The 55,672-nt window shown below is 71.4% G+C and carries 59 protein-coding genes (2 of these 59 running past the window's edge); 23 read left to right on the top strand and 36 right to left on the bottom strand.

Annotated elements, in window-relative coordinates; all coding sequences use genetic code 11:
* The 10 genes from IE99_RS33485 to IE99_RS0121225 all read left to right on the top strand — a co-directional run.
* On the top strand, positions 1-1,128 hold the end of the coding sequence (locus IE99_RS33485; protein WP_037559850.1) for an ADP-ribosyltransferase. The gene continues 8,766 nt to the left of window position 1, outside the view; the window shows 1,128 of its 9,894 coding nt (coding positions 8,767-9,894); its start codon lies off the left edge, out of view; its stop codon occupies positions 1,126-1,128.
* A gap of 46 nt (positions 1,129-1,174) precedes the next feature.
* On the top strand, positions 1,175-1,999 hold the full coding sequence (locus IE99_RS30565) for a hypothetical protein (protein ID WP_051712950.1): 825 nt from the start codon (positions 1,175-1,177) through the stop codon (positions 1,997-1,999).
* A 32-nt stretch (positions 2,000-2,031) separates the two neighbouring features.
* A complete protein-coding gene (locus tag IE99_RS32045; RefSeq protein WP_051712948.1) occupies positions 2,032-2,829 on the top strand; it encodes a hypothetical protein in 798 nt (265 codons plus the stop codon).
* A gap of 38 nt (positions 2,830-2,867) precedes the next feature.
* Positions 2,868-3,689: a glycohydrolase toxin TNT-related protein gene (locus IE99_RS30555; RefSeq protein WP_169744462.1), complete on the top strand. Its 822-nt coding sequence runs from the start codon at positions 2,868-2,870 to the stop codon at positions 3,687-3,689.
* Positions 3,686-5,035 carry a glycohydrolase toxin TNT-related protein gene (locus IE99_RS0121250; RefSeq protein WP_030173586.1) on the top strand — a complete coding sequence of 450 codons (1,350 nt, stop codon included), beginning with the start codon at positions 3,686-3,688 and terminating at the stop codon, positions 5,033-5,035. The genes IE99_RS30555 and IE99_RS0121250 overlap by 4 nt, the downstream gene beginning before the upstream one ends.
* A 99-nt stretch (positions 5,036-5,134) precedes the next feature.
* Positions 5,135-5,515, top strand: coding sequence for a hypothetical protein (locus IE99_RS0121245; RefSeq protein ID WP_051712943.1), 381 nt, complete (start codon positions 5,135-5,137; stop codon positions 5,513-5,515).
* On the top strand, positions 5,512-5,973 hold the full coding sequence (locus IE99_RS0121240) for a hypothetical protein (protein ID WP_051712941.1): 462 nt from the start codon (positions 5,512-5,514) through the stop codon (positions 5,971-5,973). Before IE99_RS0121245 ends, IE99_RS0121240 begins: the two co-directional genes overlap by 4 nt.
* Before the next feature lie 185 nt (positions 5,974-6,158).
* Positions 6,159-7,253, top strand: coding sequence for a hypothetical protein (locus IE99_RS30550; protein WP_157610425.1), 1,095 nt, complete (start codon positions 6,159-6,161; stop codon positions 7,251-7,253).
* Between the two features lie 135 nt (positions 7,254-7,388).
* On the top strand, positions 7,389-7,805 hold the full coding sequence (locus tag IE99_RS0121230) for a YbaB/EbfC family nucleoid-associated protein (protein WP_030173574.1): 417 nt from the start codon (positions 7,389-7,391) through the stop codon (positions 7,803-7,805).
* Position 7,806: 1 nt separating this feature from the next.
* Positions 7,807-8,295 carry a hypothetical protein gene (locus IE99_RS0121225; protein WP_030173570.1) on the top strand — a complete coding sequence of 163 codons (489 nt, stop codon included), beginning with the start codon at positions 7,807-7,809 and terminating at the stop codon, positions 8,293-8,295.
* Here IE99_RS0121225 and IE99_RS0121220 read toward each other — a convergent pair whose 3' ends face one another.
* Genes IE99_RS0121220 through IE99_RS0121210 form a run of 3 tightly spaced genes read right to left on the bottom strand, consistent with a single transcriptional unit; the run spans position 8,296 to position 10,284 of the window.
* Entirely contained in the window at positions 8,296-8,841 is a 546-nt protein-coding gene (locus IE99_RS0121220; protein ID WP_030173567.1) for a hypothetical protein, read from the bottom strand.
* A gap of 7 nt (positions 8,842-8,848) precedes the next feature.
* Positions 8,849-9,856, bottom strand: coding sequence for a hypothetical protein (locus IE99_RS0121215; RefSeq protein WP_030173564.1), 1,008 nt, complete (start codon positions 9,854-9,856; stop codon positions 8,849-8,851).
* A complete protein-coding gene (locus IE99_RS0121210; RefSeq protein ID WP_030173561.1) occupies positions 9,856-10,284 on the bottom strand; it encodes a hypothetical protein in 429 nt (142 codons plus the stop codon). The genes IE99_RS0121215 and IE99_RS0121210 overlap by 1 nt, the downstream gene beginning before the upstream one ends.
* 144 nt (positions 10,285-10,428) lie before the next feature.
* Between IE99_RS0121210 and IE99_RS0121205 the strand changes: the two genes are divergently transcribed.
* The gene (locus IE99_RS0121205; protein WP_157610424.1) at positions 10,429-11,271 is read left to right on the top strand and encodes a hypothetical protein; all 843 of its coding nucleotides are present in this window, start codon (positions 10,429-10,431) and stop codon (positions 11,269-11,271) included.
* Here the strand turns inward: IE99_RS0121205 and IE99_RS0121200 are convergent.
* The 8 genes from IE99_RS0121200 to eccD form a co-directional block, all read right to left on the bottom strand.
* Positions 11,256-11,978: a sulfotransferase family protein gene (locus IE99_RS0121200; protein WP_051712937.1), complete on the bottom strand. Its 723-nt coding sequence runs from the start codon at positions 11,976-11,978 to the stop codon at positions 11,256-11,258. The genes IE99_RS0121205 and IE99_RS0121200 overlap by 16 nt on opposite strands.
* Positions 11,979-11,986: 8 nt before the next feature.
* Positions 11,987-13,291, bottom strand: coding sequence for a S8 family serine peptidase (locus IE99_RS0121195; protein WP_030173552.1), 1,305 nt, complete (start codon positions 13,289-13,291; stop codon positions 11,987-11,989).
* 97 nt (positions 13,292-13,388) lie between these two features.
* Positions 13,389-14,537 carry a magnesium and cobalt transport protein CorA gene (locus IE99_RS30545; RefSeq protein ID WP_051712933.1) on the bottom strand — a complete coding sequence of 383 codons (1,149 nt, stop codon included), beginning with the start codon at positions 14,535-14,537 and terminating at the stop codon, positions 13,389-13,391.
* Positions 14,538-14,561: 24 nt separating this feature from the next.
* Entirely contained in the window at positions 14,562-15,161 is a 600-nt protein-coding gene (locus tag IE99_RS0121185) for a hypothetical protein (protein WP_030173546.1), read from the bottom strand.
* 104 nt (positions 15,162-15,265) lie between these two features.
* Positions 15,266-15,562, bottom strand: a complete 297-nt coding sequence (locus tag IE99_RS0121180) for a WXG100 family type VII secretion target (RefSeq protein WP_245623296.1) — start codon at positions 15,560-15,562, stop codon at positions 15,266-15,268.
* 44 nt (positions 15,563-15,606) lie between these two features.
* Positions 15,607-15,927: a WXG100 family type VII secretion target gene (locus IE99_RS0121175; RefSeq protein ID WP_281176568.1), complete on the bottom strand. Its 321-nt coding sequence runs from the start codon at positions 15,925-15,927 to the stop codon at positions 15,607-15,609.
* A 174-nt stretch (positions 15,928-16,101) separates the two neighbouring features.
* Complete coding sequence (gene eccB / locus IE99_RS0121170; RefSeq protein ID WP_030173537.1) at positions 16,102-17,544, bottom strand: type VII secretion protein EccB; 1,443 nt, start codon at positions 17,542-17,544, stop codon at positions 16,102-16,104.
* Between the two features lie 7 nt (positions 17,545-17,551).
* Positions 17,552-18,952, bottom strand: a complete 1,401-nt coding sequence (gene eccD, locus IE99_RS0121165) for a type VII secretion integral membrane protein EccD (RefSeq protein WP_030173534.1) — start codon at positions 18,950-18,952, stop codon at positions 17,552-17,554.
* Positions 18,953-19,121: 169 nt separating this feature from the next.
* On the opposite strand from eccD, the gene IE99_RS0121160 reads away from it, so the two are divergent.
* Complete coding sequence (locus IE99_RS0121160; RefSeq protein WP_030173531.1) at positions 19,122-23,102, top strand: type VII secretion protein EccC; 3,981 nt, start codon at positions 19,122-19,124, stop codon at positions 23,100-23,102.
* Here IE99_RS0121160 and IE99_RS0121155 read toward each other — a convergent pair.
* Positions 23,093-24,373, bottom strand: coding sequence for a S8 family serine peptidase (locus tag IE99_RS0121155; RefSeq protein WP_030173528.1), 1,281 nt, complete (start codon positions 24,371-24,373; stop codon positions 23,093-23,095). The genes IE99_RS0121160 and IE99_RS0121155 overlap by 10 nt on opposite strands.
* A 181-nt stretch (positions 24,374-24,554) precedes the next feature.
* Here IE99_RS0121155 and IE99_RS0121150 point away from each other — a divergent pair, with 181 nt between their 5' ends.
* The 3 genes from IE99_RS0121150 to IE99_RS32040 are packed head-to-tail and all read left to right on the top strand — an operon-like array spanning position 24,555 to position 26,280.
* Entirely contained in the window at positions 24,555-25,160 is a 606-nt protein-coding gene (locus IE99_RS0121150) for a hypothetical protein (RefSeq protein ID WP_030173525.1), read from the top strand.
* A complete protein-coding gene (locus IE99_RS0121145) occupies positions 25,157-25,759 on the top strand; it encodes a hypothetical protein (protein ID WP_030173521.1) in 603 nt (200 codons plus the stop codon). The genes IE99_RS0121150 and IE99_RS0121145 overlap by 4 nt, the downstream gene beginning before the upstream one ends.
* Positions 25,756-26,280 (top strand): hypothetical protein, encoded by a 525-nt coding sequence (locus IE99_RS32040; RefSeq protein ID WP_157610423.1) that lies wholly within the window; start codon positions 25,756-25,758, stop codon positions 26,278-26,280. Before IE99_RS0121145 ends, IE99_RS32040 begins: the two co-directional genes overlap by 4 nt.
* Here IE99_RS32040 and IE99_RS0121140 read toward each other — a convergent pair.
* The 10 genes from IE99_RS0121140 to IE99_RS0121095 all read right to left on the bottom strand — a co-directional run bounded on the left by IE99_RS0121140 (position 26,165) and on the right by IE99_RS0121095 (position 32,325).
* Positions 26,165-27,469 carry a hypothetical protein gene (locus IE99_RS0121140; RefSeq protein WP_030173518.1) on the bottom strand — a complete coding sequence of 435 codons (1,305 nt, stop codon included), beginning with the start codon at positions 27,467-27,469 and terminating at the stop codon, positions 26,165-26,167. The genes IE99_RS32040 and IE99_RS0121140 overlap by 116 nt on opposite strands.
* Before the next feature lie 100 nt (positions 27,470-27,569).
* A complete protein-coding gene (locus IE99_RS0121135) occupies positions 27,570-27,878 on the bottom strand; it encodes a DUF1416 domain-containing protein (RefSeq protein ID WP_030173514.1) in 309 nt (102 codons plus the stop codon).
* 50 nt (positions 27,879-27,928) lie between these two features.
* Positions 27,929-28,768, bottom strand: a complete 840-nt coding sequence (locus tag IE99_RS0121130) for a sulfurtransferase (RefSeq protein WP_030173511.1) — start codon at positions 28,766-28,768, stop codon at positions 27,929-27,931.
* Complete coding sequence (locus IE99_RS0121125; RefSeq protein ID WP_030173508.1) at positions 28,765-29,202, bottom strand: DUF4395 domain-containing protein; 438 nt, start codon at positions 29,200-29,202, stop codon at positions 28,765-28,767. Before IE99_RS0121125 ends, IE99_RS0121130 begins: the two co-directional genes overlap by 4 nt.
* A gap of 78 nt (positions 29,203-29,280) precedes the next feature.
* On the bottom strand, positions 29,281-29,346 hold the full coding sequence (locus IE99_RS33705; protein ID WP_353819285.1) for a putative leader peptide: 66 nt from the start codon (positions 29,344-29,346) through the stop codon (positions 29,281-29,283).
* Positions 29,347-29,463: 117 nt separating this feature from the next.
* A complete protein-coding gene (locus IE99_RS0121115; protein WP_030173505.1) occupies positions 29,464-29,886 on the bottom strand; it encodes a TlpA family protein disulfide reductase in 423 nt (140 codons plus the stop codon).
* Positions 29,887-29,928: 42 nt separating this feature from the next.
* Positions 29,929-30,672: an anti-sigma factor family protein gene (locus IE99_RS0121110; RefSeq protein WP_030173502.1), complete on the bottom strand. Its 744-nt coding sequence runs from the start codon at positions 30,670-30,672 to the stop codon at positions 29,929-29,931.
* Positions 30,669-31,184: a sigma-70 family RNA polymerase sigma factor gene (locus tag IE99_RS0121105; RefSeq protein ID WP_030173500.1), complete on the bottom strand. Its 516-nt coding sequence runs from the start codon at positions 31,182-31,184 to the stop codon at positions 30,669-30,671. Before IE99_RS0121105 ends, IE99_RS0121110 begins: the two co-directional genes overlap by 4 nt.
* Positions 31,185-31,245: 61 nt before the next feature.
* Positions 31,246-31,956, bottom strand: coding sequence for an LmeA family phospholipid-binding protein (locus tag IE99_RS0121100; protein ID WP_030173497.1), 711 nt, complete (start codon positions 31,954-31,956; stop codon positions 31,246-31,248).
* Positions 31,957-32,070: 114 nt separating this feature from the next.
* Complete coding sequence (locus IE99_RS0121095) at positions 32,071-32,325, bottom strand: MoaD/ThiS family protein (protein ID WP_030173494.1); 255 nt, start codon at positions 32,323-32,325, stop codon at positions 32,071-32,073.
* Positions 32,326-32,544: 219 nt separating this feature from the next.
* Between IE99_RS0121095 and IE99_RS0121090 the strand changes: the two genes are divergently transcribed.
* Complete coding sequence (locus IE99_RS0121090) at positions 32,545-33,264, top strand: winged helix-turn-helix transcriptional regulator (protein ID WP_030173491.1); 720 nt, start codon at positions 32,545-32,547, stop codon at positions 33,262-33,264.
* 49 nt (positions 33,265-33,313) lie between these two features.
* On the opposite strand, the gene pstB is transcribed toward IE99_RS0121090, so the two are convergent.
* The 5 genes from pstB to mshD form a co-directional block, all read right to left on the bottom strand.
* Complete coding sequence (gene pstB, locus IE99_RS0121085) at positions 33,314-34,090, bottom strand: phosphate ABC transporter ATP-binding protein PstB (RefSeq protein WP_030173488.1); 777 nt, start codon at positions 34,088-34,090, stop codon at positions 33,314-33,316.
* A gap of 54 nt (positions 34,091-34,144) precedes the next feature.
* The gene (pstA, locus tag IE99_RS0121080; RefSeq protein ID WP_030173485.1) at positions 34,145-35,044 is read right to left on the bottom strand and encodes a phosphate ABC transporter permease PstA; all 900 of its coding nucleotides are present in this window, start codon (positions 35,042-35,044) and stop codon (positions 34,145-34,147) included.
* Positions 35,041-36,024, bottom strand: a complete 984-nt coding sequence (gene pstC / locus IE99_RS0121075; RefSeq protein ID WP_030173482.1) for a phosphate ABC transporter permease subunit PstC — start codon at positions 36,022-36,024, stop codon at positions 35,041-35,043. Before pstC ends, pstA begins: the two co-directional genes overlap by 4 nt.
* 95 nt (positions 36,025-36,119) lie before the next feature.
* Positions 36,120-37,223, bottom strand: coding sequence for a phosphate ABC transporter substrate-binding protein PstS (gene pstS, locus IE99_RS0121070; protein ID WP_030173479.1), 1,104 nt, complete (start codon positions 37,221-37,223; stop codon positions 36,120-36,122).
* Positions 37,224-37,494: 271 nt separating this feature from the next.
* A complete protein-coding gene (mshD, locus tag IE99_RS0121065) occupies positions 37,495-38,343 on the bottom strand; it encodes a mycothiol synthase (RefSeq protein ID WP_030173477.1) in 849 nt (282 codons plus the stop codon).
* Positions 38,344-38,439: 96 nt separating this feature from the next.
* On the opposite strand from mshD, the gene IE99_RS0121060 reads away from it, so the two are divergent.
* Positions 38,440-40,119 (top strand): bifunctional metallophosphatase/5'-nucleotidase, encoded by a 1,680-nt coding sequence (locus tag IE99_RS0121060; protein WP_030173473.1) that lies wholly within the window; start codon positions 38,440-38,442, stop codon positions 40,117-40,119.
* A gap of 126 nt (positions 40,120-40,245) precedes the next feature.
* On the opposite strand, the gene IE99_RS0121055 is transcribed toward IE99_RS0121060, so the two are convergent.
* On the bottom strand, positions 40,246-41,403 hold the full coding sequence (locus IE99_RS0121055) for an inorganic phosphate transporter (protein ID WP_084219740.1): 1,158 nt from the start codon (positions 41,401-41,403) through the stop codon (positions 40,246-40,248).
* The gene (locus IE99_RS0121050) at positions 41,400-42,017 is read right to left on the bottom strand and encodes a DUF47 domain-containing protein (protein WP_030173467.1); all 618 of its coding nucleotides are present in this window, start codon (positions 42,015-42,017) and stop codon (positions 41,400-41,402) included. Before IE99_RS0121050 ends, IE99_RS0121055 begins: the two co-directional genes overlap by 4 nt.
* A 214-nt stretch (positions 42,018-42,231) precedes the next feature.
* Here IE99_RS0121050 and IE99_RS0121045 point away from each other — a divergent pair, with 214 nt between their 5' ends.
* Complete coding sequence (locus IE99_RS0121045) at positions 42,232-42,441, top strand: heavy-metal-associated domain-containing protein (protein ID WP_037559868.1); 210 nt, start codon at positions 42,232-42,234, stop codon at positions 42,439-42,441.
* 93 nt (positions 42,442-42,534) lie between these two features.
* Here IE99_RS0121045 and IE99_RS0121040 read toward each other — a convergent pair whose 3' ends face one another.
* The 3 genes from IE99_RS0121040 to IE99_RS0121030 all read right to left on the bottom strand — a co-directional run bounded on the left by IE99_RS0121040 (position 42,535) and on the right by IE99_RS0121030 (position 47,248).
* Positions 42,535-42,723: a hypothetical protein gene (locus tag IE99_RS0121040; RefSeq protein ID WP_342666236.1), complete on the bottom strand. Its 189-nt coding sequence runs from the start codon at positions 42,721-42,723 to the stop codon at positions 42,535-42,537.
* Positions 42,724-42,879: 156 nt separating this feature from the next.
* Positions 42,880-46,623 carry an EccA family type VII secretion system protein gene (locus IE99_RS33480; protein ID WP_157610422.1) on the bottom strand — a complete coding sequence of 1,248 codons (3,744 nt, stop codon included), beginning with the start codon at positions 46,621-46,623 and terminating at the stop codon, positions 42,880-42,882.
* 97 nt (positions 46,624-46,720) lie between these two features.
* Positions 46,721-47,248: a gamma carbonic anhydrase family protein gene (locus tag IE99_RS0121030; RefSeq protein ID WP_030173458.1), complete on the bottom strand. Its 528-nt coding sequence runs from the start codon at positions 47,246-47,248 to the stop codon at positions 46,721-46,723.
* A 293-nt stretch (positions 47,249-47,541) separates the two neighbouring features.
* On the opposite strand from IE99_RS0121030, the gene IE99_RS29550 reads away from it, so the two are divergent.
* The 4 genes from IE99_RS29550 to IE99_RS0121010 all read left to right on the top strand — a co-directional run bounded on the left by IE99_RS29550 (position 47,542) and on the right by IE99_RS0121010 (position 51,534).
* Positions 47,542-48,591, top strand: coding sequence for a coiled-coil domain-containing protein (locus tag IE99_RS29550; protein WP_084219738.1), 1,050 nt, complete (start codon positions 47,542-47,544; stop codon positions 48,589-48,591).
* A 104-nt stretch (positions 48,592-48,695) separates the two neighbouring features.
* On the top strand, positions 48,696-49,226 hold the full coding sequence (gene def / locus IE99_RS0121020; RefSeq protein ID WP_245623295.1) for a peptide deformylase: 531 nt from the start codon (positions 48,696-48,698) through the stop codon (positions 49,224-49,226).
* A gap of 122 nt (positions 49,227-49,348) precedes the next feature.
* On the top strand, positions 49,349-50,035 hold the full coding sequence (locus IE99_RS0121015) for a response regulator transcription factor (protein WP_030173446.1): 687 nt from the start codon (positions 49,349-49,351) through the stop codon (positions 50,033-50,035).
* Positions 50,032-51,534, top strand: a complete 1,503-nt coding sequence (locus tag IE99_RS0121010) for a sensor histidine kinase (protein ID WP_030173443.1) — start codon at positions 50,032-50,034, stop codon at positions 51,532-51,534. The genes IE99_RS0121015 and IE99_RS0121010 overlap by 4 nt, the downstream gene beginning before the upstream one ends.
* A 170-nt stretch (positions 51,535-51,704) precedes the next feature.
* Here IE99_RS0121010 and IE99_RS0121005 read toward each other — a convergent pair whose 3' ends face one another.
* Entirely contained in the window at positions 51,705-52,550 is an 846-nt protein-coding gene (locus IE99_RS0121005; protein ID WP_030173440.1) for an oxygenase MpaB family protein, read from the bottom strand.
* 95 nt (positions 52,551-52,645) lie between these two features.
* On the opposite strand from IE99_RS0121005, the gene arfB reads away from it, so the two are divergent.
* Complete coding sequence (gene arfB, locus IE99_RS0121000) at positions 52,646-53,071, top strand: alternative ribosome rescue aminoacyl-tRNA hydrolase ArfB (protein WP_030173438.1); 426 nt, start codon at positions 52,646-52,648, stop codon at positions 53,069-53,071.
* 78 nt (positions 53,072-53,149) lie between these two features.
* Here arfB and IE99_RS0120995 read toward each other — a convergent pair whose 3' ends face one another.
* The 3 genes from IE99_RS0120995 to IE99_RS0120985 all read right to left on the bottom strand — a co-directional run.
* Entirely contained in the window at positions 53,150-54,226 is a 1,077-nt protein-coding gene (locus IE99_RS0120995) for a hypothetical protein (RefSeq protein WP_030173434.1), read from the bottom strand.
* Positions 54,227-54,369: 143 nt separating this feature from the next.
* Positions 54,370-55,134 (bottom strand): crotonase/enoyl-CoA hydratase family protein, encoded by a 765-nt coding sequence (locus IE99_RS0120990; RefSeq protein WP_030173432.1) that lies wholly within the window; start codon positions 55,132-55,134, stop codon positions 54,370-54,372.
* A gap of 8 nt (positions 55,135-55,142) precedes the next feature.
* Positions 55,143-55,672, bottom strand: partial view of an SDR family oxidoreductase gene (locus tag IE99_RS0120985; protein ID WP_030173429.1) — the 3' portion only. 244 nt of this gene lie beyond the right edge of the window; 530 of the gene's 774 nt are visible here — the last part of the coding sequence; its start codon lies beyond the right edge, outside the window — the gene reads right to left on this strand; its stop codon occupies positions 55,143-55,145.

The following is a 55,672-nucleotide window of genomic DNA, read 5'->3' as shown; positions in this document are numbered from 1 at the left end:
GTGATCGCGCCGAGTGGATTGGCCTGGTCCGACACCGACGGCAACGTGTTCGCCTCGGCCGGTCGTCCCGATCCGGATGGACGGCTTCGCCCTGACTGGCCACCGAACGGTTCATGGCGGTCCTTCAACCCGGACGGTACGACCACCACGGCGGGGAGCAACGGCTACGCCCCGGGTCACGACGGCCGGCGCGCTGCGGATCCGGCGCAGCGTCCGGACGAGGCGGAGGCGCGGGGCCTGCGCGACTGGTTCCGGCGAGAAGGCCATGTCGATGCGGACGGGTACCGGCGGTTCGACACCGACGAGCAGGGAGGGCGATACGGCGAGAACCGCCTGGCGCACGTCTACCGGAACCTGCCGCCAGAGCTGCAGAACGCCTTGCACTGGTACACGGTGCAGTCGATGCCGAACCCGCATCTGCGCCCCGGAGCCGACGTCAACGGGTATCTGACCCGTCTGTACACGGAGCAGAACTACGTCCAGCACCTCGCCCACCTCAACGGTGGCGTGATGCCCTCGCATCGCGATGAGCTGCTGGCCATCTGGAACCGGCCCGACCTCACCGATTACCAGCGCCAAATCCTTCAGCATGTGCTCACGCAGACTGACCCTGAGGGCCGTCTGCAGGAGCTGTGGCAGAGCCACGGGCTGCGCGAGTTCCTTCGCGGGTATCTTGGCGCGGATCCCACTCCGGATGCCTTCTGGCGGCGGATCAGCGAACTCGATCAGGCGTTGCACCAGCCGCTCCCCGAACCCGTCCAGGCGATCCGCGGATTGCACGAAGTGACGTTCATGCTCGGCCCCGACGGTGCGCCGCTGGGCGGACGGCATCCCCTGCTGCTCCTCGGTACCGTGCAGACGGAACCGGGGTACATGTCGACGTCTCTCGGCTCCGGGACGACGGAGGTCGACGGACAGGGCTTCGACTACCGCCTGCGTCTCGCGCTTCCCGCCGGATCCCTCGGAGTCTGGATGGGCACCAGCAGCGCGTACCCTGACCAGCGGGAACTCGTCCTCCCCCGCGGCACCAGGTATTACATCAAGAGCGTCACCCAGACCGGATGGAATGGGCGCGAACCGGTCTTCGACATCGAGGCGGTGGTCATACCGCCGGGAACGGCACCCTAGGGGCGACCATGGAAAGAGTTGCAGAGAAGGAAGGAATCCGCATCTCATGACCAGCGGCTTTCCGGACCTGCCGCAGGCCCCGCCGATACCGGGTGGTCCGCGGCCGCCGAGGGGGACGTACGAGCGCTTCACACGGCAGGCGGTGCTGTATCTGCCGGTCGTGGGGCGTGGCGAGCTGCTCGGTTACCTGTGGGTGGCCGAATCCAACGCCAAGGCCGCCGGATTCCTCCTCCGCCTGGCCACGCGGAGCGCGGGCATGGAGGCGTCCCGGACGTGGGGGGCCCGGCTGGAGGAGGCGTTCGCCCAGGGCCTTCCGGCACGGGACGCGGTCGGACGCTGGGTCGGCGCTCCGGAGGATCCGGTCGCGGGCGCCGTGCCGGTGGGTGCCCGTGCGGAGCGGGCGACGAGTCTCGACGCGTTGCACGAGCTGGCGAATCCGGGAACCCCCCGGACGGCCGGGCCGCTGGTGCAGGACGGGTTGTATCCCGACGGCACGCCCGCGGACCGCGCACAGGGATGGGGGCCGCTGGTGAGCGTGCGTCCACCGTCGTACGCCGTGGAGACGGCGGGGCCGGTGACGTTCTATCCGGTGACGCGTGACGGTGCGGTGTTGGGTTTCTTGTGGGCATCGGTGGCGGGCGAGGCGGCGTCCTATCTGGCGCGCCCGGCGGCGGGCCGGGACGGTGAGGTCGCGGCCGGACTGTGGCTGGCGCGTCTGGCGCACGCGTTCGGCGCGGGCGTCCCGGCGGTCGAGGCGGTGCGGAGGCTGCGCGGGACCGAGGAGGATTCCCTGGCCGGGGGCATCGCCGCGGACGCGGCGGAGCAGACGATGGCCGATCTGAGCGAACTGGCCCGTCTCGCGGGCGAGTGACGCCGCGGGTTGGACGATCAAGGGGAAGTTCGATGAAGCTGGTGCCGCGTCGGTACCCGGAGTACTACACCTACGACGAGAAGCCCGTCGTCCTGCTCGAGCCGCCGGACGGCGGTCTCATCGCCCTGGCGGTGAATCCGTGGCGCGGGGATTTCGAGCGGGCGATGCGGTACACCGCGGATCTGCTGTTCAACCGGGACGCCGACATCGAGGAGCTGTCGTTCGAGGAGTTCGTCACGGCGGTGGAGCTGTACCGGGCCCGGTGCAACCTGGGCGAAGGGCCGGTCGCTGCGATCTATGAAACGATCCGCGGATTGATAGCGGCGGCCGAGGACCAGGACCGCTGGGAGTTGAACGCCGAGGAGAAGGCGCTGGTCCGGGAGCTGAGCAAGCGGACCAACCCGCTCTTCGACGCCGCTCTGCGCGAGCAGGGATTGACCCCGACCCCGCCTCCGGTGCCGGTCATGCGGATGGCGCGGATCTTCGATTCCATGGACCCCGTCCCGGCCGTGGACCGTCCCGCCGTCCGGGACGACGAGCGGGAACCGTTGCTGCGGTACCTCGAAGGGGCACCGATCGTGCTGGCCGCCCGTGGATACGGCATCGACGTCCTCGACCGCGACCGCCCTGCGGCGGTGCCCATGACGTATCACACCGACGGCAGATGGGTCTGGCCCGGCGCGATCGCCTATTACCTGCGCAACCACGACGTCCCGCCCCAGCCCGGCCTGGTCGAGCGCGCCCGGGCGGCCGGTTTTCAGGTGCCGGACGTGGACGAGGACGCCCGCCGGGCGGCCGTCGACGGCATCAACCGATCCGACACTCTTTGACCATGGCGGCACCGCAATCAGAGCGCGATCTCGTCGCAATGCTCCTTCCCCATAGCCCTGTCCTGTTCGATCGGGCCCGGCGGATCCTGCGCGATCTGGCCCGGGACGCCGTCGACCGGTTCCAGGTGGGCGCCCTGCGGGACGGCTGCTGGACGGTCACGCATGGCGAGAGCGGCTGGCGAGCCGTTCACGTCCTGGACGGCGTCGCCGTCGAGGCGTCCACGCATAGCACGGCCCGGGAGGCGACCGCCCGTGCCGTCGGTGACGTGCTGGCCGACGCCGGCACCGGCGTGAACAGCACGGTTCTGCAGGCCGCCGGTCTGATCGTCGGCAAGGCCGGGGTGTGGGAGTTCACCGATGCGGGGGAGCGGCCGGGTGCCGAGACGACGGACGCGCCCCGCTCAAGCAAGACCCTCCACATCTCTTTGGACGATGTCGCCGGCCGCCGCGGATACCTGGTCTGCCCGATGCGTCCCACCTCTGGAGCGGGCCGGTTCGTCAGCGTCCGCGAAGTGTGGTCGATGGCGGTGTTCAACGAGCTTCCGGAAGGCCCCGGAGAGCCCGGCGAGACCCTCCCCGAGGGGAAGGTGCTGGACGGCTACGGTGGGCCCGACCAGGTGTTCCTTTTCGAGCCGGGGACCCCGTTCCACCGGCAGGGGCTGCCGGGCGACCCCACGCGCCACCACCCGCAGCACCGCTACCGGGTCCGAGCACCGCTGACGGTGTTTCCGTCCTTCCCCTTCGCGACCGACACCATCTCGGTCGAGAACACCGCCGGCCAGGGCCGTGGCTACTACCTGGTCGACACGGTCGCCGCCCTTTTGACGGAGGGAATCCTGGCCGAGGTGCCCGGGCCATGACGACCGACACCGAAGCCGCCCTGCTCGCCCGGCTCATCGCCGAGATCACCGGCCTCCTGCCTCCGACGTGGGAAAGCGCCAAGCTCGTCTACCGCGCGGTGGGCGACAACGAGTTCATCCAGCTGGCGGGCGTCGAAGAAGGCGGCGGTCGTCCTGGCGGCATCAAAGCGGCCGAACTGCGCCTGCCCCACTCTCCGATACCCGACCTGCTGCGGCGGCACCGCGAGATCACCGCCGATCCCGATGAAGGCGCCTGGTCGGTGCTCACCTACCAGCTGCGGAACAGCGACGGCGAAACGGATTGGTCGGTGTCCGCCGGATCCGCCGCCGAGTGCATCCGGACCGAGGACGTCACCCCGGCCGACTGCGCCACCGAACTCCAGCGCTTCCCCCGCCCCGAGGAGAGGCTTCCCGCATGGATGCGCGAGCTGCTGCACCTGCACCGCGCCGCCCAGGACCACACGCCCGTCCCGCAGGCGGAAGGCGATCTTGTGGCGCTGCTCCCCGCCGGGACTGAACGGCTGTTCGTCCAGGCCCGCGCGAAACTCGCCGACCTCGTCCCCGGCGCGGGCCGTCTCGGCATCGGTGAACCCGCCCGCGACGGCTGGAGCGTCACCCATGCCGAGGGCGTCTGGTTCGTCCTCGCCCCCGGCGGGTCCATCCAGCCGCACGCGGAGGCCCGCCGCGCCGTCGCGCACGCGATGGCCGGCATCATGGCGGACGCCGACATGGAGATCAACAGCGCCGTCCTCACCCTCGCGGGGATCCTCACCCGACAGCGCAGGCCGCGTAAGAACCAGCAGGCGTGGATGCTCCACGACATCGGCCGCGAGCTGGCGTCCCGCACCGCCGGATCGCCCCGGCCTCGCAACTCGCCCCCTTGTATCGCCTTGGACCCGCTTCACAACCGTCCGGGTGGGTACTTCATCTGCTTCCCTGAACCCGCACCGCAAAAAGGCTCCTTCGTCACCGTCCACGACCTCTACGTCATGGTCGCCGACAAGGTCCTACCCAAGCCTTCTCCCAGCCCAAAGCCCATCTCCACGCCTCCCACGGCAGTCCTTCCTGTCGGCACGGTGGTCGACACCTACGGCGATCCAGCCGACCCCTTCGTCTTCGACATCGAAACGCCCTTCCTATTGCGCGGCCTGTGGGGCACGCCCAGCGACCACGCCTACCACCGGTACCGTGTCGAGAAGCCCATCCAGGCCCGCACCGGCCTGTTCGAGCCCGGACCACTCGGAGCCGACCCGCCCCCGCCGAACACCGGCATGGGGTACCACCTTCCCGACTCCATCACCGCCCTCCTCGACTCCGGGCACCTGGTGGAGGTTTCCGATGACTGAACTCACGCAACGGAAGGGACGCCCATGACAGACGGTCCAGGGCGCGGACCGCTGCCCTATGACGCACAGCGTCACGACGAACTCGTCAAAGGCGTCGCGATGCTGCTCGCCAAGGCCGCGCCGGCCGAATGGAAACGCATCGACATGAAGGCCGTCATGTCCGTGGGCGTCTCCGACATCGCCCTCACGGTCGTCCTCCGGGACGGTTCGTCACCGCCCATGGAAATGCCCCGCGATGTGATCGGCATGGTCGGCGAACTGCGGTCCATCATGTACCGGCCAGGGGCGGGCACCTGGCTGAGCATGCGCCTGATGATGGATCCTCCCGGCACCTACTACACCAGTTTCAACTACCAATATGATCCGCTCTGGAAACCAGATCTCACCGCCAGTGAATGGGCCCAGGATCTGGCCGCGTTCCCCCGTGAGGACGCGCATGTCCCGGAATGGCTGCGGGGCAGGCTGCAGGAGGCACGGTGAGTGAACGGCTGAGTCCAGAACAGCAGAACGCACTCCTCGAAGACATCACGCTGGTGCTCGTCCACACGCTGCCGGCGGCATGGCAGGAGTCCGTGATCGTTCACCGTGCCGTGGGCTCGCACAGCGAGACGCTCGGTCAGGTCCGCAAGATCTCCGGGCCGGGTCTGCCCAGCCTGTGGACACCACCGCCGGCCGTCGCCGAACTTTTCGCACGCCTCCGCTCCGGTATGCACGAGGAGGGCCTGGGTACCTGGTTCTCCGCGAAGTTCCGGCTTACCTTCCCCTTCACGTACCAAATCGAATACAACCGCGCGGACGAGCCGACCTGGGCGGCCCCTCCCCCGGCAGAGGCATATGCCGACGAGCTTCGGCTCCACCCGCGGGCCCCCGAGCACATCCCGTCGTGGCTCCAGAAACCGCACGGCCACCAGCAGGCCCGACCGCAGGAGTCGACATGACCGACGCCCAGCCGCCAAATGGCCCAAATTCGTCCGAATTTCGGCCATTTCTGCCGTCCGGGCCTGTGCCGTCCGCTCCTCCCCCGCAGGGAGGTGTACCTCGGGTGGTGCCACCCTGGGAGCAGGTGTCCGAGCCCACGACCTACGAGTCCCGGACGCGCTGGCCCATCGTTCATCTACCGGTCATGCTGAACGGCCTGCACGTGGGCTATCTGTGGGCCGGGACCGACGAGGTGTCGGCAGGATTCGTCCGCCGGAACCAGTACCTCACGGAGGCGATCAGCACCCCGTTGGTCTGGAACCGGCGCCTACGCGAGAGCTTCGCCCAGGGGCTGCCCGCGCGTGAGGCGATCCGGCAGTGGATCGGGCGCCCGGAGGACCCCGTCGGCGGCGGTGTCCCCGCGGGTGCCCGGGAAGAGGTCCTCGAGAGCAGGCGTGCCCTCGCCCGGCTCGCCAACCCGGATGAGGAAGAGTCCCCCCTGGACTCACTGGTGTACGGGGAGCTGCCGGACGGAACGCCCTTGGACCGGTCGGAGGGCTGGGGGGCACTGACCGTCGAACTGCCTCCCTTCTACGACATGACCACCGAGGGCCCGGTCCGGTATCTGCCGCTCACCGGCAGCGGCGTGACGCTGGGCTACCTATGGGCGGGTGTCACCGGCAACGCCGCTCTGTTCGAGCCCCGCGCCGACGCCGGCGCCTTTGGGGCCGACGCCCTGTCGGCCTGGATCCTGCGACTCCGCGATCTGTACGGACAGGACGTCCCCGCGTCCGAGATTCTCAACCGCTGCCGCGCCTTGCCCGCGGATCCCGCCGCGGGCACGGTGCCCCCCGGCACCGCCGTGCAGGAGGCACCGACACTGGACGACCTTCGCCGTCGTGCGGCCGTCCATGAGCAGTCCCTACCGCTGTCGCGGAGCCCGCGCCCCGAGGACGTCGAGGTCTGGACACGCCCCGGTCTGGAGCCCGGGGAGCGCGAAGCGGTGCTGCGCTATCTGCGCGATGCGCCCATCGTGCTCGACAACGATCGGCTAGTCCCGGACGAACTCGACCGGACCAGGCCCCGGGTCGTTCCGCACACGTACCACACGGACGGCACCTGGGTCTGGCAGGGCGGCGTTCCCTACCAACTGGAGCAGCGCGATATCGCGCCCGAGGATGGCCTGCTCCAGCACATCAGAAGCCGCGGCTACCAACTGCCCCCTGCGGACCCCGCCATCGTCGAACGCGGCAAGCACGCCCTCCGTATGAGACGCATCCTCGTCCCGCCTCCTTCGTAGGTCGGTGATCGATGCGCGGATAGACCGGCTTCCTCCTCTATCTCGCATGAATCCATCACGTAGGCGGCACGCGTCCATTAGCGTAGACACGTTCCGTTGCGAATAAGTGACCGAGCGTGCGGCCGGAGGGTAGTGATGGGCGATATCGATCTCGAGAAGCTGCTGGAGGAGGCCCATGAACACCTGGCGCGCGCCGAGGCGCTCGAGGGGCGGGCAGGCCACTTGACCGGCGAGGCGGAGAGCGACGACGGCCGCGTGGCCGTCACCTGGAACCGCGACGGCATGGCCGGGTTGCGGCTCGATCCCCGCGCGATGCGGATGGCCTCCGAGGAGCTCGCCACGGTCATCGTCGCCACGGCCAGGGAGGCGAGGGAGAGCTACCGGCGCCACTCCGACGATCTGCGCCGGGAGGTCTTCGGCAACGCCGGCGACCCGGCGGTCGAGCAGGACGAGGTCAAGGCGAAGGTCGCGGAGGCCCAGAAGCTGTTCGACGAGACCTTGCGGGACGCGACCGCGATGCTCGGCGACATGCGCAAGGTCTTCGGGCGCTGACATGCTGTTCTCGACCGGTGAACTGCTCTATGCGAACGGAACGTTCGCGAACTGGGCGGGCGAGGTGCTCGCCGAGATGCGCCATCCGCGAGGCACATGGCGGACCCTCTTCCTCACAACGGATGATCGTGTGCGGCTGGTGCGTCCCGATGGCGACCTCGTCCTGCGCACGGTGCTGCCGGACGGCTCGACGGTCCGTCGCGTCCCTGTCGAGGACGCCTTGGAGGACCCCTGCGGAACCGTCCGGCGGCACCGCCGCGGCTACACGGTCGAGGACTCCTCGGGCGCGCCCACCGGAACCATCGCCGTCGACGGGAACACCTACGTCATGAGCGACGCGCAGCAGCAGGCGATGGGTTCCGGCACCGAGCGCCCCGACGCGTGGCAGATCGAACTGAGCCCGCGGATCTCCGACACCGGCGCACGACTGTTCCTCGCCTTCGTCATGGCCATGGACGAGGCCCTCCATCACCCCGGAGACTTCGGCTGATCAGCCGGGACGGCCGAGACGCGGCCGCTCGTTCCGCCACTCGGCGATGCCGTGCTTTTCGATGAAGGCGCGGATCTCCTGTACGCGACGCAGCGAAAACCCTCCCCGCACCGCGCCGTCCGGATTCACGGGGCCCAGGTCGACGAGCCCGAGCACGATGGTGCCGGGCACCCGGTCCTTGCGGTACTTCCAGTAGCCGGGCGCCTCCGGCAGCAGCTCCGTGTCGCACCAGACGACCAGTTCGGTGACGACCCCTTCGCTGTTCAGCCCGACGGCCTTGATCGCGGCGGCGGGGATGAGGTCCTGCTTTCCCTTCGCCGTGCGAACGAATCCGTCGACGGTCAGAAAGGAGCGCAAGTACCATTCGGGATGCTTGAGGCCGACAACGGTGACCACGGTCAGCATGAACAGGAGGACCGCCGCCGCGAACAAGGCGATCGAGGCGCCGCCGCCGACGAGGATTCCGACGACGACGCAGGCCACCGTCCCGCCGCCGAAGGCGAGGGCCGTGCGCACTCCCCCGCCGCCATCGTCGATGACGATCACTGGACCCTCAACCATCTTCGGACCTCCTGATCGGATCCGTACGCTCGACGTACGGATCGCCGTACTCGCTGCCGGTGAGCGGTGCGCTCATCACGGGGGAACCGCCCGCGAGCGGACCTTCGGAAACGCCGGGGACGCCGACGTCCGCGGCGCCCTTGGGGATGGCCAGGCCGCCCTGGACGTAGGGCCTCATCTGCGGAGGGATGCGGGTGATGGGAATCCTGAGGCTTCGGCCGACGCCCTGGCCGCCGAAGGCCCACCCCCGCATGAGCTGGCCGGTCACCTTCTGCTCCAGCAGTGCGAGCCGTCCCTTGGCCACGTCGTCGGCGCTGTTGACGGCCGCCTGGACGAAATCGGCGTACCCTCGCGTGTTGCCGGACAGCATCTGCCCCGTCGCGTCCACCGCCATGCCCGCCCAGAGAAGCCCGGCGGCGGCATTGCCGACCGTTTCCAGGCCCTTCTGCCCGGTCCGCAGGAGACTCCGCATCTGTATGGCGAACAGGTTCGCCTGGGCGCGAACGATGACGAGCTGCGCCTCGGCGGCCGTCTTCGTCGGGGGGAACGGGATCCGGCTCACGATCATGAGTGCGAACATCCAGGCCGCGTAGAGCACCAGGATCGTGGAGAGCACCACCATCAGGACGATGAAGGCCGCGATCAGCAGCGCCATGATCTGCAGGGAGACGGAGACGGCCGCCGCGAACCCCAGGGATATCTTGATCTGGTTCCGATAGGCGTTCAGGTGCTTCTCGCAGGCATCCCTGTCCTTTCCGGACCAGTCGGCCTCCTGGAGGGCGTCGAGCTGCGTTTCGACGGCCTCCTGGGCCTGGAGCAGCTTGTGCATCACCTTCCGCCACTCGCCGGCGGCGTCCCACAGCTGAGCGGGATCGGACTGCGCCATATAGATGATCGCGACGCTCGGCCAGGCCGCCGACACGAACACCGCGCCGATGGCGGCCTCGTGATAGGCGATCTTCGCGTCCCGCTCGAGGCCGTCGAGGCCGTGGCCGCCCATCAGCCGGCCTTGACCGTGTTCTTCTTCTCGACCTCGCGGAGGATCCGCGCGGTCTCCCGGAGCTTGCCGTCGACCTCCAAAAGTGCGCGTTCCTTCATCATGAGGTCCTGGTCGGCGTATTCGACGGCCTGCACGTAGGCATGCGCGAGGTGCGCGCAGAAGGTGGTGAAGCTGCCCGCCTCGACCTCGCGGGGGCTGCCGTTCAGGTCGCTCCTCGCCTCGGTGAGGCATCGGCCCACCGCTCGGACGAGCCTCGTACCGAGGTCCTGGATGCGGTCCGGGTTGAACCGGACGCCGTCACCCGCCGAACCGACCGGGGCCGCCCCGAAGGGTGATCTCGGCAGGGCGGGCCGCATCCGGCCGTCCGCCCCCGGTCGGCCTCCGGAGGGAGCGTTGATGATGTCGTTGATCTTGTTCGGCGGTGACACGGCTCTCCTGGGGGGAACGGCCTGACGGAACGGTCTACCATCGATCAAAGAGCGGTCATGATGATGGCACGCCCGAGCGGAGCCGACAACAGAATCCGCACGATTGGTCACACGTAGTCATATCCGGTTGAGAGGGACGGTGTCTTGCCCGAACGCGCGCGTCCGGAGTTCATCGCTTCGGATCAGCAGCTGGACGGCACGATGCGGCCGGCCGACGTGCCGCCCGCCGACCCCCCTCAGGCCACGGACGCGGACGCGACACCACCCCCGCGAGCTGGACGAGCCCGCCGTGTGGGGATCGCGGGCGGCGCGTTCGCGGCGGCCGCCGTCCTCGGCACGGCGGTCTGGGCGACGAGCGGATCGGGTGACGACGCAAGGCCGACGCGCTTCACGTCCATGCCGGAAGCGTGCTCGCTCGTGCCGGGAGAGATCCTGGAACGGATCGTGCCGCGTTCGGAGCCGCCCGTCCCGTCCACGGCTCAGAACTCCACGACGGCGCGGTACGCGGCCTGCGAGTGGTCGGAACCGCCGGGCATCGCCCGACCCGGCACCACGGCCGCGCATCGGCTGGACATCTCGGTCAGGCTGCACCTGGACGGAGACGCGGCGGCGAAGTCGGAGTACGACGCCGCCTGGCGCGGCGCGCGGGCCATGGCGGGCACCGCCACCGGAGCGCCCGGCGATCTGCACGGCGAAGCCCCATCGGTCGTCCGCATCGGCGAGCAGGCGTTCACCCAGCACCTGACGCTCAACGGAACGCTGGGACGGTCCGGAACGGTGAAGACCACCGCCCGGCTCCGCAACGCCGTCATCACCGTCCGGTACACCGGCGCGACGGCCGAGCCGGGAACGGCCGATCCCAAGACCCGCGAGAAGCCCCCCCTGGACGAGGCCACGGCGCGGAACGGCGCCGAGCAGGTCGCGCGAGCCGTCACCGAGGCCCTCACCCGTTGCGGAACCTGCTTGGAGCGTCAGCCGGGCGAATAGCCCCACGCGAGGCAGACGTCCTTCAACCGCGGCGGTGCCGGCTCCGGCGTGTCCAGGACCCGCTGGATCCGTCCCGTGTGGATCTTCTCCAGCCAGTCGCCCAGCCCGGGAACGAACGAGCCGGTGCCCGCCTCGCCGTAGTCGAGCATGTCCTCCTCCCACGGGACGCCGAGGAAGTCGCACAGGCCGCTCACGGTGCCCACGGGATCCCGGATCAGGTCCTCGTACCGGACGGTCGGCCCGTCCAGCTCGCCACGCGCTTCCTCGACCGCCTCGCAGTAGCGGACGATGTCGGCGACGTGCTGCTCCCGCTCGAGGTACGGCCGGGCGACGCGCCAGGACCTCAGGATCGCGGACGGATGCCGCACCAGAAAGACGAACCGGGCGTCCGGCCAGCACTCGACGATCTCATCCCGGATGAACACGTCGTTCGGCGACTTGTTCACGAGCAGGCGCTTGCCGCTGCGGGCGAGTTCCTCGGCCAGGACGGCGTCCCACAGCAGGAAGCGCAGGTCGCGCGGAGTGTGCCCGAGCCCCTCCATCGCCCGCGCGACCTGGCGGGACTCGAAACCCACCGTGATGTCGCCCAAGTGTGTCTCGTGCGGGGCGTGCAGTTCCGAATGGCTTCCCAGGATCGCGCGCAGCAGCGTCGACCCCGTCCGCACCGACGACAGGATGAACGTCGGCGCGGTCAGCCTCCGTCGCATTCGCGCCCTCAGCGGCCCTGCGGCGGTCCAGGCGGCCCGGCCGGAGGCTGCGGCGACCCCGGCTGGTAGGGCGAGGGCTGCGAGCCGCCGAACGACGGCGGCCCCGGCGGCATCATGCCGCCCTGCATGGGACCGGACGGCATCGGGCCGGACGGCGTCGCGGGCTTGCGGCGACCACGCAGCAGCACGAACCCTCCGACGACCACCACGGCCAGGACGACGACGCCACCGGCCACGGGCAGCACCGGGAAGCCGCCCGAGTCGTCCTGCTCCTCGGCGTCCGGCTTCGTCGCCGCCGGCTTCTTCGCGGTCGCCATGACCTTGTCGAGCCGCTCGTACGGCGGGTTGGGAGTGTTCTTCGGCACGTCCTGCCTGAGGGCGCGCGGAATGCTGATGACGCCGTAACCGAGCTGGTCGTCACGCCCGGGAGCCCCGAAGTCCTTCGCGGTGCCGATGAGACGCTGCACGACCTGCCGCGCCGGCATGTCCGGGTAGCGGCTGCGAATCAGCGCCACGGCACCGGACGTCAGCGCGGACGCCTGACTCGTCCCCGCTCCGCTGGAGTATGCGTGGCCTTCCTTGTTGATGAAACCGACCCCCGAGCCGGGCGCCCCCACAGCCACATAGCTCTGCTGCTGCGTCGACTTCCAAGGCTTGCCGTCACGGCCCAGCGCTCCGACTGCCAGGACCCCTGGACACGACGCGGGATAGATGGCCTTGTTGTCCACGTCCCCGGTGTTGCCGGCGCTGGCGACGATGACGACATCCTTTTGCGCCGCATACCTGATGGCGTCCAGCAGCTGTGGTGGGCATTGGTTCGGGTAGATGGCGGCGGCCTCGCCCGACTGGGAGATGTTGATGACCTTGGCGCCGTGATCGACGGCGAAGCGGACGGCCTGGCCGGTGCTCCGGCCGCTCACCGAGGCGGAGATCGGAAGGATCTTGGCTTCGGGAGCGATCCCCACGAAGCCCGTACCGGTGCCTTGCGAGGCGATGAGGCTCGCCATGCCGGTACCGTGACCTCCCTGGTGGGTATCGAGGTCCTCACGGCCGTCCCCGCCGGCACCCCTCAGATTCAGGCCCGGCAGCACCACCGGCCGGAGGTCGGGCAACCGGGCGTTGACACCGGTGTCGATGACCGCAACGGTAACGCCCTTGCCTTTGGTAAGGGGCCAAACGTCTTTTGTGATGCCCCAGGAGCCGAACCACCACTGGTTCGGGCCAGGGCTCGGGACCGCGTGCGCGGGTGCGACCGGCGCTAGAGCCAGGCCGATCGCCGCCGTCGACGCCGCCGTCCGAAGCAGCCATCGCATCCGCCGCACACTCCCTCGTACATCCAATTTCGTCGAGCCGTTCCGGGAGGGCGTGGAGACCAGATCTCCACCCCCTCCCGGGTGCTGCTCACCTTAGTCAACCGATGACGGGAGGAGCCGTGTCGTCATCGGCACCCCAAACATCCTCGTCCTCGGTCAGCCACGTGTTGCGCTCGCGTTCCTCGTTCTGCCCGCCGCCCTGGCCGCCGCCAGGCGCCATGGGCATGCCGCCCATCGGCATCCCACCGCGCATCCCGGCCGCGTTACGGCCCGCGCCACCCAGGCCCGGTCCCGCACCGGGACCACCGGCACCGATGCCTCCACCGGCGCCAGCACCGGCACCGCCGAAGCCGCCTGGGTCGGCACCGAACCCGCCACCTGCGCCACCGCCCGGGAGTCCGCCGCCGCCCCCGCCGGGAAAACTCGACAGGTCGGTCTTCGGGGTACCGCCGAACGGGCCGCCGTCCACACCGGAGCCCGGCGGAAGGTGCGGTCCATTGCCACCTGGGGGATTGAACGGGCTCACTTCACCCGGTGCGAACGGGTTGGAGCCTCCTGGCCCACCGGGTGCGAAGCGCCCGGCACTGTCGCCGCGGGGCAGGTTCCCCGCACCATCGGTGGTCGGGAAGCTGGAGCTTCCAGGAGAAAGGCCGCCGCCCCCGCCCCCACCCTTGGGAAGGCCGCCGGGCCCCCCTGGGCCGGGCCCCGGAGTGCGCGGATCATCGCCACCGGTACCGAGCCCTGCGGGCAGGTCCTTCGTGATCTTGAGCGGATGACCTTCGAACGCCTCGTTCATCCGGGCGTTGAACTTCTGCATCAACTTGCGGGCGGCATCGTCGTCGCCGTCCGTGTTGATGTAGCCGTCCTCCATGGTCTTGCCGGTCGTGTGGTACCAGTCAAGGATGTTGGTCTTGTACCACGTGTAGAGCTGGGCGTTGCGGTGGCTGTCGTCCGAGAGCTGGCCGGCCGTCTTGTAGACCTTCCCCAGCTGGTCGAGGGCCTCCTGCGCGACTTTGCCCTGCCAGTGCTTCACGATGCGCTTCGCATAATCGTTCTGCAGCAGGTCGGTCATTTCCGCGAGGACTTCGGCAGCTTCCTTGTAGGCGGTGCCGGCGTTCCCGACGGCAGCGGGGTTGAGATTGCTCAGCTTCTTCTTGATTTCCTCGAAGTTCTCGTCGTTGAAGCTGTAGCTCCCGAAGGCCATCCCGTCCCGGATGGGGTATTGCTCAACGTTGTCCTTACCCATTGGTTCCCTCCTTCCGGCGTGGGATCACGTGAGGTCCGGGGCGCCCGAGCCCGGGTCCACATCGCCCACCTTCTTGCTTGTGTTGTTGTGGGCGTTCTCGTACTGGTCCGCGGTCGCTCTCAACTTGCCGATCACGGCGTTGTAGGCCGTTTCGATCGAGCTGATGTACTGCTGGAAGCCGGTTTTGCTGGCGGTCGCGACCTCGACGAACTTGTCCGACCCCTTGGTGTCGCCGAGGTCTTTCGTGGTGATGTTGGTGGCGCCGACCTGGTTGATCTTCCGCTTCCAGATGTCGAGCTTGTACTTCATGTCGTTGGCGAGTTTCCGGAGCTCGGCCGGGTCGACGTCGTAGCCGTCCTTGGCCTGCGCCTTCCACTCTCCGCGCTCCGGCTGCGTACCGCGCGGAAGGGCGTTCTTCGGGTCGTCCCACTTGCCCGCGTCGGCTCCGGTGCTGTACTCGTAGTACAGCTGGCGCTGCCGCCATTCCGGCAGGTCGTCCCACTGGTCCTGGGTGAGCCCGTTGACCTTGATCTCGGCCGGCGGGGCGCCGTGTCCGCCGCCCACGTACTCGGTGTACTGGACCTTCTTGAGTTGCTCGTCTGTCAGATGGAATTCGTCGCCCATTCGCTCACCCTCACTGGCGCGTCACGTCTGGTCCCCGGCATGGCCGTGTCGCGCCACGTCGTGCGACCCGTGGGCCGCACGACGTGGACGGACTGCGCGGTCGGTCAGCCCGACCAGATGTTCAGGTTCGCGCGCTCGGCACCGGTGTAGTTGCTGTGGGCCTCGCCGATGACGACGCCGAGCTGGCTCAGCACCTGTCCGATGTGGGCCGCGGCCGTGTCCCACTGGCGCTTGGCGTCCCAGTAGGCACCCTGCGCGCCGCCCTCCCACTGGGCGAGCTGGCTCTCGAGGGTCTTCTCCAGGTCGTCGAGCTCGTCGACGAGTGCGCGGTAGGCCAGGGTGAAGTCGGCCTGGGCCTGCTGCATCGCGCCGAAATTGGCCTTGGTGTAGCTGTCGCTCACTTTGGGAGTCCTTTATCTCGGGGGGCGGGAGGAGGGGGCCTCGATCAGGTGGCGCCGTTGAGCAGCTGGTTGATCTTGTTGACCGCGTCCTGCTGCTCCTGCTCCTTGCTCTCGTAGACGATCTTCGTCTGGACGAGCTTCTGGTGCATTCCCTCGAGAGCGGACCGGACCTTGTTCATCTCGGTCTGGAACTCGTTGAAGACCCGGTCGAACGACACCGCGGCGTTACCGGCCCAGCCGGACATGAGCTGGGACTTGTGGCCTTCGAGCTTGCTCTGCAGGCCCTTGACGATGCCCGCGGAGTCCTCGATGCGGGTCGCGGCCTGCTGCATTGCGGCTCTGTCGACTGCGGACTGGTCCCCCACAGTGTCACCTCCGTAGCGATTCTGGTCGCGCCCCAGGAGAGAAGGGGCGGCCCGCTGTCGGCCGGCCGGGGAGCACTCCTGACGACACGAAATAGCCTTGATCTTAGGTCTTACTGTGCGTCTATGTCGACGCAAATGATGACAGTCACGTTCCTGTGATGTATACCACGATCACTATGTCCGTGGTATGGAAACCGGCTTGCGTGCAAGGGCGGGGTCCAGAGCCGGACCCTGCGGGATGAGGTGGATCACGCTGGAAGGGACGGGGGCGGCCTTTCCAGCGTCGTAGCCGAGTTTCTTGGCCACCTCGGCGGACGGCAGGGCGAACCGGATCCCCTGGTCGTTGACCAGTGACAGCGATCCCGAACCGCCCTGGGCGGTGTCGCCGCCGGCGGGCACCAGGCTCATCAGGGCCGCGCCGCCGGGCGGCAGCACCATCTGGTCGACGCTGCCGGACGAGCCGGCGCTTCCCGAGCCGAGGACTCCCGCGGACGGTGCCGGGAGCCTGCCGCCCACCGTCAACTGCGCGGCGGCGGACCCGACAGGGAACACCGAGCACAGCGGCCGGACGGGCTCCCAGGAGACGAACGCGGGCAGTTTCGGCGGCAGGCTGTTGTCCAGCAGCCGCGTCCGGGAGGCCCGCTGCTGCGCGGACGGGACGTCCGTGGGCAGCGGCCGGGCCTGCTCACCCGGATACGCGGTGGCTGTGGCGACGTCGCGGAGCAGGAGCTGCGCCTGCGTCTCGTTGATCTGGGAGAGTCCGTCGGCCAGCATCACGTACCAGAGCGCCTGCCCACCGGCTCCGGTGTCGGCCTTGAACACCTGGCCGACGCGGGCGGTCCCGCCCCGGGGGCCCGGTACCGCCCTGCCGCGGTCGGGCACGTTCGGCGAGCCGAAGTTGCCCGCGGCGGGGATCGCGTTCAGCCATGTCGCCGGGACCTCGGCGGCGCCGGGGCCGCCCGTCAGCGCCGGAACCTGGTCCGCCGGGACGGTCAGCTGCATGCGGTGGTCCTTCCAGACCACCCAGGGGGTGCCGCCGGTCTGGACGACGATGGCCTCGGTGTCGGCGAGCCGCCGCCCGCCGACCTTCTGACCGGCCGCGAGGGCGGTGATCTGGCGCTTCACACCGGTCGGCCCCGCGGCCTCGCGGGTGCATACCGACCATGGCCCGCGGATCAGCTGATCGTCGGCGGGCAGGGAGTCCGGTGCGCCCGGAATGCCGATCATCGCGCCGCGCTCGAACTTGGCCAGCGACTTGCGGGAGACGCTCCGCCGCTCCGGCGCGCTGTCGGAGTCGAGGGCCAGCAGCGCGGACGCGTAGTTCGCGACCGGGAACATCTTCTTGGTGTTCGCGTCGTAGATGTACTTGGTCCCGGTCTCCTTCTCGATGAGGAGCTTGCCGGGCTTGTCCAAACCCTTGGCGCCGCCCGGGGACAGGATCCCCCAGATGCCGAACACCGCGACGATCAGCAGCCCGACCATGAGGCCGGCGAACGCCCCGACCGACAGCCGCCGCATCGGCGATTCGGCGATGTCGGGCTCGCCCTGCAGCAGTGCCAGCCCGACCCGCTGCGTCATCAGGCGATGCGCCTGGTAGAGATCCCGCCGGTTCTGCATCAGCGCGTCACCCGGCCAGCCCGCGGACGCGGGAGTACACGTCGAGCACCGCGAGCGCGAGCGGGATCAGCGAGATCATCACCATCATGTCGAGGATGTCCCCCCACCGGCCCCAGACCGGGGTGGGACGGTGGTCCGGGAGCCACAGCGTCACGCCGACGACGATCCCGGCGAGCAGGAGCAGCGGTACGAGCGCGGCGGCGAGCGCCAGCACCTGGCTCCCGTGCGCGGCCAGTCCGATCGTGGTGAGCACGAGGCCGAACAGCCCGACGACCAGCATCCAGGAGCGCTGCGCGACGCCCTTGAAGATCCGGGCGCGCAGCAGCAGCGACAGCGACATGACCGCCGTGGTCGTGGGGCCCGTCCAGCCGCCGGAGTCGAACAGGAAGAGCATCGCCCCCGCGGCGACCAGCGCGATCGCCGCGATCAGCCCGGTGGAGAACCGGTCGGCGGCCGCGGTGCGGGTGAGCACCTCCCGGCCGTCCACCGTCTCGGTGTCGCGGCGCAGGTCCTCGGCGCTGCTCGGGACGGGCGGCAGCGGCATCCGCGCCAGCTTGAACGACAGCGACGGCACGGCGGCGAAGAACATCATCACGATGACCGCGGCGACCGCGGCGATACCCGCGGCGGGCAGATCGTCGAACGCGAACCCGACCCCAGCGCAGGCGGCACCGACGAACGCGGCGAACGCGATGCCGAGGAAGACCGGGAGCCCGTCCGCGACGGCGAACGCGGCGATGACCGCGGCGAGCGCCGTGACTCCGAAGGCGGCCAGCAGGTGCGGGGCGCCGAGGTCGGGCAGGCCGGTGCCGTCGCGGGCGGGCGCGGCCAGCCCGGCGAGGAAGGCGTGCGGAAGCGCCGCCCAGCCGAGTATCACGCCCGCGCCCGAGTCACCGGCGGCACGGGACAGCACCGCGGCCATGATGAGCGTGAGGAGCGCGACGATCCCGGCGGCGATGGCCGGGACGATCCACGGCGGTCCGGACAGGGCGATCACGGCGGCCCCGGTGACGAGCGCGCCCGCGCCCGCGCCGAGCCCGAACGAGCGGGTCGTGGTGGGCCGCCACCGGTCGGTGCGCTCCCGGATGCCGGACGCGATCACGTCGGCGACGTCGTCGAACGACATCTCGGGCAGTTGCGCCATGCGCGGACGGAAATAGAGGATCTCGCCGTCCCGCACGCCCAGCGCGGTCGTGGTCTGGGACGTGTCGAACGGCTCGCCGTCCAGGCGCTGCAGCACCCAGCCGGAATGCGCGAGGCCCGCGTCCGCCATGTCCTCCCCGGCCGCCCGCAGCAACGTGGGGAGCATGTGCGCGAGAGGTACGTCGGCCGGCAGGGAGACATCGACGCGGCGCTTGGGCGCGACGATGGTGACCCTGCACAGTTCGGTCGTGGCGGGCGAATTCACGGGAGCTCCCGTCCTTCAGGTCAGATCAGGCATGGATCCGATCGACGCGCAGCTTAGGATGTGACGGCCGTCAAGGCTAAATCAACCTCAACATCAAGAGAATCCCGCGGGTCGGCCGTCCCCCTGTTCCCCGGTCGCCCGGGGACGAGCTCCCGGAGGTACCCGCGAGGTGAGCACGATCCTCGTCCGGCGCAAGGAACGCCGCAAGCCGCCCCCGACCCCCAAGGGCGAGCTGCTGCTGGAGTCCCCGCCGGAGATCCCGGAGCAGCAGAGCGGCGGCCTGCAGAACGTGCTCATGTACCTGCCGATGGCCGTGATGCCGCTCATGATGGGGCTGATGTTCCTCGGCGGCGGCACCCGCAGCCCGCTCATGATGATCAGCAGTGGCGGCATGGCGCTGGCCATGGGCGGCATGATGATCGGGCAGCTGGCGCGGGGCTCGGGGGAGCGCAAGTTCAAGCTGAACGGGGCGCGCCGCGACTACTTCCGCTACCTGTCGCAGGCGCGCCGCAAGGTGCGGCGGGCCGCCGAGCAGCAGCGCGAGGCGCTGGAGTGGAACAGCCCGCCGCCGGACTCGCTCTGGTCCCTGGTGATGAGCGCGCGCATCTGGGAGCGCCGGCCCACCGACGCCGACTTCGGGAACGTGCGGATCGGCACCGGGCCGCAGAAGCTCGCCGTCCAGCTGATCCCGCCGGAGACCCGGCCGGTGGAGGATCTGGAGCCGATGACGGCGGGCGCGCTGCGCCGGTTCGTCCGGGCGCACTCGACCGTGCCGAACCTGCCGGTGGCGGTGTCGATGCCGTCGTTCGCGCGGATCCTGCCGATGGGCGACCCGGACGCGGTGCGCGGCATGGTCCGCTCGATGGTGGCGCAGCTCTGCTCGTTCCACTCGCCGGACGACCTGCGCGTCAGCGTGTGCGCGTCGGCGGAGGCGATGCCGCACTGGGACTTCGTGAAGTGGCTGCCGCACGCGATGCACCCGACGGTGACGGACGCGGCGGGCCCGGTGCGCCTGATGGCGGGCGGTCTCTCCGAGCTGGAGCGGATGCTCGGCAACGAGGTGAAGGACCGTTCGAGGTTCAGGCCCGGCCTGCAGCAGGACGACCTGCCCTACCACGTGGTGATCGTGGACGGCGGTGCCGTCACCCCCGACTCCCAGATCGGATCGGACGGCATCCAGGGCGTCTGCGTGATCGACCTGACCGGGCAGGTCGCGCCGACCGCCGACAGCACGATGCTGCGGCTGCGGGTAGCGCCCGGCAAGATGGCGATGCTGCGCCGTGACCGCACCGGCAAGGACGTCCCGAGCTCCCTCGGCCGTCCCGACCAGTTCGGGTACGCGCAGGCGGACGGGCTGGCGCGGCAGCTCGCGCCGCTGCGGGCCAGCGCCGCGTCCGGTCCCGAGATGGACGCGCTCTCGGCGGCGACGACGCTGACGACGCTCCTCGGCGTGCCCGACCCGGCCCGGATCGACGCGCGGCAGGCGTGGGGGCCGCGGGCCCCGCGCAACCGGCTGCGGGTGCCGATCGGGCTGGACGCCGACGGCCAGCCGATCGAACTCGACATCAAGGAGGCGGCGCAGGGCGGCTACGGCCCGCACGGCCTGTGCATCGGCGCGACCGGTTCCGGCAAGTCGGAGCTGCTGCGGACGCTCGTCCTGGGCCTGGCGATGACGCACTCGTCGGAGGTGCTGAACTTCGTCCTGGTCGACTTCAAGGGCGGTGCGACGTTCCTCGGCATGGACGGCCTCCAGCACGTGTCGGCCATCATCACGAACCTGGAGGACGAGCTGCCGCTCGTCGACCGCATGTACGACGCGCTGCACGGCGAGATGGTGCGCCGGCAGGAATGGCTCCGGGCGGCGGGCAACTACGCCTCGCTGCGCGACTACGAGAAGGCCCGCGAGCAGGGCGCGCCGCTCAAGCCGATGCCGACGCTGTTCGTGGTGCTGGACGAGTTCTCCGAGCTGCTGTCGGCGAAGCCCGACTTCGCGGAGCTGTTCGTGATGATCGGCCGGCTGGGGCGCTCGCTGGGCGTCCACCTGCTGCTCGCGTCGCAGCGGCTGGAGGAGGGGAAGCTGCGCGGCCTGGACACGCACCTGTCCTACCGGATCGGCCTGCGGACGTTCTCGGCCGCGGAGTCCCGGGTCGTGCTGGGCGTGCCCGACGCCTACGAACTGCCGCAGGCGCCCGGCAACGGGTACCTGAAGATCGGCACCGAGACGATGACCCGGTTCCGTGCCGCCTACGTGTCCGGGCCGTACAAGCCGGACGAGGACCAGCCGCAGCGGACGCCGGACGGACCGCGGCAGCCGGCGCAGATCGTCCCGTTCACGCCCGCCTACGTGGCGCCGCAGATGCACCAGCAGGAGCGGCAGCGGCAGCGGCGGCAGGAGGAGGACGGCCCGCAGATCAGCCTGTTCGACCTGGTCGTGAAGCAGCTGGCCGGGCACGGCCCGCCGCCGCACCAGATCTGGCTGCCGCCGCTGGAGGAGCCGTCGACACTCGACCAGGTGCTGCCGAACCTCCAGCAGACCCCCGAGTTCGGCTTCACCACCGCCGGCTGGGACGGCCGCGGCCGGCTGCACGCGTTCGCCGGGATCGTCGACAAGCCCTTCGACCAGCGCCGCGACCCGATGTGGCTGGACCTGTCCGGTTCGGCCGGGCACATCGGGGTGGCGGGCAACCCGCAGTCCGGCAAGTCGACGCTGCTGCGCACGATCGTCCTGTCGCTGGCTCTGATGCACACCCCTCAGGAGGTGCAGTTCTACTGCCTCGACTTCGGCGGCGGCTCGCTGGCGCCGCTGGCCGAGCTGCCGCACATCGGCGGTGTCGCGAGCCGGCTCGACCCCGACCGGGTCCGCCGCACGGTGGCTGAGGTGTCCGGCCTGCTGGAGTCGCGGGAGCGGTTCTTCACCGAGCGGGGCATCGACTCGATCGGCACCTACCGCCGCATGCGCGCCGAAGGGGAGATCGCCGGGGACGGTTTCGGGGACGTCTTCCTCGTCGTGGACAACTGGCTGACCGTCCGGCAGGAGTTCGAGGCGGTCGAGGCGACGGTCACCGACCTCGCCGCGCGCGGCCTCGGCTACGGCATCCACGTGATCGCCGCGACGAACAAGTGGTCGGAGTTCCGGCTGACGATCCGCGACCTGCTCGGCACGAAGCTGGAGCTCAAGCTCGGTGACCCGTACGAGTCGGAGATGGACCGGAAGCTCGCCCTCAACGTGCCGGAGGGCCGGCCCGGCCGCGGCATCACGCGCGAGGGCCTCCACTTCCTCGGCGCGCTTCCCCGCGTCGACGGCCGGACCTCGGCGGGCGATCTGTCCGACGGCGTCCGGCAGCTGGTGGAGACGGTGCGGGCCGGCTGGCAGGGCCGCCCGTCGGCGCCGCCGGTGCGGATGCTGCCGGATCTGCTGCCCCGCACCTCGCTGCCGTCGCTGACCGAGACCGGCAAGCGGATCCCGATCGGCATCGACGAGGACACCCTGTCCCCCGTCCTGCTGGACTTCGACAACGACCCGCACTTCGTCGTCCTCGGCGACAACGAGTGCGGCAAGTCGAACCTGCTGCGGATCATCGTCGAGTCGATCAAGGAGCGGTACACCACCGCCGAGGCCCGGATCATCATGCTGGACTACCGGCGCGCGCTGCTGGACTCGGCGGAGAGCGAGCACGTCATCGGGTTCGCCGCGTCGTCCACGGCGGCGGCCGGGCTGATGAAGGACGTGCACGGCGCCCTCGTCAACCGGCTTCCGCCGTCCGACCTGACGCCCGAGCAGCTGCGCAACAGGTCGTGGTGGAGCGGGTCGGAGCTGTTCCTGGTCGTGGACGACTACGACCTGGTGGCGACCCCGTCCGGGAACCCGATGGCTCAGCTCGCCGAGCTGCTGCCGCAGGCCCGGGACATCGGCATGCACCTGGTGATCTCACGGACGATGGGCGGCGCGGGCCGCGCCATGTTCGACCCGATCCTGCAGCGGCTCAAGGACATGGCCAGCCCGGCGCTGATCATGTCGGGCAACAAGGACGAGGGGAACCTGTTCGACGTCCGGCCGAGCCTGCTGCCGCCGGGCCGCGGCACCCATGTGGACCGCCGCGCGGGCAAGCGCCTCATCCAGACGGCCTTCGGGGAGGACCCTCAGGGCTGATCGCGGTCGTTCGCGAGCGGGGCGGCGCGTCCCGGCCTCCAGCCGCGCCGGCGACCGGCCGGGATGACCGCCCCGGCGAACGCGACGGCCAGGGCGAGCGCGAGGGCGCCGCCCGCGACGGCGAGGCCGATATCGCGGGTGCGGTGGTCGACCGGCTCCGGCTTGGCGATGGGCACCGCCCCGCTCATCGGCCGGGCGCTCGCCGCGCCGGGCTGCGCGTTCGGGTCGACGAGCGCCGTCACCGCCTGCAGCGGACTGATCATCCCGTGTCCGCTGCCCTGGCCGTTGCCGCCCTCGGCGGTGATCAGGATGCGGTTGATGACCTGCTGGTAGGTGAGCCTGGGGTGCCGGGCGCGGACGAGGGCCGCCACCCCCGCCGCGTAGGGGGCGCCGAAACTGGTGCCCTGAAGTCCGCCGACATAGCCGCTGCCGAGGGTCGAGATGACGTTCTGCCCCGGCGCCGACACGTCGATGCGCGTCTTGAGGTTGGAGAACCCGGTGATCGTCCCGGCCTCGTCCACGGCGGCGACGGACAGCACCCCCGGATAGCTCGCCGGGTAGGCGGCGCTCTCCTTGCCCCGCTGGTCCTCGGCGACGTTCCCGGCGGACGCGACGATCAGGGCGTCGCGGCGCTGCGCGAACCGCACGGCGGTGCGCAGCGCGGGCGTGTCGGGGGCGTCCACCGAAACGTTGATCACGTCGGCGCCCCGTTCGGCGGCCCAGGTGATGGCGCGGGGCAGCAGCAGGGTGTCGTTGGTGCTCTGCCCGCCGGCGAACTTGGCGTTCAGCAGCCTGACCTGCGGAGCGACACCGATGAACGGGACGTTGCGGGCGCGCATGTCGGACGCGGCGATGATACCGGCGACCTGCGTGCCGTGTCCGATGCAGTCGTCGGTGGTGGACCTCGTCGCGTCGAAGCTCGCCGCGATCTTGCCGCGCAACTGCGGGTGGCTCGCCGTGATGCCGCTGTCGACGACGGCGACGGTCACCCCCTTGCCGCGGGTGATCCGCCATGCCTGCTCGAAGTCCAGCCGCCGCTGCGCCCACGGCTCGATGGTGATGGCCGACGCCGGCTGCCCGCTCGGCTTGTTGCACGCGGGCTGGGACGGGACCGACGGCCGCTCCGGCTTGCGCGTCTTCTTCGGCTTCGGAGTGGGGGTCGGCGCCACGCGGGGACGCTCGGCGGGGGCGGCCGAGGCCGCCGGGGCGAGCACGAGCGCGGACGTCACGACCAGGCTGCCGGTTCCCGCCGCGAGTCGCCCAATGCGCATGTTCCGCCTCTTCCCGACACGTTCGAACGCCACGACTCTAAGGGATTCCGCAGACGTGATTCACGTCCGGCCGGGCGTCCCACCGCGGCCGGGCGGGCCGGACCGTTCGCGGACGCCGCCGGGGCGGACGGCGTTCCGGGAGGCATCCCGCCGAGCGCGGATCGCCGTTAGCATCGGGCGCATGCAGGGCTATGCACCGGTTCCGCCCGGCCCGGAGGGGCGGCGGGCGCCGCGGCGGCTCGTCGCGGTCGGGGCGGTGCTGGGCGTGCTCGCCGTGCTGGTGCCGCTGGTGTGGGTGACCGGGGGGTTCGAGGAGACGCCCAAGGAGCCCGTGAAGAGGGCCGGTGCGGTTCTCGATACCGAGTTGTTCGACGTCACCGTGCGGGACGTCCGCGTCGGCGCGGGTGACTCGGGGCTGGGGAATCAGAAGGAGCGGTTCCTGATCGTGCGGATGCGGGTCGTCAACAAGGGCAAGGAGACGGCGCCGCTCGGCTTCGGCGGGGTTCAGGAGGCGGTCGTGGCCCGTACGGCGGCCGGGAAATGGGTGAGGCCGGACGAGATCGAGGGGCTCGCCGCGGGCGCCACCACGCAGGTCACGCAGCCGGGGCTGGCCGTCGAGGTGTCCGCCATGTGGAAGCTGGGGCAGGCGAATCCGCCTCGGAGCTTCACGGTGGGCGTCCGCAGGTGGAAGTACGACCACGGGTTCACCGACGAGACGTACCGGTGGATGGTCGACACCGAGGAACCGTTCGCCGGGCGGCTGACCCTGCCGGTGGCGGCGTCGTGAACGGGCGCGCGCTGCTCGTGCGGGGCGGGACGGCGGTCGCCGGGACGGTCATGCTCGCGGGCGCGATGTGGCTGCACGCCCTCGAGCCGCGGATCGAGGCGCGCGAGCTCGATCCGATCCGCAGCCACGGCCGTCTCGGTGACGAGATCGGCAACCGGGACTTCTCGCTGAAAGTCGAGGGGGTGGACGCGGCGCGATCGCTCGCGCCGAGCCTGTCGTTCGCGAGGACGAGGACGATCGGGACGGACGGCGTGTACCTCGCAGTGCGCGTGCGGGTGATGAGCCGGCGCGAGCCCCTGTCCCTGCGGTCGGCGACGCTGGAGACGCCCGGCGGGTACGCCTTCGACGCGGAACCGCGGCTGGAGGCCGCCAACCCGGCCCTGCCGGTCTTCCAGCCGCTGATCTGGACGCCGGCGGTCTTCGTCTTCGAGCTTCCGCGGAAGCGGCTCGCCGGTGCGCGCCTCGTGGTCGGTGCGGGCGGGCTGCTGCCGCAGCTGTCCGCCGCGACGGACGTCGATCTGCGGATCAACGAGGACGGAGCGGCGGAGCTGCTCCGCACCGCCGCCGACGGCCTGGACGTGAGGAAGGGATCGTCGTGACGGAACCGGTGGTGTCGCCTCGCGACAGGCGAGTTCTCGAGGCTCTCCTGGTCGCGGTGGTGGTGCCGGCACTCCTCGCGTTCCATTGGGTGGACGAGTCGCGGAACGTCCGGCGGCACCTGGAGCCGCCGGAGAAGGCGACGGTGGTGGCGAAGAACGGGATCGGCCGGCTCTCCGGCGTCCGCTGGCGGGTCCTGGAGCGGCGGACCGCGCCGCCGCTCAAGGGTCCGTCCGGCCCGGACGTCACGGAGCTGCGGATCGCGATGGTCCTGCGGCCCGAGGACGCGGCGGGCGCGAAGACGGCCGCGTACGGCGTCGAGTACCGGCTGGTCGACGGGGCGGGGCGCTACTGGTCGGCGGACGGGCTGGTGAGCGGGACGCCGCGGGCGAACACCGTGTCGCGGCTCACGGTTCGGGGTACGGTGCCCCGCGCCAAGGTGGAGGCGGTGTCGCTGGAGGTGCGGCCGCGGCCGGGGACACGGCCGAAGGGGACACTGCCTTTGCTGCGCTTTGCTCTGTGACACGGGTCATCACGAGGTTGAACGCGGCGGCGAGCAGGCAGATCCGCAGGATCTCGAAGACCAGGCCGGTGCCGTACCCGATGAGCGGCAGCCGCGGCACCCACCAGGTGACCGGATGCGGCCCGATCAGCTCGTAGACGAGCCGCCGGGCCGCGTCCTCTCCGACGTGCAGGGCGGAGAAGAGCAGGGCGAACACCGCGAACGGCAGGAGGCCCGAGCGGCGGACGAGCCGCAGCCCGTACCAGGCGGGCAGCCACATCGCGCGCAGGCCGCGGGTGAGGACCTCGCGGGCGCTGCCTGTGCGGTGGAGGCCGCCGGCGTCCGCGATCCGCCGGGCCGCCAGGCTCCGTCCGAGGACGATCCGCTCGTCGGCGACGTCCAGGCCGAGGATCACCCCGGCGATCACGAGCCAGATGAGGGCGCCGAGGACGGCGTTCTGGAACGGCGGCCACAGGTCGAGGACGGGTCCGGCGACGTCGTCCACCCGGTTCCAGACCTCCCGGTCCGCCAGCCAGTCGGTGGCCTCGCGGCGCACGCGGTCGATGGTGAACACCGCGAACAGGGCGAAGTTGATCTCCAGGACGGCGGCGACGGCGGGGCCGAGCCGGGGGAAGCGCGTCCGCAGCAAGAAGTCGGCGAGGAACTTCGCGGCGAGGAACCCGGCCGTGAGGCCGATCGCCAGGCCGATGTGCCGGTGCAGGGACAGGAGCATCCCGATGCCCTGGATCTGGCCTTCGAGGCCCTTCTCGGCGAGGCCGCGGGACGCCGCCTGGTTCGCGAACTCGCGGGCGTCCTCGCCGAACATGCCCCACGCCAGGTAGAAGATGACGAAGGGCAGGGCCGCGCGGCCGATGGCCGCGGCGACGGACTCGTCGTTCCCGACGGCCCACGGGGCGAGGTCGCCGTCGTCCTCGCGCGCCTGGACGATGTCCAGGCCCTCCCGGACGCAGTGCACCATCGCGACCGCGACGGCGAGGGTGATCGTCGCGAGGAGCCCGACGGTGAGGACCGGCGCGGTGGCCGCCGCCGCGCCCTTCATCTCACCGAGCCGGTAGCCGCCGTACATGGCGCCGAAGCGCAGCAGTTCGCCGAGGCTGAACCAGAGCGTGAGGGGCAGCGCGAAGCGGCCGGCCAGCCGGAGCGTATGCCAGGGCAGGATCAGCGGCGACGTGGGCGACAAGACGGACATCGCGCCGATCGTAACCTCGGTGACCCCGCCCGGCCCCGGAAAAGCACGAAGCCCCGCCGTCCGGGTGGGCGGACGGCGGGGCTCCGGAGACCGGAATCGGTCAGATCGCGACCTGGAGCGCGGCGAGCTCGCCGGTCTTGGCCGTGACGGTGCTGTCGACGCTCACGCCGCCGGCCGCGAGGACGCGGACGGTCCAGTCGCCGTCGGCGGCGAAGAAGCGGAACACGCCCTCCTCGCCGGTGACGACCTCGGCGGTGAACTCGCCGGACGCGTCCAGCAGGCGCGCGTAGGCGCTGGACACCGGAACGCCGTCACGGGTGACGGTGCCCTGGATGACGGCCTCGTTGGCGAGGTCGACGGTGGCGGGCAGGTGGGCGGTCTGCTCGGGCGCTGCGCAACCCTGGGTCATAGCTCCTCCATCTCCGCGTGCACGGAAGGGTCGTGGATCCGGACGGTCGATTACTTGGGCTCGCCGAGTTCGATCGGGACGCCCACGAGCGAGCCGTACTCGGTCCAGGAGCCGTCGTAGTTCTTGACGTTCTCCAGGCCGAGGAGCTCGCGGAGCGCGAACCAGGTGTGGGACGAGCGCTCGCCGATGCGGCAGTAGGCGATGGTGTCCTTGGACAGGTCCACGCCGGCCTCGGTGTAGAGCTTGCGGAGCTCCTCGTCCGACTTGAAGGTGCCGTCGTCGTTGGCCGCCTTCGACCACGGGATGCTGCGGGCGGTCGGCACGTGGCCGGCCCGCTGCGACTGCTCCTGCGGCAGGTGCGCCGGGGCGAGCAGCTTGCCGCTGAACTCGTCCGGGGAGCGGACGTCGATGAGGTTCTGCGCGCCGATGGCGTCGACGACCTCGTCGCGGAACGCGCGGATCGACAGGTCCTGGTCCTTGGCCTTGTACTGGGTGGCCGGACGGGACGGCACGTCGGTGACCAGCTCGCGGGAGTCCAGCTCCCACTTCTTGCGGCCGCCGTCGAGCAGCTTCACGTTCTCGTGCCCGTACAGCTTGAAGTACCAGTAGGCGTAGGCCGCGAACCAGTTGTTGTTGCCGCCGTAGAGGATGACGAGGTCGTCGTTGGCGATGCCCTTGCCGGACAGGAGCTGCTCGAAGCCCTCCTTGTCGACGAAGTCGCGGCGGACCGGGTCCTGCAGCTCGGTCTTCCAGTCGATCTTCACGGCGCCACGGATGTGGCCCTTGTCGTAGGCGGACACGTCCTCGTCGACCTCGACCAGGACCAGGCCCGGTGCGTCCAGGTTGGCCTCAACCCATGCGGCGTCCACCAGGACGTCTGAGCGGCTCATGCGGGAACCTCCCTCTCGGAGCGAATCTTCGCGGTGATACGACGGATGATGAGATACATCTCGCAGCCGAGGCAGAACCCGAACACCGCGTTCAGGAACGCCGCCCCCAGCGCGAAGGCGGTGGCACCGATGCCGAGCCAGGTGAGCCCCGTCGCGTATCCGGCCGTGCCCACCAGGGCGAAGGCGAGGCCGACACCCTGGGCGAACCGGGGCGGGGCCTCGTCTTCGAGCTCCCGTGGCGGACCGAGCCGGGGACGGATCAGCACGGAGTAGACCAGTCCGTACGGCGCGTACCGGAGGCCGAAGAGGATCGCGATGGCGAAGACCGCGGCCTGAGCGGCGAGCAGAACCCCGCTTTCCGTCACGAGCACCGCGATCAGAACGGCCGTTGTGAGGGTCGCGGCGAAGCGCTGCCCGCGTGGGTCGACCTGCATCGGGGTGCTCCAGAAGGAGAAGCGTGCGTACGTACGAGCTGGAAGTCGGAAGTGCTCGGGGCGGACGGGCTCGATGCCTCAGGCCATGCGACAGAGCGAGGCGGCCACGCGGCAGAAGTCGACCGCGCGACGCTTCGTGAGCATCTGCTCTGTCCAGTAACGCACGGACATGATGTTAAGCCGACAATCCACGCCGTGTCACATCCGTCTCGCCTTGCGAGACGGTGACACTCGTCTTGCCGCAGGTCATCGTGATGCCGTTCACGTGATCACGCCGCCGAGCGCCGCGATCACGTCGGCCTTGCGGGGGGCGCCGGAGGCGCGGCGGACGACGCGTCCGGACGCGTCCAGGACGACCACGGTCGGCGTGCGGACCACGTTCAGCCGGCGCACGAGCTCGAGGTTGGCCTCCGCGTCGAGTTCGACGTGCGCGACGCCCGCCACCATCTCGGTCACCTCGCCGAGGACGCGGCGCGTCGCCCGGCACGGGGCGCAGAACGCGCTGGAGAACTGGACGAGCGTGGCCTTCTCTCCGAGCGGCACGCCGATGTCGTCGGGGCCGAGGATGTCGGTCACCGCGTCCTTCCCGTCGCGCGCGCGGAGGCGGCCGTCACGGTGCCGCCGGACGAGACCGAACACCGTGGCCGCCGCCAGGACCGCCGCCGCAACCCATACGCCTGTCATCACCGCGGAAACACCCGCCGGCCCGTATTTCTTCCGGAGACGTCAGGTCGGGATGGTCAGCAGTGGCCGTCCGTCCAGTCCGACGATCTCGAACGAGTACAGCTGGCCTCGGGGGAACATCGTGGAGCCGCGGTACTCGCCGTAGCCGTCGCCGTAGGGGACGTACCAGCTGCCGAGGGCGTCGCGCCTCCCGTCGCGGGCGATCACCATCAGCCGGCAGCTGGAGCCCTTCGGGACGCCCCGCAGGTACAGCTCGACCTCGGTGCCCCACGCCTTGCGGCGGAGGTTGACGATGGCCTTGATGTTCGTCTGCGGGTCCTCCGCGGTGATCTGCTCCACCGGGGGCGTCGCCGGTGGCGGCGAGGCGCCGGGAGGACGCGACGAGGCCGTGGGGCTCGGGCGCGGCGTCGCGCCGTCGCGGTCGCCGGACGGGCGGAAGAGCCCGCCGAGCAGGACGCCCGCGACGAGCAGCGCGCAGGCGGCCGCGGCGAGGGGCGCCCAGCCGCCCGGCCGCCGGGCGAGCCGGCGGAGCGGCCCCCTGCGCCGCTCCGCCGCCGCCCGGGAGAGCAGGGCGTCCAGCATCTCCGGTCCGGGGCCGGCGGCCAGGTCGAGCTGGGCCTCGTCGACGCGGCCGAGCAGGGCGGGCAGGCCGGCCAGCCCGGCGAGCTCGTCCCGGCACGCCGGGCAGGTCTCCAGGTGGGCGTCGACGTCGGCGCGCTCGCTCGGGTCGATCGCGCCGACCACGTACACGCCGAGGGAGGTGCGCACGTCCGCGCAGCCGTTCATGGCGCCAACCCCCGCTCCTCCAATGCGAGCTTGAGCGCCCGCAGCGCGTAGAAGGTGCGGGACTTGACGGTGCCGGGCGGGATGCCGAGCGTCCTGGACGCCTCCGCCACCGACCGGCCGCGGTAGTACGTCTCGACGAGGACCGCGCGGTGCGGGGCGCTGAGGTCGGCGAGCGCCTCGGCGACCGTCCAGGATTCGAGGGCGCGGTCGATGTCGTCGGAGCCGGCGGCCGTCATCAGGACCTGCTCGGTGATGCGGGTCTCCTGCGGGCGGGCGCGGCGGGCGCGGTGCGCGTCCACGACGAGGTTGCGGGCGACGGTGAACAGCCATGGCCGGACGGGACGGCCCGACAGCGCGTCCGGGTGCCGCCAGGCGCGCAGCAGGGTCTCCTGCACGACGTCCTCCGCCTGGGCGCGGTCACCGCCGGTCAGGCGCAGGACGTAGCCGAGCAGGGGTCCGCCGTGCTCGTCGTAGAGAGCGCGCAGGAGTCTCTCGTCCGCCGTGGGGCCCACACCGTACACACGTACGCGCCGGCGGGCCGGTTCACAAGGGCGGCGGGCGTTCTTTCCGACGTCAGCGCCTGCCGGCGGCCTCGAGGTCGTTCAGCCGGACGTTGTGGGCGGTCGCGGTCACCCGCAGCCCCTTGGCGGTGGGCTGGATCCCGGTGATCCGCGACCCGACGGGCAGGTCGGCGACCGGCACGACCCAGGTGAGCTGCCGCTGCAGCAGGGCGAGGGGCACCTGGGCGCCGCCGCCCGCGCCGACCGAGACGGGGGTGATCGCGATGCCCTTGTCGGTGGGCTTCACGGACACGACCGCGCTGCCCGTGACGGGGAAGCCGAGGATGGCGCCGGTCAGCTCGACGGCCAGGTCGTCGCCCTTCGGCGCGAGCGACTCGACCTCCTTCGGCGCCCGCTGCTTGATCACCGCGTAGGGCACGACGGCGGACGCGGCGGCGGTGCGTGCGGTGACGTTCGCGGAGTTCCCCGCGGCGACCTCGCTCAGCGGCGCCTGCACGCCCTCCATGTCGATCCGGACGTCCTGGACGGTGACGCCCTGCTCCGTCCATTCGCCGATCACGACGTCGATGCGGTCGTACTCGCCGCCGACCGCCTGGGTGAGGAACGGGATGCCGTGGATCTTCACGTCGGGTTGCCGCTGCAGGTTGTACTGCGCCGCGACCTGCTTGCCTATCTCGTCCTGGGCGACGCGGACGGACGCCCGGTCCGCGACGACCACGCCGGCGGCCAGCAGGATCACCAGGACGAGCAGTACTTTCCGCATGTCTCTCCTCCGCCGACGGCACGCGATCGCCACACCATAGTGGCCTCGCGGCCACGGGTGCCGGGTCGCACTCGGAAATGAGATCGCGGGAAACGCGGCGCGGGTTCTGTGAGATCAGCCACCCGCGAAAGGCGGGAGCACCTCCACGACCGCGCCCTCCGGCAGTGCGACGGAATCGTGCGGGCGGGTCCCCACCGGATCGCCGTCGATGAGGAACGAACTGCGGGCCAGGACGCGCGGGAAATCCCCGTCCCTGCCGTCCGTCGCGGCCGCCAGGGCCTCCCCCAGCGTGGCCGCGTCGTACGGTTCCTCGTGCACGCCCGCCGCCGCCTTCGCCGCCGCCCAGTACCGGATCGTTCCCTTCGCCATGCCCCCAGGGTATTTCCGTCCGGAAGCGGGCCGGCCATGAAAGATCCATTGCCGGGAGATGCGGCTCGGTTATGCTCATGGGCGAGGGATCCGGGCGACGAGGCCATGGAGTTCATTCGACAGCCCCGCATGGTCACCTCGTCTTCGAGCACCGGCCGTGCGTCGGGCCGGAGTGAGCCGCCTGGGTCCTACGTCTATTTATGGACGAGGAGGCGGCACGTGAGCGGTTTGCTCTTGCTGACCAACGCTCTGGAACCGTCCGACGAGATCCTGCCCGCGCTCGGGCTGCTGCTGCACTCGGTGCGGGTCGCGCCCGCCGAGGCCTCCGCGCTGCTGGACGCCCCTCCCGCCGACATCGTGATGGTGGACGCCCGCCGCGACCTCGTCCAGGCCAAGAGCCTGTGCCGGCTGCTGCGCACGACGGGGCTCGACTGCCCGCTGCTCGCGATCGTGACGGAGGGCGGGCTCGCCGCCCTCAGCCCCGAGTGGGGCCTGGACGACGTGCTGCTGCAGTCGGCGGGCCCCGCCGAGGTGGAGGCCCGGCTGCGGCTCGCCGTGGGCCGCGTCGCCGCGGGCGCGGACGCCGACGACGTCCCCGACGAGATCCGCAGCGGCGAGCTGACGATCGACGAGGCGACCTACACGGCCCGGCTGCGCGGCCGGGTGCTCGACCTGACGTTCAAGGAGTTCGAGCTCCTGAAGTACCTCGCCCAGCACCCGGGCCGCGTCTTCACCCGCGCCCAGCTCCTCCAGGAGGTGTGGGGCTACGACTACTTCGGCGGCACCCGCACGGTGGACGTCCACGTCCGCCGCCTCCGCGCGAAGCTGGGCGCCGAGTACGAGTCCCTCATCGGAACGGTCCGCAACGTCGGCTACCGCTTCGTCCCCGACCACAGGCCGGGCGGGGACGCCAAGGAGTCCGTCCCCGCCAAGGCCTGAGACCCGGCCCGCGACCGTTCCCGGGAGCCGCCCCCGGGAACGGAACGGTTCAGCCGAAGCGGCCCGTGATGTAGTCCTCGGTCGCCTTCTGCTCGGGGTTCGTGAAGATCTTGCTGGTGTCGTCGATCTCGATGAGCTTGCCGGGCTGCCCGGTGCCGGCGATGTTGAAGAAGGCGGTGCGGTCGCTGACGCGGGCGGCCTGCTGCATGTTGTGGGTGACGATGACGATCGTGTACTGGCTCTTCAGCTTCCCGATGAGGTCCTCGATGGCGAGGGTGGAGATCGGGTCGAGGGCGGAGCACGGCTCGTCCATCAGGAGGACCTGGGGCTGGACGGCGATGGCGCGGGCGATGCAGAGGCGCTGCTGCTGACCGCCGGAGAGGCCGGCGCCGGGCTTGCCGAGGCGGTCCTTCACCTCGTTCCAGAGGTTGGCGTCCTGGAGGGACTGCTCGACGATCTCGTCCAGCTGGCCCTTGCGGCGGACGCCGTTGAGCTTGAGGCCGGCCGCGACGTTGTCGTAGATCGACATGGTGGGGAACGGGTTGGGCCGCTGGAACACCATGCCGACGACGCGGCGGACCGCGACGGGGTCGATGGACGAGCCGTACAGGTCCTCCGCGTCCAGCATGACCTTGCCCTCGACGCGGGCGCCGGGGATGACCTCGTGCATCCGGTTGAGGGTGCGCAGGAACGTGGACTTCCCGCAGCCGGACGGCCCGATGAACGCGGTCACCGAGCGCGGCTCGACCGTCATCGAGATGTCCTCGATGGCGTGGACGCCGCCGTAGTAGGCGTGCAGCCCGGAGACTTCGATCCGCTTGGCCATGGGGTTTCTCGCTCCTATCGGGACGTACCGGGGGTGGATCGGGGGGAGGGCCGCTCAGCGGCGGACGGGGGCGCTGCGGCGGGCGACGAGCCGGGCCAGCAGGTTGAGCAGCATGATGATCCCGATCAGCACCAGTGCGCCGGTCCAGGCGCGGTCGATCGAGGTCTGGTTGGGGTCGGAGGCCTGTTCCCAGATGAACGTCGGCAGCGAGGCCTGCGGGCCTTCGAACGGGTTGGTGTTGATGGCCTTGGTGAAGAAGATCGTCAGCAGCAGCGGGGCGGTCTCGCCCATGACGCGGGCGACCGCCAGCATCACACCGGTGACGATGCCGGTCATCGCGGTCGGCAGGATGACGAAGCAGATCGTCCGCCACCGGGGGACGCCGAGCGCGTAGGACGCCTCGCGCAGGTCGTTCGGGACGAGCTTCAGCATCTCCTCGGTGGCCCGGACGACGGTCGGGATCATCAGGATGGCGAGGGCCAGCGCCCCCGCGAACCCGGAGAACCCGAAGCCGACCGTGAGCAGCCACAGCGCGAGGACGAACAGGCCCGCGACGATGGACGGGATGCCGGTCATGACGTCCACGAAGAAGCTGATCACCTTGCCGAGCCGGCCGTTGCCGGCGTACTCGACCAGGTAGATCGCGGTGAGGACGGCGATCGGCACGGCGATCGCGCTGGTGATCGCGACCTGCTGCAGGGTCCCGATGATCGCGTGATAGGCGCCGCCGCCGGGGTCCTTGCCCGCGACGGCGTTCATCGAGAACTGGAAGAACGTGGGGTCGAGGCGCTTGGCCCCGTTGACCACGACCGTCCAGAGGACCGACAGCAGCGGGACGAGCGCCAGCAGGAAGGCGAGGTACACGAGGCCCTGGACGGTCCGGTCCTTGACCTTGCGGCCGGTCGACACCGAACCGAGGCCGGACCCCTTCCGCGGGGTGGACAGGGAGGTCACACGAACTCCTTGCGGCGCGCGACGACCGCGCGGGCGGCCATGTTGACGAGCAGGGTGATGACGAACAGGACGAGGCCGGAGGCGATGAGGGCGCCGCGTCCGTTCTCGGACGCCTCGGCGAAGCTGTTGGCGATGTTGGACGCGAACGTCGCGCCGCCGTCCTCCAGCAGGTGGATGTTGATGCCGGGGACGTAGGTGAGCACCATCGCGACGGCGATCGTCTCGCCCATGGCGCGGCCGAGGCCGAGCATGGACGCGCCGATCATCCCGGACTGCCCGTACGGCAGGACCGACATCCGGATCATCTCCCAGCGGGTGGCGCCGAGCGCGAGGGACGCCTCCACGTGCGCCTGCGGGACCTGGAGGAACACCTCGCGGGAGATCGACGAGATGATCGGCAGGATCATGATCGCGAGCACGACTCCGGCGGTGAAGATGGAGTTCTTGCCGGGGCTGTCGCCGCCGAGGAAGGGGATCCAGCCGAGCGTCGAGTTGAGGAAGCCGCTGACGCCCTCCATGTGCTTCGACAGGAACACCGCGCCCCACAGGCCGTACACGATGCTGGGGACGGCGGCGAGCAGGTCGACGATGTAGCCGAGGCCGGACGCGAGGCGGCGCGGCGAGTAGAACGCGATGAACAGCGCGATGCCGATCGCGACCGGGGTGGCCAGCAGCATCGCGAGCAGCGACGACATGACCGTGCCGAACGCGAGCTGCGCGATGCCGAACTCCGCCGGTGTCGCGTTCGGGTTCCACTCCTCGCTGGTGATGAAGTTGGCCTCGTTCGCCTGGAGCGCCGGGATCGCCTTCCACACGAGGAAGACCGCGATCGCGGCCATGATGGCGAGCACGATCAGACCGGAGCCGGTGGCGGACCCGGCGAAGATCCGGTCACCGAGCCGGCCGGTGCTCATGCGGCCGGGCGCGCGGTGCCGTGCGCCGCCCGCCTCGGCGGACTCGACGCCTGTCTGGGTGGTCACTGGGGGTGGTCCTCCTCGGATCGGGTCGGCCGAACCCAGACCGGCCCCGCCGCCGAGGTCGTCGGCGGCGGGGCTGCTGGTGCCGTGCTCAGTGGTCAGGACAGGGCCTTCACGGACGCCTGGACCTTGGTGAGGACGCTCTGCGGAACCGGCGCGTAGCCGATGTCGGTGAGGACCTTCTGGCCGGCGGCGCTGGAGGTGTAGGTCAGGAACGACTTGACGAACTTGGCCTGCTCGGCGGGCAGGCCCTTCTCGCACGCGATCTCGTAGGTGACGAGGACGATCGGGTAGGCGCCCGGCTCCTTCGTCGTGTAGTCGATCTTCAGCGCGACGTCGTTGCCGGTGCCGACGACCTTGGCGCCCGCGACGGCCTTGGAGGCGCTGTCGGGCGACAGGGCGGTGTACTCGCCGGCGCCGTTCTTCACCTGCGCGGTCTGCAGGTTGTTCTGCGTCGCGTACGACATCTCGACGTAGGAGACGGCGCCCGCGGTGTTCTTCACCTGGCCGGTGACGCCGTCGGACTTCGGCGCGCCCTGGCCGGTGGAGTTCGGCCACTTCTTGGCGGGCTCCCACGTCCAGACGGAGGGGGCCGTGGTGTTGAGGTACTTGGTGAAGTTGTCGGTGGTGCCCGACTCGTCGGAACGGTAGACCGGCTTGATGGCGGTCGCCGGCAGCTTCGCGCCCGCGTTCTCGGCGGCGATCGCTGCATCGTTCCACTTCGTGATCTTCCCGGAGAAGATCTTCGCGATCGTCTCGGAGGACAGCTTGAGGCCGTCCACGCCGTCCAGGTTGTAGACGACGGCGACGGGGCCGACCACCATCGGGAGGTTCAGCGCGGGGTTGCCCTGGCAGCGCTGCTTGGCCTTGGCGATCTCGTCGTCCTTGAGCGCCGAGTCCGAGCCCGCGAAGGCCACCTGGCCGGCGCTGAACGCCTGGATGCCGGCGCCGGAGCCGCTCGGCTGGTAGTTGAGGTTCGCGCCCGCGCACTTCGCGGCGTAGATCTTCGTCCACTCCTCGACGGCGTTCTTCTGGGCGCTGGACCCGGCCGCGTTGACGCTCGCCTTGGCGCAGTCGATGTCACCGGACGGCACGACGTTCTTGCCGCTGGCCGGGTTCTCGTCGCTCCCGCAGGCGGTGAGGGCGAGCGCCCCCGCGATGACCACGCCGCCGAGGGCGGCAAGTCGGGATCCGTTCTTCACCGGAGGGTCTCCTCTTAGTTTCGTTGGGCGGATTCCCCCGGGGGAGCTGGCCGTTGGTCCAGGCCGGCGGGGTCACCGTCGAGGGAGACGCTAAAGAGCGGAGGTGACCAGACACCCCCGCCTCGGGTGAACGGACGATGAACGACCCCGGGCAGGGTCGCGAAGAACATTCGGATTTGTGATGGCCGCCGGGTTAACATCGCAGCTCACAAAGGTCAAAACCCCGCTGGGACCTGCCCATACAGGTTTGCGGGCCGGATGATCCGGGCAGTCAGCCGCGCGTCTCGTACATGACGTCGACGGCGTGCCTGGTGAAGCCCAGGGAGTCGTACAGGCGGACGGCCGCGGTGTTCGACTCGTCCACGTAGAGCATGAACCGGTCGAGCCCGGCGTCGCGGAGGTGGTGCAGCCCCGCGAGCGTCAGCGTCCGGCCGAGGCCGAGCCCTCGCGCGTCCGGGTCGACGCCCACGACGTACACCTCGCCGATGCCGCCGGGGTGCGTCTTGGTCCAGTGGAAGCCGACGACGGCGCCGTCGCGCTCGGCGAGGAAGAACCCCGCCGGGTCGAACCAGTCCTCGGCCTCGCGGGCGAGGACGTCGTCGATCGTCCAGGCACCCTGTTCGGGGTGGTCGGCGAACGCCCGGCCGTTGACCCGCAGCCACGCCTGCTCGTCGCGGCCGGGCTCGAACGCGCGCAGCGTCACCCCGGGCGCGACGCCGACGCCGGGCAGCGCGCCGGCGGCCGGACGGCGCAACTGCAGCAGCACGCGGCCCCGGCGCATCCCCTCGGCCGCGGCGAGCGCGGCGGCGGCGGGCAGGTCGCCGTGCGCCCACACCCGCAGCGGCCCGCCCGCCCGGTCCCGCAGCGCGTGCAGAAGGGCGCGGCCGTGTCCCTTCCGGCGGAAGTCGGGATGGACGGCGATCTCCCCGGACGCGGGCTCGCCGCTCCCGGCGGGGTCGAGGTGCGCGTAGCCGACGACCCGCCCGTCCTGCGCGGCGGTCAGTCCGGACCGGCCGGCGCGCAGCGCGAGCAGGGCGTGCTCCGAGAGGGGGCCGACCCCGTCGGCCTCGGCCGCCGCTGCGATGACGGAAAGGGCCTGCTCGATCGCGTTCGCGTCCATGGTCCAACCCTAGAGGGCGCCAAATCTGATCAAACCGTCACGAAACCGTCATCATGCAGCTGGGACCTGGACGCCGGACGGCTCTACCGTCTCCCCATGAGCCGACCACGCACCCTTCTGGCCTGCGCCGCCGCGACGATCGCGGCCGCCGGCCTGGCCGCACCACCGGCCGCGGCGGGCCCCGCCCCGACGACGCCGGTCCGCCTGCTCGCCCTCAACGACTTCCACGGCAACCTGGAGCCGCCGTCCGGCAGCTCCGGCACCGCTGTCGACGAGAGCGGCGCGACCGTCCCCGCGGGCGGCGCCGCCTACATCGCGGCGCACCTCAAGGCGCTGCGGAACCGCAACACGCTGACCGTGGCGCAGGGCGACCTGATCGGCGCCTCGCCGCTGATCTCCGCCGCGTACCACGACGAGCCGACCGTCCAGTTCCTCGGAGACATCGGCGTCACCGCCTCCGCCGTCGGGAACCACGAGTTCGACGAGGGCCTCGGCGAGCTGAAGCGCATCCAGCACGGCGGCTGCCACCCCGTCGACGGCTGCTCCCCCGCCGGGAAGTGGCGCGGCGCGAAGTTCGACTACCTGTCGGCCAATGTCCTGCACGAGGCCACCGGGCGTCCCGTCATGAAGCCGTGGACGATCCGGCGCGTCAACGGCGCCCGCATCGGCATCATCGGCGTCGTCACCAAGACCACGCCGACCATCGTCACCCCCGACGGCGTCAAGGGCCTCACCTTCCAGGACGAGGTCGAGGCCGCCAACCGGTCGGCGCGCGAGCTGCGGCGGCGGGGCGTCCGGGCGATGGTCCTGCTCGTCCACGAGGGCGACCAGGTGAAGCCCGGGTCCAAGCCGGACGAGTGCGGCACCGTCCCCGGCGTCGGCACCGCCATCGCCCAGAAGGCCGACCCCGACATCGACGTCGTCCTGTCCGGCCACACCCACCAGCAGTACGTCTGCTCCGTGCAGGGCCCGGACGGGCGGCCGCGGCTCTACTCGTCCGGCTCCTCGTTCGGCCGCGTCATCACCAAGGTCGACTTCAGGGTCGACCGCCGGACGGGCGACATCGTGCGCTCCACCCTCGCCGGCGACAACCGCGTCGTGACCCGCGACGTGCGCCCCCACCGGCCGACGGAGAAGTTCGTCCAGAGGTGGAAGGACCGCGTCGCGCCCGTCGCCAACAGGCCCGTCGGGAAGATCACCGCCGACATCACCCGGAAGCCGTCCCCGGCCGGCGAGACCGCGCTCGGCGACCTCGTCGCGGACGCGCAGCTCGCGTCGATGAGGGACAGGGGCGCGCAGGTCGCGCTGATGAACCCGGGCGGCGTCCGGACCGACCTCGTCCACAAGGCGAGCGGATCCGAGGGCGACGGCGTCGTGACGTACGGCGAGGCGTTCGCCGTGCAGCCGTTCAGCAACATCGTGGGCGTGGCGTCACTGACCGGCGAGCGGCTCGACGCGCTGCTGGAGCAGCAGTGGACGTCGGCGGGCGAGAAGATCCTGCAGCCGTCGGCCAACCTGCGCTTCACGATCGACCGCTCCCGGCCGGTCGGGGACCGCGTCTCGGCCATCACGGTCGACGGCGCCCCCGTCGACCCGGCCGCCACCTACAAGGTCGCCGCGAACAACTTCCTGCTCGGCGGCGGCGACGGCTTCACCGTCTTCACCGACGACAAGAACCCCGTCCTCGGCCCCATCGACCTGGACGGCTTCGTCGCCTACCTGACGGCCCAGGGCACGGTGTCCCCGCCGCCCCTGAACCGGATCTCCGGCGGCTGAGCGGCCTCGCCCGACCGGCCGCGGCCTGAACCGCGGCCACCGGTCACGCGTCGTGCGACCTCCGTGCCCGTGGGGCGCGGAGGTCGCATGATCTGGCAGGGGGTTTCAGGCGATCGCTCCCCTGGATCAGCCGCCGAAGAGGTGGACGACCCCATAGACGGCCGCCGCCACGGCCGCGGCCATGGGCATCGTGAGGATCCACGCCACGAGGATGTTCCCTGCCACGCCCCAGCGGACGGCGGACAGGCGCTTGGTCGCCCCGACGCCCATGATGCAGGACGTGATCGTGTGCGTGGTGGAGATTGGAGCGTGCCAGACGTAGGCGGCCAGGTACAGGATCGTCGAGGCGGTCGCTTCGGCCGCGAAGCCCTTCGGGGGGTCCAGCTCGATGACCTTGCGTCCCAGCGTCCGCATGATGCGCCAGCCGCCCGCGTAGGTGCCGAGGGACAGCGCGCCCGCGCAGGCGATGATGACCCAGAGGTCCACCGAGTCGCCGTCGGAGTGCCCGGTCGTGACCAGCGCGAGGACGATGATGCCCATCGTCTTCTGCGCGTCCTGGAGGCCGTGGCCGAGGGCCATGGACGCCGCCGACACCGACTGCGCGATGCGGAAGCGGCGGCCGACGCGGCCCGGGTGGGCGCGGCGGAAGATCCACAGCACCGCCACCATCACCAGGTACGCCAGGCAGAACCCGGTGACCGGCGAGACCACCATCGGGATGGCGACCTTCTCGACGACCGTGTCCCAGCTGACCGTGGACGCCGACGCGAGACCGGCGCCCACCACTCCGCCGATGAGGGCGTGGGAGGAGGACGACGGCAGGCCGAAGTACCAGGTGATCAGGTTCCAGGTGATCGCGCCGAGCACGCCCGCGGCGACGACGGTGAGTCCGTGCAGCCCGGTCGGCGGAGTGATCACGTCGCTGACCGTCTTGGCGACCTCGACGCCGAGGAGCGCGCCGACCAGGTTCATCACCGCGGCCATCACCAGGGCGGCCCGGGGTGTCAGCGCCCGGGTCGACACCGAGGTCGCGATGGCGTTCGCCGCGTCGTGGAAGCCGTTGGTGTAGTCGAAGACCAGCGCGATGACGATGACCAGGATGAGCACGGCCATCTGCGCGTCGGCCCGCAGGCCCACCGCGCCGGCGGCCGTGACCAGCAGAACGCCGACCAGCAGCCCGAGCCACGCCTTGCCCGGCACGCGCCGGGTCGCCTGCTCGGCCAGGGACGGATCCGCCCCCGGGACCTTCGCCAGCGTCGCCCCCGGTTCGCGGGTCCCGCTCATGATTCCTTGACCGCGATGGTCTCGACCGTGTTGGCCACGTGCTCGAACGCGTCGGCCGCGTCCTCCAGCCGGTCGATGACCTGCTTCAGCTTCAGCACCGTCAGGGTGTCGTAGTCACCGCCGAACAGCTGCGCGAGCAGCTTGCGGTACACCTGGTCGCCCTGGTTCTCGAGCCGGTTGATCTCGATCCAGTACTCGTTGAGCTCCTTCATGGAGCGCAGCCGGGGCATCGCCTCGGCGGTCAGCTCGGCGGCGCGCTCGAGCACCTCCACCATGTTGACGATCCCCTTGGGGAACTCGTCGATCTCGTAGAGGACGACCAGGTCGGCGGCCTCCTCCATCTCGTCCATGACGTCGTCGATCGACGAGGCCAGCCGGTAGATGTCCTCGCGATCGAACGGGGTGATGAACGTTTCGTTCAATCGCCGCATGATCGCGTGAGTGCATTCGTCGCCCGCGTGTTCGCAGGCGCGCAGCTTCTCCGCGATGGCCGCGCGATCGGCACCGTCGCTGATGAGCTCTACGAGCAGCCTGGCGCCGGTGACCAGGTTGTTCGCCGAGTCGGCGAACATGTCGTAGAAGCTGTCCTCACGCGGCGTGAGACGCAAGCGCACGTCGTTCTCCTGAAGGGGCCGGAACAGTCCGTGGAGGATCGTAGGCGCTACCAGCCGTGAATAGAACCTTTGCCCCAGCTTCGACTGCTGGTCACCATCCTCGCACCTCGAAGCGTGCCCGGGAACAGGCGCGGTACACCGAGGTCGGAACGCTATGTCCACGGGCCTGTGGCGTACTCTCCCCCCGGGGGAAGGATCAACACGGGGAGTGATGATGATGACGATGAGTGAGATTCGTTACAGTGTGCAGGGGATCAGCTGCGGACACTGCGTGAACGCCATCACGGCCGAGGTGAGCGACGTCCCGGGAGTCGTGGAGGTGGAGGTCGACGTGAACGCCAAGTCCGTGACCGTCCGCGGCGATGAGCTCGACGACGCGGCGCTGCGGGCCGCCATCGACGAGGCCGGCTACCAGATCTCCTGAACCGCGCCGCGCCGGGCGCTGGTCCACGGCGGCGGCGCGGGGCGCGCCGCGCGGGCCGCCGGCCGGTTTCCGCCACGGGCCCGATGCGGCGGCTCAGTCCTGCGGGGTCAGTTCACGACCGGGCTCACCCGAACGCACACCGAGCACTACGTCGATCTCCGCGACGGTCAGCGGCCGCTCGGCGTCGGCCACCGCGCTGAGCATCTCGGCATAGAGTTCGATCTCGTCCAGGGCGACGCGGTCATGGACGCGCAGATCCAGGTTCTGGCGCACCGCGTCCACCTCCGTCCACCTCGTTACGTTCCCCACACCCACATCGAGGCTACGCGCCCGGCCCCTCCGGGCACATGACCCAAGAGGGCCATTCATGGGCCACCCTTGCCGATGGTCCTCCCTGACCATCGGTCGGCGACGCCGTCCACCGGACCTCCGGGCGGGCTAGCCTCCCGGCCGGAAGTCGCCCAGCATCTGCTCCAGCGCCGTCTCGGGCAGGTCACGGACGGTCAGGCGCGCCACGGTCGCCGCGTTGACGTCGGCGCCCGACAGCCGCGCCGCCTGCCGCGCGACGGTCTGCTCGAACAGCGCGCGGACGGTTCGCGCGTACGCGAACGCCGGGTCGTCGCGCAGCCGCTCGAACCGGGTGAGCAGCTCGACGCGGAGCTCCTCGTCCAGCATGTAGAGGTCGCGCTCGGCGTAGTTCTGGAACAGCCGGACGAGCTCGCGGTCGGCCATCCCGGTGAACTCGACGATCCGGCCGAACTCCGCGCGGAACGCGGGGTTGCCCGCGAGGAACCCCTCCATCTCCGCCTTCGGGCTGGAGCACACCACCATGAACCGGACGCCGCGCTCGGACAGGTGCCGCATCAGCTCCCGCACCACGGCGGGGCTCCGGTCCAGCAGGTGCGCCTCCTGGATCAGCAGCACGCCGCCGAGCGCCTGGTCCACCATGCCCGCCACCCGGCGCTCGGTGTCGGCCTGGTCGCGTCCCGCCAGATGGACCGGACGGCACGCCACCACATGGCCGGACTCCAGCAGCCCGAGCGCCGCGTGGACGCCGCCGAGCAGCCCGGCCACCGTCGTCTTCCCGGTGCCGGGCGGCCCGGTGAAGATCAGATGACGGGCCACCGCGGACGGCACGCCGTGCCGCGCGCGGTCGGCGGCCAGCGCCGCCTCGTCCGCCAGCTCCCGGACGGCCTCCTTCACGTCCTCCAGGCCCATGAGCCGGTCGAGCCGCGCGAGGTAGCCGTCGATGTCGCCGGGCGGACGCAGCGCGGGCTCGATGCTCTCGGCGACGCCCGCCAGGTCGTCGGGGGTGAGGACCAGCCGGTCGTGGGACGCGCCCGCGCGCTCCATGTTCCGGCGGCTCGCCTGGTCGAGGTACGCCTCGACCAGCCGCGCGTTGACGAGGTCGCCGGGGCCGCGCAGCCGCTCCAGGTCGGCGCGCGCCGCCTCCAGCGCCGACGCGCCGATCGTGACCCGCCGCTCGTCGGCGAGGACGTGGAACAGCGTCATGCGGTTGTCGAGCCCGCTCAGGTCGGGCAGCCGGTGCACCCGGAACGACTGCACCAGCTTCGGGTGCTCCTTCAGGAGCCGTTTGTACGCCTGCGGCTCGCACGTCGCGATGACGGGCGCGGTGTTGACCGGGTCGCGGCGGCCGCGGCGCACCGCCCCGACGAGCGCCGCCGGGTCCTGCGCGCCGCTGATCGCCACGTCCAGCCGCTCGAAGAGGATCACCGGTCCCGGCTGCGCCAGGATCGCCGCCATGCGCTCAGCGGGCGCGTCACGGACGTCGTCGGCGTCGTGGGCGCGGATGGCGCCGTCGCCCATGCCGGCCTCGGCGAGCGTCAGCGCGATCATCCGGGCGAGGCGGCGCTGCCCCGAATGCGGCGCGCCGACCAGCAGCACGCCGGGCACGCCCGGCCGGATCGAGCTCGGCGCGCCGTCGACGCGGGTCGCCTCCAGCTCGGGGTCGAGCGGGGCGTTCCACGCCTCCGCCTGCGCGCGGACGGCGTCCAGGAGCGCCCCCGCGTCGTGCTCGCCGCAGACGAAGGTGATGCCGAACCGCTCGAGCGTGGGCCGGTGGCCCCGGTCCTCGGGCGGCGGGATCTCGTGGACGGGCCGCTCGGGCGAGGGCGCGTCCTCCAGGAACCCGAAGTCGCCGATCATCGTCTCGGACATGACCCGCGTTCCCGGCCCGCCCGCCGGAGCGGGTGCGGCCGGGCCCGCGTCCCCGGCGGCGGGCTCGCCGTCGAGGGCGTCGGGGCCGAGGACACGCGTGCCGGGCGGGCCCGCCGGAGCCGGCCGGACCGGGGGCGGCGGTTCGGGCGGCGCCCCGTCCTCGATGCGCGTGGCGAGCGGGTCGAAGGCGGGCTGCGGACTCGCCTGCGGAGCGGGAGGCCGCGGGGCGGCCTGCGGGTTCGACGGCGGAGCCGGGGCCTGCTGGAAGACCTGCGGGCTCGGCGACGGAGCGGGGGGTTGCGGGGCGGCCTGCGGGTTCGGCGGCGGAACCGGGGGCTGCCGGACGATCTGAGGGTTCGGCGGCGGCGGTTGCGGCGCCTGGAAGCCCGGCTTCTGGTAGCCGAGCTGCGTGTACGGCGGGACGAACGACTCCTGCGGCTCCTCCTCCTCGACCGGGGACTGCGCCGGCGGCTGGACGAACGGGCGGTCCGGCTGGGCGGGCGCGGGCGGCTGCGGCGGCCGTCCCGGCGGGATGCCCGGCTGGCTCACGCCGAACGGCGGGGAGTGCGGGTTGAAGGCGGGAGCCGGGCTCGGCTGCGGCGTGGGCGCCTGCGTGACGACCGTGGCGCGGGCGCGGGAGCGTCCGACGATCGCGGCGATGACGGCGGTCGGGACGGGGAAGCCGCGGGGCCGCGCCGGCATCCCGCCGAGGCGGCACCAGGCCAGGTCGGCCGCGTACATGGCGGCGAGGAGCGTCTCGGCCGCCGACCCCGACCCGGTGCCGGATCGCAGCGGCTCCGGGAGCCGCATGTCCGACGGCCAGAGGCGGCGCAGCGGATGCCCCTTCTGCTCCGACACCGCCTGCACCGTGTAGCGGATCTCGGGGTCGAGCCAGGGGACGATCGAGTTCGCCACGTCCTTGCGGACCACGCCGAGGTCGGCGGCGAGGAGCGCGGCGGCCACCAGCCGGGGCTCGATGTGGGCGGGGTCGGACGGGTCCCCCGCGAGCGGGGCGATGACCTCGCCGAGGGTGTAGAACGCGTGCCGGAAGGCGTCGCCGGGCGAGCTCTCGTTGCGGAGGGCGGGCACGAGGCCCGGCGGGCAGCGGGTGAGCCACTGCTGGACGAGCGCCTGGTCGCCGTACGGGAGGGCGCCGTAGTCGACGGTCGGGTTCTCGAGCGTCGCGCCGAGGATCGCGAGCAGCGCGTCCGCCCGCATCTGGAAGCGGACGTCGTCGCGGAGGATGCTCGCGATGGCCCACATCGTCCGGAGCACGACGACGGCGGCATCGACGTTGCCGGCGCGCAGCCGCTCGGCGTAGAGCCCGACGAGCGACTCGAGGGTCGGCGGGGTGAGCCAGCGCGGGCCGTCCACGGCCGGGAGCGGCTTGGACCGGTACGGCGACCACAGGTCGAGCATCTGGGCGTCCAGCCGCGCGTCGAAGGCGGGCGCGGGCGCGGACCACAGCATCACGCCCCAGGCCGCGACGACGGTCGACGGCGTCTCCGCCGTGAACGGCGACCAGCGGTGCGGGTAGTCCGGCGCGGCCAGCGCGGCGGCCGACTCGACCGTGGCGCGGACGCGGGACGTCAGATCGGCCGCGAACCCGTGCGCGACGAACGGCAGCGCGGGGGGCGGGTCGTAGGCGAAGTCCGGCCCGGCGGGCACGACGTGCGGCGGCAGCGCCGGGACCCGGCCCTGCCCCTGCGCGGGACGCGCCGCGGCCCGGACGCCCGGCGCGTACGGCGGCGGGCACAGGTACCACTGCCCGTCGGACGGATGCAGCCGGTACCAGCGCGCCCACGCCCCGAACAGCCACCACGTGCCGTCGGGCAGCACGAGCATGCGGCCCGCGATCGCGTGCTGGCGCTGCTGGGGCGGCGCCGACGGCCACCACGCGGCGGCCACCATCGCCCTCGTATCGCGCTCCGCCTCCGCGAACGGATCCGGCCCCGTCCGGGGGCCGGCCGCCGGAGCTCCGCCATAGCCCGGTCCCCACACCACGCGTTCATCGTAATCAGGGGACCGGCCCCAGAGCCCACCAGACCACCGCGGAAGCACCGTCCGCCCTGGTCAGCCGCCTTTCATTCGCGCGGCGGGATCACTCCCAGACGGCGCCCCTGTGGCGGGCGGCCTTCTCCACGTACGTGTCGGCGGTGTAGTTGAGGACGAACCGGTCGTCGTCGTTGAGCTCGCGGACGACGCGTCCGGGCGTCCCGGCGACGAGGACGCCGGAGGGGATCGTCTTGCCGGGCGGGACGAGGGCGCCGGCGGCGATGAGCGACCCGGCGCCGACACGGGCGCCGTTCAGGACGATCGCGCCGATGCCGACGAGCGCGCCGTGCTCGATATGGGCGCCGTGGACCATGGCCTTGTGGCCGAGGCTGACGCGGTCCTCGAGGATCGCGGGCTTGCCGCCGTCGGAGTGCAGGCAGCAGAGGTCCTGGATGTTGACCTCGTCGCCGACGACGACCACCTCGTCGTCGGCGCGCAGCACCGACCCGTACCAGACGCTGGACGCGTGGCCGAGCGTGACCTTCCCGACGACGACGGCGCCGGGGGCGACCCAGGCTCCGGGGTGGATGTTCGGCCGGTCCTCGCCCAGGGACCCGATGTAAGGCTGCGTCATGGGGGCGATGCTAGGGGCCGGTCCGGACGGGTGGCGGGCCGCCCCTCTCCCGGGCGCCGGACGCGGCCGTCGGCCCGCCCGGAGGTTGTGCGATTTAGGGGTTGATTAGGTAGTTTGTCCCCTTGCCCCGGACGAAGAAAGCGCAGCGAGAACCGCGTTCCGGTTGCGCGGAAGGGGTTGACACGGACACAGTCGGACCTGACGTTTCCCTAGCGGCCTACGCTCGCCCTCAGGCGAGGACGCCCACCGATCCTGACGGGGTGATACCCCCGCCAACGACCCCCCAAGGCATTATGAGCAACGAAGCGGAAATCCTGCCGAACCTCCTCCAAGACGAGTCCTTCGAGATCGTGATGCGCGGCTACAACCGCCGCCAGGTCGACGACTACATCGCCCGTGCCCAGCAGAAGCACCGCGAGCTGGAGGCGCGCCTCGCCCGCGCCCAGGACGACTCCGAGCGCATCCGCCGCGAGATGGCCGAGCTGCGGGAGGCCCGCAAGCCGACCGGCGACGACCTGAGCGACCGGCTCCGCCAGATCATCAACCTCGCCGAGGACGAGGCGAAGGAGAAGGTCTCCGAGGCCGAGGCCAAGGGCGCCCAGATCCGCGAGAGCGCCGACCGCGAGTCCCAGCGGATCATCGACGAGGCGCGCTCGCACGCCGACCGGAACCTCGCCCAGGCGCAGGAGAAGGCCGACCACGTCCTCGCGTCCGCGAAGAAGGAGGCCGACGGCGTCCTGTCCGCGGCCAAGCACGAGGCCGAGCAGACGGTGACCAGCGCCCGGCTGGAGGCCGAGCGGACGCTCACCGCGTCCGAGCGGCGCGCCAGCGTGATCAACGAGGGCGCCACGCAGCGGCTCACCGCGCTGACCAAGAACCACACGCAGGCGCTGCAGCGGCTCACCGAGATCAGCGAGACCCTGCACCGGCTGCTGACGGCCGAGAACGAGGCCGGCCCGCTGGAGAAGATGGTCGAGGACGCCGTCCGGCAGCAGGCCCCGCGCAAGCCCGCCGCGTCCGGCCCGTCCGGCGGCGCCTCCGCGACCGGGCCCAAGCCCGTCCCGGCGGCGCCCAAGCCCGCCCCGGCCGCGCCGGCAGCGCCGGCCGCGCCGTCGCCCGCGTCCGCGCCGAAGCACGTCGCGCCGCAGCCGCCGGCCCCGGCGCCGTCCCCGGCCAAGCCCGCCCCGGAGCCGACCCGGGGCGACACGCCGCTCGTGACCCCGGCCAAGCCGGCGCCGCGCCCGGGCGAGCCGTCCGGTCCCGCGGGGCCGTCCGGCTCGTCCTCCACCGGGCCGGGGCCGATCGTCCCGCCGCAGCCGCGCGGCCCGCTCGACCCGCACTGACGGCCGCTCCCGGCGGGGGGTCGCCGGAACGTCGCGGTCACCCGGGGTGCCCGGCCGGTGGACGGCCGAGGCGCCCCGGGTCGCCGTTTTTGTAGGATTCCGTGGTGAGTACAGCACGCAGCCACCCGCGCGGCGCCACCCGTCCGATCCGGATCCTCGGCGACCCGGTCCTGCGCACCGAGTGCGACCCGGTCCGGGCGTTCGACGCGTCCCTGGAACGGCTGATCGACGACATGTTCACGACGATGTACGCCGAGAACGGCGCCGGGCTCGCCGGGAACCAGATCGGCGTCGCATTGCGCGTGTTCGTCTACGACTGCGAGGACGACGACGGCCGCCGGCACGTCGGCCACGTGATCAACCCGGTGCTGACGGAGGCGGACGGCGAGCTGCTCGTCGCGTCCGAGGGCTGCCTGTCCGTCCCGGGCCTCCGCTTCGACACGCCCCGCCACGCGCGCGCCGTCGTCGAGGGCGTCGACGCGCGGAACCGTCCCGTCCGGGTGGAGGGCACCGGCTACTTCGCGCGCTGCCTCCAGCACGAGTGCGGCCATCTGGACGGACGCGTCTACATCGACGTCCTGTCCGGGGAGACGCGGCGCGAGGCGATGCGCGCCATCCGCTCGCTCCGCACCTGAGCGCCGGCCCTCAGGGGTTCCTCGGCTCGCGTTCAGGGGACTTTCAGGTCGGGATGCGAACCTCCGCGCGTGGAGAGTGATTCGTGATCGAACCGGAAACGAGCGGCAGGACGCCGGAGGCGATGCTGCTCGTCGTCGAGGACGAGCCCAGCATCCTTGAACTGCTCGCCGGCAGCCTGCGCTTCACCGGTTTCGCGGTGGTCACCGCGTCGAACGGCGCGGACGCGATCCGGGCGGCGCGGCGGCACCGGCCCGATCTGATCATCCTGGACGTGATGCTGCCCGACATCGACGGGTTCGATGTGGCACGGCGGCTGCGGTCCGGCGGCGACCGCACCCCGATCCTGTTCCTCACCGCCCGGGACGCCGTGCAGGACCGCGTGAAGGGCCTCACGATCGGCGGCGACGACTACGTCACCAAGCCGTTCAGCCTGGAGGAGGTCGTCGCCCGGATCCGGGCGGTCCTGCGGCGGTTCCGCGGCGGGGGCGCCGAGCCGCCGCCGCGGCTGGTGTTCGCCCATCTGGAGCTGGACGAGGAGAGCCACGAGGTGTGGCGGGACGGCCGTCCGGTGCAGCTGTCGCCGACCGAGTTCAAGCTGCTGCGGTACCTCATGGCGAACGCGGGACGCGTCCTGTCGAAGGCGCAGATCCTCGACCACGTGTGGAACTACGACTTCCAGGGCGACTCGGGCATCGTCGAGTCGTACGTGTCGGCGCTGCGGCGGAAGGTCGACACCGGGGAGCCGCGCCTGATCCACACGCTGCGCAGCGTCGGCTACGTGCTGCGCGAGCCCCCGGGCGGGACGTGACGGCGGGCGTCTCGCGGTACCGGGCGCCGCTGCGGGTCAAGCTGATCGCGGGGATGCTCGTCCTCGTCACGCTCGGCATGATCGTGATCAGCGGGGCGAGCGCCTCCGCGCTGCGGCGGTACCTCGTGGGGCGGGCCGACGAGCAGCTGCGCACGTCCGCGGCGCAGGTCGTCGACCGGGTCGTCCCGCAGCTCAGGCGGGGCCGGGAACGGGTAGCGATCCGCATCCCGAGCGAGATGTACGGCCAGTTGCGGGACGCGTCGGGGCGCGAGATCACGGCGACCGCCGCGATCGGCCTGGCCGGGTACCCGCGGCTGCCCGCCGATCTCGGCACGCGGCTGGGCAGGCCGTTCACCGTGCGGGGGGCGGGCGGTTCGACGGCGGCGTGGCGGGTGCTCGCGGAGCCGATCCCGGGCGGTGTGATCGTCCTCGCGCTGAACATGGACGAGATCCGCCGCACCGTGCGGCGGCTGGTCGCGATCGACGTGATCGTCGGGCTGGTGGTGCTGGCCGGCCTGACGGGGCTCGGCGTGTGGGTCGTCCGGGCGAGCCTGCGGCCGCTGTCGGCCATCGAGGAGACCGCCGGGGCGATCGCCGCCGGTGACCTGTCGCGGCGCGTTCCGGAGGACGATCCGGGCACCGAGGTGGGGCGGCTCGGCCGGTCGCTCAACGCGATGCTGACGCAGATCGAGGCGGCGTTCCGGGCGCGCGCGGAGTCGGAGGCGGCGGCGCGCCGGTCGGAGGAGAACGCGCTGCGCTCGGAGGAGCGGATGCGGCGGTTCGTCGCGGACGCGAGCCACGAGCTCCGCACGCCCCTGACCGCGATCCGGGGGTTCGCCGAGTTCTACCGGCAGGGCGCGGCCCGCGATCCCGCCGAGACCGGGCGGCTGATCGGGCGGATCGAGGAGACGGCGGCGCGGATGGGGCTGCTCGTGGAGGACCTGCTGCTGCTGGCCCGGCTGGACCGGCAGCGTCCGATCGAGCGGCGCCCGGTTGACCTGCTCGCGGTCGCGGCGGACGCCGTCCAGGAGGCCCGGGTCCTCGCGCCGGACCGGGAGATCGGCCTGTCGGTCGAGGGCGGGCTGGCGTACCAGGTGCGGGGGGACGAGCCGCGGCTGCGGCAGGTGCTCGGCAACCTGCTGTCGAACGCGCTCGCGCACACGCCGGCGGGCTCACCGGTGGAGGTGCGGCTCGGGCCGGGGACGCTGCGCGGCGTCCCGGCGGCGGTGCTCGCGGTCGCGGACCGGGGGCCGGGGCTGTCGCCCGAGCAGCGGGAGCGGGTGTTCGAGCGGTTCTACCGGGTCGACAGCGCGCGCTCGCGGGAGGACGGCGGGACGGGCCTCGGCCTCGCGATCGTCGCGGCCCTGGTCGCCGCGCACGGCGGAGCCGTGGAGGTCGAGTCCGGCGGCATGGCGGTCGAGGGCGAGTCCGTGGGCGGGCAGGCGGGTGGGGCGCCGGGCGCGACGTTCCGGGTCGTCCTGCCGCTGGACGAGGCGTAGCCCACGCCGGGTTCCTCCTCAGGCTCTGGGGGGAGCGGGCGGACGGGCGGCGCCCGGTGACCGGGGTCCCCGGCCGGGCCGGGTTCGGGGGCCCCGGACCTCGGCCGCGCGCCCCTCCGGGGGCGCGCGGCCGTCCCGCCTTCAGGAGGCGGGCGCGTGCGGCTCGGGTGTCAGGCGGCGGACTCGTTGGTGCGGACCGTGATGGCGGGACGGCGCGTCCTGCTCATCTTGGCCAGCATCCGGCGGGTGGCGAACAGGTAGTACTCGCGCGGCATCGTCCGGACGCGCAGCGGCAGCCGGGGGTAGACGACCGCGAGCGCGCTCATGAGCAGGTGGAAGCGCCGCTCGCGCGCCGCGTTCCACTTCCACCCGTACTGCTCGCGCAGGGGCGCCGGCATCAGCCCGGCGGTGATCAGCCGGACGGCGGCGAGGCCGGGCGCGGCGAGGAGGCCCGCGGGGACCTTCGGGTCGAGGACCTGCTCGGCGACGGCGCGCGAGACGTCCGAGATCCGCAGCGTGTTCACCATGTTCGCGTAGTACTCGCGGAAGTCCCGGTAGGTCGCGGGCATCCGCTCCTCGGGGCAGCCGAGAATGGTGGCGTAGATCTTCGTCTGGCCGTAGTACTCCTCCAGCTCCCGCTCGGTGAACCTCCGGCGGAACAGCAGCTGGTAGAACTGCGTCGCCACGGCGAACAGGGTGGCCGCGACCCAGACCTGGAGCTCGGGGTCGTTCGCCTGGTAGTCCGGGCCGGTGATGGAGTCGTGCCCCTTGGTGACGAAGGCGCTGAGCGTCTCGGCCTCCTCCCGGGTGCCGAACTGCACGACGTAGAGCCAGCCCATCGTGTTGCGCAGCCGGCGCACGGGGTCCTCGGCCGTGTAGCTGTGGTCGAACACACCCTGGGCGACCTTGGGGTGCGCGGTCTGGAGCAGGGACGCCGCCCCGCCGGCCGCGATCAGCGCGCCCTCGCGGCTGATGACGCGGATGAGGTCGTCGTCGTGGAACAGTCCATCGCTCATGGCCCTCAGTGTAAGTAAGTACTTGCAGTTGTCGCCACACGCCTCCCGATGAAAACGGGACGACACTTCCGTCCCCGGACGGGATAATCGGGGGCATGTCCGACCGGATCCTCGTCAGCGGCTCGCTCTCCATCCCGGAGTCCGAGCTCGGCTGGCGCTTCTCCCGCTCGTCCGGGCCGGGCGGCCAGCATGTCAACACCAGCGCCACCGCCGCCGAGCTCAGCTTCGACGTGGCGAACTCCCCCTCCATCCCGGACGTCCTGCGCGACCGCGCCCTGAACCGCCTCGCCGGACGGCTCGTCCGCGGCGTCCTCACCATCCGCGCCGAGGAGTACCGCTCCCAGCAGCGCAACCGCGACGCCGCACGCGCCCGCCTCGCCGCCCTGCTGGCCGAGGCGACGGCCCCGCCCCCCAAGAAGCGGATCCCCAAGAAGGTCCCGCGCGGCATCAACGAGCGCCGCCTGCAGCACAAGAAGCAGCGCTCGGCGATCAAGAAGGACCGCTCCAGGCGCTGGCACTGACCCGGACGGCGAAACGCCCGCCCCCTCCGCGAGGAGGGAGACGGGCGTTCGGCGTCCTGCCGGCCGAGCCGCTCGAGGTCAGCCGAAATATTCGATGAAGGGGGTCTTCTTCTCGGGGGTGGACGCGGTGCCGGCGCTGACGAGCGCGGCCGTGCCGGGACGGTGGTCGAGGTCGCCGGCCTGGACGGTGCCGGTGCGGGCCGGGCCGTTCAGGGTCGTCCAGGCGGTGCCGCTGTAGTGCATGTACTGCGTCTTGGTGCCCGTGGTGATCGGGAGCATGACCACACCGCTCGCCCCGTCCGAGGACAGGCCGATTCCGGCGGCGTTCAGCGGGGTGTTGACCGTCCGCCAGGCGCTGCCGTTGTAGTGCAGCAGCGCGTTGGTGACCTGGGCGTTCTGCTTGACCCGCAGGACGTAGACGTTCGTCGGCGAGTTCACCACGATGCGGTGCATGACGGCCTGGTAGGCGGGGACGCCGACCGATCCCGGGATCTTGATGGTCCGCCAGGTGGAGCCGTTGTAGTGCATCACGAGACCGGTCACGGTCGTGCCGCTCGTCGTGGTGCCCGCGAGCCACACGTTGTTCTTGGCCTTGACGTCCACGGCCGTGATGGAGGACGAGGCGGGCAGCGGGACCTTCGCGTCCGTCCAGGCGGTGCCCGTCCAGCGGAGAATGGCGCTGATGCCCCCGGCGGACGAGTCGAGCCCGCCGATCGAGTAGGCGGTGCCGTCGGTGGCGGCGGCGACCTGGGTGGGCAGGGTGACCCCGCCCGGCCAGGCGACCTTGGCCCACGTGGTGCCGTTCCAGTAGAGGCCGAGCGTCCCGCCGAGGCTGTAGCCGACGATCCAGGCGCGGCTCGCGCTCGCGGCGGCGACGTCGGTCGGGGTGAAGCCGACCGGGCTGGTCTGGCCGACCCACGCCGAGCCGTTCCAGCGGACGATCTTGGCCTGCGGACTGAAGAACGAGCCGGCCGCGCCGACGCTCCAGCCGACACCCTTGCTCGCGAAGTCGACCCGGTCGTTGCTGCCGTTGTAGGCCAGGGCCGAGCTGCCGATGTTGCGCCAGCTCGCGGCGTGGGCGGGCGCGGCGACCGCGACCATCCCGGCGCCGCAGGCAAGGGCCGTCACCCCGGCCAGCACCGCGTTCCGTCTCATATGTCCACTCCCAAGATCAGGTAAGGCGCCCCCAAAAGAGTACGGGATGACTTACCCCGCGGTAAGGGGTATCGGGCGGCAAGCCGGAAATGCCGGACGCCCGGAGCGCTCTTCCGCTCCGGGCGTCCGCGAGAACCGCCGGGCTACTCGCCCGTCCAGTTCGGCTTGCGCTTCTCGGCGAAGGCCGCCGGGCCCTCCTGGGCGTCCTTGGAGGTGAAGACCGGCAGCGTGACCTCCTGCTGCTTCTTCCACACCTCGTCCGGGCCCCAGGTCGGGGACTCGACGATGACCTTCTTGGTCGCCGCGAGCGCCAGCGGGGCGTTCTCGGCGACCTTCAGGGCCAGCTCGCGGGCCGCGGCCAGCGCGCCGCCCGGCTCGGTGAGCCGGTTGACGAACCCGAGCTCGGCCATCCGCTCCGCCGGGTACTTGTCGCCGGTCAGGGCGATCTCCATGGCGATGTGGAACGGGATCCGCTGCGGAAGCCGCAGCAGACCGCCGCCCGCCGCGACGAGGCCGCGCTTCGGCTCGGGCAGCCCGAACTGGGCGTCCCGGGCCGCGACGACCATGTCGCAGGACAGCGCGATCTCGCACCCGCCGGCCAGGGCGTAGCCCTCGATCGCGGCGATCAGCGGCTTGGCCGCCGGACGCTCGACGATGCCGGCGAACCCGCGGCCCTCCACGATCGGGTTGTCCCCGGTCAGGAAGCCCTTGAGGTCCATGCCCGCGCAGAACGTGCCGCCGGCGCCGGTCAGGACGCCGATCGACAGGTCCTTGCGGGAGTCCAGCTCGTCCAGCGCCGCCGCGATCCCCTGGGCCACCGCGCCGTTGACGGCGTTGCGGGCCTCGGGCCGGTTGATCGTGATGACGAGGACGGCGCCGTCCTCCTCGGTCAGAACAGCGTCGGTCATTCAGTGCCTCACTTCGGCTGGAAGCGGATGCCGCCGTCGAAGCGGATGGTCTCGCCGTTCATGTAGTCGTTCTCGATGAGCGACTTCACGAGGTGCGCGAACTCCGACGCCTTGCCCATGCGCTTCGGGAACGGGACGGGGGCGGCCAGCTTGGCCTTGAACGCCTCGGCGGCCTCGCCCTCGCCGTAGATCGGCGTGTCGATGATGCCGGGGCAGATGGTGTTGACGCGGACGCCGATCGCGGCGAGGTCGCGGGCGGCGGGCAGCGTCATGCCGACGATGCCGCCCTTCGACGCCGAGTAGGCGACCTGGCCGGTCTGGCCCTCTAGCGCCGCGACGGACGCGGTGTTGATCACCACGCCGCGCAGGCCGTCGGCGTCGGCCGGCTCGGTCTTGGAGATGGCCGAGGCGCCGATCCGCATGAGGTTGAAGGTGCCGATCAGGTTGATCCTGATGACGGTCTCGAACTGGCCGAGGTCGTGCGGGGTGCCGTCGCGGCCGACGGTCCGCGAGGCCCAGCCGATGCCGGCGCTGTTGA

Source organism: Spirillospora albida, assembly GCF_000718255.1.
GTDB lineage: Bacteria > Actinomycetota > Actinomycetes > Streptosporangiales > Streptosporangiaceae > Spirillospora > Spirillospora albida.
The sequence above is the reverse complement of the archived record's forward strand: the minus strand, read 5'-3'. Positions and strand labels throughout refer to the sequence as shown.

Excerpts from the sequence above, each read along its gene's own strand:
- IE99_RS0121100 (WP_030173497.1), bottom strand. The coding sequence starts at position 31,956 with ATGCGGAAAGTACTGCTCGTCCTGGTGATCCTGCTGGCCGCCGGCGTG.
- IE99_RS0121110 (WP_030173502.1), bottom strand. The coding sequence starts at position 30,672 with ATGAACGGCTGCGCGGACGTGCGCACCTCCCTCGGCGTGTACGTGGTC.
- IE99_RS0120990 (WP_030173432.1), bottom strand. The coding sequence starts at position 55,134 with ATGACCGACGCTGTTCTGACCGAGGAGGACGGCGCCGTCCTCGTCATC.
- IE99_RS0121150 (WP_030173525.1), top strand. The coding sequence starts at position 24,555 with ATGCAGGGCTATGCACCGGTTCCGCCCGGCCCGGAGGGGCGGCGGGCG.
- IE99_RS0121130 (WP_030173511.1), bottom strand. The coding sequence starts at position 28,768 with ATGAGCCGCTCAGACGTCCTGGTGGACGCCGCATGGGTTGAGGCCAAC.
- IE99_RS30565 (WP_051712950.1), top strand. The coding sequence starts at position 1,175 with ATGACCAGCGGCTTTCCGGACCTGCCGCAGGCCCCGCCGATACCGGGT.
- IE99_RS0121005 (WP_030173440.1), bottom strand. The coding sequence starts at position 52,550 with ATGAGCGATGGACTGTTCCACGACGACGACCTCATCCGCGTCATCAGC.
- mshD (WP_030173477.1), bottom strand. The coding sequence starts at position 38,343 with ATGGACGCGAACGCGATCGAGCAGGCCCTTTCCGTCATCGCAGCGGCG.
- arfB (WP_030173438.1), top strand. The coding sequence starts at position 52,646 with ATGTCCGACCGGATCCTCGTCAGCGGCTCGCTCTCCATCCCGGAGTCC.
- IE99_RS0121185 (WP_030173546.1), bottom strand. The coding sequence starts at position 15,161 with ATGGGCGACGAATTCCATCTGACAGACGAGCAACTCAAGAAGGTCCAG.
- IE99_RS0121045 (WP_037559868.1), top strand. The coding sequence starts at position 42,232 with ATGATGACGATGAGTGAGATTCGTTACAGTGTGCAGGGGATCAGCTGC.
- IE99_RS0121125 (WP_030173508.1), bottom strand. The coding sequence starts at position 29,202 with ATGCAGGTCGACCCACGCGGGCAGCGCTTCGCCGCGACCCTCACAACG.
- IE99_RS0121115 (WP_030173505.1), bottom strand. The coding sequence starts at position 29,886 with ATGACAGGCGTATGGGTTGCGGCGGCGGTCCTGGCGGCGGCCACGGTG.
- IE99_RS0121095 (WP_030173494.1), bottom strand. The coding sequence starts at position 32,325 with ATGGCGAAGGGAACGATCCGGTACTGGGCGGCGGCGAAGGCGGCGGCG.
- IE99_RS0121245 (WP_051712943.1), top strand. The coding sequence starts at position 5,135 with ATGCTGCTCGCCAAGGCCGCGCCGGCCGAATGGAAACGCATCGACATG.
- IE99_RS0121030 (WP_030173458.1), bottom strand. The coding sequence starts at position 47,248 with ATGACGCAGCCTTACATCGGGTCCCTGGGCGAGGACCGGCCGAACATC.
- IE99_RS0121060 (WP_030173473.1), top strand. The coding sequence starts at position 38,440 with ATGAGCCGACCACGCACCCTTCTGGCCTGCGCCGCCGCGACGATCGCG.
- IE99_RS32045 (WP_051712948.1), top strand. The coding sequence starts at position 2,032 with ATGAAGCTGGTGCCGCGTCGGTACCCGGAGTACTACACCTACGACGAG.
- IE99_RS30550 (WP_157610425.1), top strand. The coding sequence starts at position 6,159 with ATGCTGAACGGCCTGCACGTGGGCTATCTGTGGGCCGGGACCGACGAG.
- IE99_RS0121055 (WP_084219740.1), bottom strand. The coding sequence starts at position 41,403 with ATGAGCGGGACCCGCGAACCGGGGGCGACGCTGGCGAAGGTCCCGGGG.
- IE99_RS30555 (WP_169744462.1), top strand. The coding sequence starts at position 2,868 with ATGCTCCTTCCCCATAGCCCTGTCCTGTTCGATCGGGCCCGGCGGATC.
- IE99_RS0120995 (WP_030173434.1), bottom strand. The coding sequence starts at position 54,226 with ATGAGACGGAACGCGGTGCTGGCCGGGGTGACGGCCCTTGCCTGCGGC.
- IE99_RS0121215 (WP_030173564.1), bottom strand. The coding sequence starts at position 9,856 with ATGGGCGGCCACGGCCTCGACGGCCTCGAGCGGGACGCGAAGATCGCC.
- pstB (WP_030173488.1), bottom strand. The coding sequence starts at position 34,090 with ATGGCCAAGCGGATCGAAGTCTCCGGGCTGCACGCCTACTACGGCGGC.
- IE99_RS30545 (WP_051712933.1), bottom strand. The coding sequence starts at position 14,537 with ATGGGTAAGGACAACGTTGAGCAATACCCCATCCGGGACGGGATGGCC.
- IE99_RS0121155 (WP_030173528.1), bottom strand. The coding sequence starts at position 24,373 with ATGCGCATTGGGCGACTCGCGGCGGGAACCGGCAGCCTGGTCGTGACG.
- IE99_RS0121200 (WP_051712937.1), bottom strand. The coding sequence starts at position 11,978 with ATGCGACGGAGGCTGACCGCGCCGACGTTCATCCTGTCGTCGGTGCGG.
- IE99_RS0121015 (WP_030173446.1), top strand. The coding sequence starts at position 49,349 with ATGCTGCTCGTCGTCGAGGACGAGCCCAGCATCCTTGAACTGCTCGCC.
- IE99_RS0121135 (WP_030173514.1), bottom strand. The coding sequence starts at position 27,878 with ATGACCCAGGGTTGCGCAGCGCCCGAGCAGACCGCCCACCTGCCCGCC.
- IE99_RS0121230 (WP_030173574.1), top strand. The coding sequence starts at position 7,389 with ATGGGCGATATCGATCTCGAGAAGCTGCTGGAGGAGGCCCATGAACAC.
- IE99_RS0121250 (WP_030173586.1), top strand. The coding sequence starts at position 3,686 with ATGACGACCGACACCGAAGCCGCCCTGCTCGCCCGGCTCATCGCCGAG.
- IE99_RS29550 (WP_084219738.1), top strand. The coding sequence starts at position 47,542 with ATGAGCAACGAAGCGGAAATCCTGCCGAACCTCCTCCAAGACGAGTCC.
- IE99_RS0121225 (WP_030173570.1), top strand. The coding sequence starts at position 7,807 with ATGCTGTTCTCGACCGGTGAACTGCTCTATGCGAACGGAACGTTCGCG.
- IE99_RS0121140 (WP_030173518.1), bottom strand. The coding sequence starts at position 27,469 with ATGTCCGTCTTGTCGCCCACGTCGCCGCTGATCCTGCCCTGGCATACG.
- eccB (WP_030173537.1), bottom strand. The coding sequence starts at position 17,544 with ATGCAGAACCGGCGGGATCTCTACCAGGCGCATCGCCTGATGACGCAG.
- IE99_RS0121195 (WP_030173552.1), bottom strand. The coding sequence starts at position 13,291 with ATGCGATGGCTGCTTCGGACGGCGGCGTCGACGGCGGCGATCGGCCTG.